49 protein-coding genes and 2 pseudogenes (2 of these 51 running past the window's edge) are annotated in these 57,671 nt (G+C 59.0%); 35 read left to right on the forward strand and 16 right to left on the reverse strand.

The window, feature by feature from the left end; genetic code table 11:
• The 4 genes from purE to JFU37_RS12785 all read left to right on the forward strand — a co-directional run.
• Positions 1 to 180, forward strand: partial view of a 5-(carboxyamino)imidazole ribonucleotide mutase gene (gene purE / locus JFU37_RS12770; protein WP_201115630.1) — the final stretch only. Its footprint begins 312 nt before the window's first position; 180 of the gene's 492 nt are visible here — the last part of the coding sequence; its start codon lies beyond the left edge, outside the window; it ends in the stop codon at positions 178 to 180.
• Between the two features lie 11 nt (positions 181 to 191).
• Positions 192 to 1,274, forward strand: a complete 1,083-nt coding sequence (locus JFU37_RS12775) for a 5-(carboxyamino)imidazole ribonucleotide synthase (RefSeq protein ID WP_201115631.1) — start codon at positions 192 to 194, stop codon at positions 1,272 to 1,274.
• A 265-nt stretch (positions 1,275 to 1,539) separates the two neighbouring features.
• Entirely contained in the window at positions 1,540 to 1,785 is a 246-nt protein-coding gene (locus JFU37_RS12780; RefSeq protein WP_008030708.1) for a GlsB/YeaQ/YmgE family stress response membrane protein, read from the forward strand.
• Between the two features lie 87 nt (positions 1,786 to 1,872).
• The gene (locus JFU37_RS12785) at positions 1,873 to 2,409 is read left to right on the forward strand and encodes a DUF3299 domain-containing protein (RefSeq protein WP_201115632.1); all 537 of its coding nucleotides are present in this window, start codon (positions 1,873 to 1,875) and stop codon (positions 2,407 to 2,409) included.
• Between the two features lie 46 nt (positions 2,410 to 2,455).
• Here JFU37_RS12785 and JFU37_RS12790 read toward each other — a convergent pair whose 3' ends face one another.
• Complete coding sequence (locus JFU37_RS12790) at positions 2,456 to 3,355, reverse strand: D-hexose-6-phosphate mutarotase (protein WP_201115633.1); 900 nt, start codon at positions 3,353 to 3,355, stop codon at positions 2,456 to 2,458.
• A gap of 72 nt (positions 3,356 to 3,427) precedes the next feature.
• The gene (locus JFU37_RS12795; RefSeq protein WP_007942704.1) at positions 3,428 to 3,832 is read right to left on the reverse strand and encodes an acyl-CoA thioesterase; all 405 of its coding nucleotides are present in this window, start codon (positions 3,830 to 3,832) and stop codon (positions 3,428 to 3,430) included.
• Between the two features lie 365 nt (positions 3,833 to 4,197).
• On the opposite strand from JFU37_RS12795, the gene JFU37_RS12800 reads away from it, so the two are divergent.
• The 8 genes from JFU37_RS12800 (at position 4,198) to JFU37_RS12835 (ending at position 14,981) form a co-directional block, all read left to right on the forward strand.
• The gene (locus tag JFU37_RS12800; RefSeq protein ID WP_201115634.1) at positions 4,198 to 5,496 is read left to right on the forward strand and encodes an MFS transporter; all 1,299 of its coding nucleotides are present in this window, start codon (positions 4,198 to 4,200) and stop codon (positions 5,494 to 5,496) included.
• Positions 5,497 to 5,749: 253 nt separating this feature from the next.
• Positions 5,750 to 6,751 (forward strand): phosphate ABC transporter substrate-binding protein PstS, encoded by a 1,002-nt coding sequence (locus JFU37_RS12805; RefSeq protein ID WP_201115635.1) that lies wholly within the window; start codon positions 5,750 to 5,752, stop codon positions 6,749 to 6,751.
• A 282-nt stretch (positions 6,752 to 7,033) separates the two neighbouring features.
• Positions 7,034 to 9,316 carry an ABC transporter permease subunit gene (locus JFU37_RS12810; protein WP_201115636.1) on the forward strand — a complete coding sequence of 761 codons (2,283 nt, stop codon included), beginning with the start codon at positions 7,034 to 7,036 and terminating at the stop codon, positions 9,314 to 9,316.
• Between the two features lie 15 nt (positions 9,317 to 9,331).
• Complete coding sequence (pstA, locus tag JFU37_RS12815) at positions 9,332 to 11,002, forward strand: phosphate ABC transporter permease PstA (protein WP_201115637.1); 1,671 nt, start codon at positions 9,332 to 9,334, stop codon at positions 11,000 to 11,002.
• A 164-nt stretch (positions 11,003 to 11,166) separates the two neighbouring features.
• Positions 11,167 to 12,000 carry a phosphate ABC transporter ATP-binding protein PstB gene (gene pstB / locus JFU37_RS12820; protein ID WP_201115638.1) on the forward strand — a complete coding sequence of 278 codons (834 nt, stop codon included), beginning with the start codon at positions 11,167 to 11,169 and terminating at the stop codon, positions 11,998 to 12,000.
• Between the two features lie 70 nt (positions 12,001 to 12,070).
• Positions 12,071 to 12,832, forward strand: a complete 762-nt coding sequence (phoU, locus tag JFU37_RS12825) for a phosphate signaling complex protein PhoU (protein ID WP_201115639.1) — start codon at positions 12,071 to 12,073, stop codon at positions 12,830 to 12,832.
• Positions 12,833 to 12,999: 167 nt separating this feature from the next.
• On the forward strand, positions 13,000 to 13,908 hold the full coding sequence (locus JFU37_RS12830) for a response regulator (RefSeq protein ID WP_201115640.1): 909 nt from the start codon (positions 13,000 to 13,002) through the stop codon (positions 13,906 to 13,908).
• A 176-nt stretch (positions 13,909 to 14,084) separates the two neighbouring features.
• Entirely contained in the window at positions 14,085 to 14,981 is an 897-nt protein-coding gene (locus JFU37_RS12835; RefSeq protein ID WP_201115641.1) for a peptidoglycan DD-metalloendopeptidase family protein, read from the forward strand.
• A gap of 169 nt (positions 14,982 to 15,150) precedes the next feature.
• Here the strand turns inward: JFU37_RS12835 and JFU37_RS12840 are convergent, their stop codons facing one another.
• From JFU37_RS12840 to phoB, 3 genes are all read right to left on the reverse strand, one after another.
• Entirely contained in the window at positions 15,151 to 16,491 is a 1,341-nt protein-coding gene (locus JFU37_RS12840) for a hemolysin family protein (RefSeq protein ID WP_201115642.1), read from the reverse strand.
• 124 nt (positions 16,492 to 16,615) lie between these two features.
• Complete coding sequence (phoR, locus tag JFU37_RS12845) at positions 16,616 to 17,938, reverse strand: phosphate regulon sensor histidine kinase PhoR (protein ID WP_201115643.1); 1,323 nt, start codon at positions 17,936 to 17,938, stop codon at positions 16,616 to 16,618.
• A 45-nt stretch (positions 17,939 to 17,983) separates the two neighbouring features.
• A complete protein-coding gene (phoB, locus tag JFU37_RS12850; protein ID WP_008150066.1) occupies positions 17,984 to 18,673 on the reverse strand; it encodes a phosphate regulon transcriptional regulator PhoB in 690 nt (229 codons plus the stop codon).
• A gap of 152 nt (positions 18,674 to 18,825) precedes the next feature.
• Here phoB and JFU37_RS12855 point away from each other — a divergent pair, with 152 nt between their 5' ends.
• Complete coding sequence (locus tag JFU37_RS12855) at positions 18,826 to 19,218, forward strand: COG4315 family predicted lipoprotein (protein ID WP_201115644.1); 393 nt, start codon at positions 18,826 to 18,828, stop codon at positions 19,216 to 19,218.
• Positions 19,219 to 19,339: 121 nt separating this feature from the next.
• Here the strand turns inward: JFU37_RS12855 and ubiA are convergent, their stop codons facing one another.
• Positions 19,340 to 20,230, reverse strand: a complete 891-nt coding sequence (gene ubiA, locus JFU37_RS12860; protein ID WP_201115645.1) for a 4-hydroxybenzoate octaprenyltransferase — start codon at positions 20,228 to 20,230, stop codon at positions 19,340 to 19,342.
• On the reverse strand, positions 20,230 to 20,766 hold the full coding sequence (locus JFU37_RS12865) for a chorismate--pyruvate lyase family protein (RefSeq protein WP_207201427.1): 537 nt from the start codon (positions 20,764 to 20,766) through the stop codon (positions 20,230 to 20,232). Before JFU37_RS12865 ends, ubiA begins: the two co-directional genes overlap by 1 nt.
• Positions 20,767 to 20,993: 227 nt before the next feature.
• Between JFU37_RS12865 and JFU37_RS12870 the strand changes: the two genes are divergently transcribed.
• The 3 genes from JFU37_RS12870 (at position 20,994) to JFU37_RS12880 (ending at position 22,801) form a co-directional block, all read left to right on the forward strand.
• On the forward strand, positions 20,994 to 21,164 hold the full coding sequence (locus tag JFU37_RS12870; RefSeq protein ID WP_007942683.1) for a rubredoxin: 171 nt from the start codon (positions 20,994 to 20,996) through the stop codon (positions 21,162 to 21,164).
• A 20-nt stretch (positions 21,165 to 21,184) separates the two neighbouring features.
• Positions 21,185 to 22,333 (forward strand): NAD(P)/FAD-dependent oxidoreductase, encoded by a 1,149-nt coding sequence (locus tag JFU37_RS12875; protein WP_201115647.1) that lies wholly within the window; start codon positions 21,185 to 21,187, stop codon positions 22,331 to 22,333.
• 192 nt (positions 22,334 to 22,525) lie between these two features.
• Complete coding sequence (locus tag JFU37_RS12880; RefSeq protein ID WP_003195589.1) at positions 22,526 to 22,801, forward strand: HU family DNA-binding protein; 276 nt, start codon at positions 22,526 to 22,528, stop codon at positions 22,799 to 22,801.
• A 280-nt stretch (positions 22,802 to 23,081) separates the two neighbouring features.
• Here JFU37_RS12880 and JFU37_RS31275 read toward each other — a convergent pair.
• The 6 genes and pseudogenes from JFU37_RS31275 to tssI all read right to left on the reverse strand — a co-directional run.
• Positions 23,082 to 23,186, reverse strand: a pseudogene (locus JFU37_RS31275) (DUF6124 family protein); the annotation flags it as partial.
• Positions 23,187 to 23,272: 86 nt separating this feature from the next.
• Entirely contained in the window at positions 23,273 to 23,593 is a 321-nt protein-coding gene (locus JFU37_RS12885; RefSeq protein WP_242485725.1) for a DUF2388 domain-containing protein, read from the reverse strand.
• A 281-nt stretch (positions 23,594 to 23,874) separates the two neighbouring features.
• Complete coding sequence (locus JFU37_RS12890; protein ID WP_201115648.1) at positions 23,875 to 24,270, reverse strand: DUF6124 family protein; 396 nt, start codon at positions 24,268 to 24,270, stop codon at positions 23,875 to 23,877.
• A gap of 381 nt (positions 24,271 to 24,651) precedes the next feature.
• Positions 24,652 to 25,341, reverse strand: coding sequence for a DUF2931 family protein (locus JFU37_RS12895; protein WP_201115649.1), 690 nt, complete (start codon positions 25,339 to 25,341; stop codon positions 24,652 to 24,654).
• Between the two features lie 41 nt (positions 25,342 to 25,382).
• Positions 25,383 to 26,066 (reverse strand): DUF2931 family protein, encoded by a 684-nt coding sequence (locus JFU37_RS12900; RefSeq protein WP_201115650.1) that lies wholly within the window; start codon positions 26,064 to 26,066, stop codon positions 25,383 to 25,385.
• Complete coding sequence (tssI, locus tag JFU37_RS12905; RefSeq protein ID WP_201115651.1) at positions 26,059 to 29,487, reverse strand: type VI secretion system tip protein TssI/VgrG; 3,429 nt, start codon at positions 29,485 to 29,487, stop codon at positions 26,059 to 26,061. Before tssI ends, JFU37_RS12900 begins: the two co-directional genes overlap by 8 nt.
• 498 nt (positions 29,488 to 29,985) lie before the next feature.
• Between tssI and tssA the strand changes: the two genes are divergently transcribed.
• The 16 genes from tssA to JFU37_RS12985 all read left to right on the forward strand — a co-directional run bounded on the left by tssA (position 29,986) and on the right by JFU37_RS12985 (position 50,498).
• The gene (tssA, locus tag JFU37_RS12910; protein WP_201115652.1) at positions 29,986 to 31,542 is read left to right on the forward strand and encodes a type VI secretion system protein TssA; all 1,557 of its coding nucleotides are present in this window, start codon (positions 29,986 to 29,988) and stop codon (positions 31,540 to 31,542) included.
• 32 nt (positions 31,543 to 31,574) lie between these two features.
• Positions 31,575 to 32,093, forward strand: a complete 519-nt coding sequence (gene tssB / locus JFU37_RS12915) for a type VI secretion system contractile sheath small subunit (protein ID WP_201115653.1) — start codon at positions 31,575 to 31,577, stop codon at positions 32,091 to 32,093.
• 26 nt (positions 32,094 to 32,119) lie between these two features.
• Positions 32,120 to 33,595 (forward strand): type VI secretion system contractile sheath large subunit, encoded by a 1,476-nt coding sequence (gene tssC, locus JFU37_RS12920; RefSeq protein WP_201115654.1) that lies wholly within the window; start codon positions 32,120 to 32,122, stop codon positions 33,593 to 33,595.
• Between the two features lie 13 nt (positions 33,596 to 33,608).
• Positions 33,609 to 34,016, forward strand: a complete 408-nt coding sequence (tssE, locus tag JFU37_RS12925; protein ID WP_201115655.1) for a type VI secretion system baseplate subunit TssE — start codon at positions 33,609 to 33,611, stop codon at positions 34,014 to 34,016.
• Positions 34,017 to 34,035: 19 nt separating this feature from the next.
• Complete coding sequence (gene tssF, locus JFU37_RS12930; protein WP_201115656.1) at positions 34,036 to 35,823, forward strand: type VI secretion system baseplate subunit TssF; 1,788 nt, start codon at positions 34,036 to 34,038, stop codon at positions 35,821 to 35,823.
• Positions 35,787 to 36,794: a type VI secretion system baseplate subunit TssG gene (tssG, locus tag JFU37_RS12935; protein WP_201115657.1), complete on the forward strand. Its 1,008-nt coding sequence runs from the start codon at positions 35,787 to 35,789 to the stop codon at positions 36,792 to 36,794. The genes tssF and tssG overlap by 37 nt, the downstream gene beginning before the upstream one ends.
• Before the next feature lie 13 nt (positions 36,795 to 36,807).
• On the forward strand, positions 36,808 to 39,453 hold the full coding sequence (tssH, locus tag JFU37_RS12940; RefSeq protein WP_201115658.1) for a type VI secretion system ATPase TssH: 2,646 nt from the start codon (positions 36,808 to 36,810) through the stop codon (positions 39,451 to 39,453).
• A gap of 10 nt (positions 39,454 to 39,463) precedes the next feature.
• Positions 39,464 to 40,981, forward strand: coding sequence for a sigma-54 interaction domain-containing protein (locus tag JFU37_RS12945; RefSeq protein ID WP_201116483.1), 1,518 nt, complete (start codon positions 39,464 to 39,466; stop codon positions 40,979 to 40,981).
• 168 nt (positions 40,982 to 41,149) lie between these two features.
• Complete coding sequence (locus JFU37_RS12950; protein ID WP_201115659.1) at positions 41,150 to 41,290, forward strand: type VI secretion protein; 141 nt, start codon at positions 41,150 to 41,152, stop codon at positions 41,288 to 41,290.
• A gap of 17 nt (positions 41,291 to 41,307) precedes the next feature.
• On the forward strand, positions 41,308 to 42,504 hold the full coding sequence (gene tagH / locus JFU37_RS12955; RefSeq protein WP_201115660.1) for a type VI secretion system-associated FHA domain protein TagH: 1,197 nt from the start codon (positions 41,308 to 41,310) through the stop codon (positions 42,502 to 42,504).
• Positions 42,505 to 42,509: 5 nt separating this feature from the next.
• Positions 42,510 to 43,010: a type VI secretion system lipoprotein TssJ gene (tssJ, locus tag JFU37_RS12960; protein WP_201115661.1), complete on the forward strand. Its 501-nt coding sequence runs from the start codon at positions 42,510 to 42,512 to the stop codon at positions 43,008 to 43,010.
• A 2-nt stretch (positions 43,011 to 43,012) separates the two neighbouring features.
• Positions 43,013 to 44,344 (forward strand): type VI secretion system baseplate subunit TssK, encoded by a 1,332-nt coding sequence (tssK, locus tag JFU37_RS12965; RefSeq protein WP_201115662.1) that lies wholly within the window; start codon positions 43,013 to 43,015, stop codon positions 44,342 to 44,344.
• A gap of 5 nt (positions 44,345 to 44,349) precedes the next feature.
• Entirely contained in the window at positions 44,350 to 45,225 is an 876-nt protein-coding gene (gene icmH, locus JFU37_RS12970; protein WP_201115663.1) for a type IVB secretion system protein IcmH/DotU, read from the forward strand.
• Between the two features lie 13 nt (positions 45,226 to 45,238).
• A complete protein-coding gene (tssM, locus tag JFU37_RS12975) occupies positions 45,239 to 48,772 on the forward strand; it encodes a type VI secretion system membrane subunit TssM (RefSeq protein WP_201115664.1) in 3,534 nt (1,177 codons plus the stop codon).
• Complete coding sequence (locus JFU37_RS12980) at positions 48,772 to 49,500, forward strand: PP2C family protein-serine/threonine phosphatase (protein WP_201115665.1); 729 nt, start codon at positions 48,772 to 48,774, stop codon at positions 49,498 to 49,500. The genes tssM and JFU37_RS12980 overlap by 1 nt, the downstream gene beginning before the upstream one ends.
• Positions 49,497 to 50,498 (forward strand): serine/threonine-protein kinase, encoded by a 1,002-nt coding sequence (locus JFU37_RS12985; protein ID WP_201115666.1) that lies wholly within the window; start codon positions 49,497 to 49,499, stop codon positions 50,496 to 50,498. The genes JFU37_RS12980 and JFU37_RS12985 overlap by 4 nt, the downstream gene beginning before the upstream one ends.
• A 399-nt stretch (positions 50,499 to 50,897) precedes the next feature.
• On the opposite strand, the gene JFU37_RS12990 is transcribed toward JFU37_RS12985, so the two are convergent.
• Together JFU37_RS12990 and JFU37_RS12995 are read right to left on the reverse strand one after the other, a co-directional pair.
• Positions 50,898 to 51,956, reverse strand: coding sequence for an IS110 family transposase (locus tag JFU37_RS12990; RefSeq protein WP_201116485.1), 1,059 nt, complete (start codon positions 51,954 to 51,956; stop codon positions 50,898 to 50,900).
• 211 nt (positions 51,957 to 52,167) lie between these two features.
• Positions 52,168 to 52,566 (reverse strand): DUF6124 family protein, encoded by a 399-nt coding sequence (locus tag JFU37_RS12995; RefSeq protein WP_201115667.1) that lies wholly within the window; start codon positions 52,564 to 52,566, stop codon positions 52,168 to 52,170.
• A 394-nt stretch (positions 52,567 to 52,960) separates the two neighbouring features.
• On the opposite strand from JFU37_RS12995, the gene JFU37_RS13000 reads away from it, so the two are divergent.
• From JFU37_RS13000 to JFU37_RS13010, 3 genes are all read left to right on the forward strand, one after another.
• Positions 52,961 to 54,256 (forward strand): NRAMP family divalent metal transporter, encoded by a 1,296-nt coding sequence (locus JFU37_RS13000; RefSeq protein ID WP_201115668.1) that lies wholly within the window; start codon positions 52,961 to 52,963, stop codon positions 54,254 to 54,256.
• A 45-nt stretch (positions 54,257 to 54,301) separates the two neighbouring features.
• Positions 54,302 to 56,353 (forward strand): transketolase, encoded by a 2,052-nt coding sequence (tkt, locus tag JFU37_RS13005; protein ID WP_201115669.1) that lies wholly within the window; start codon positions 54,302 to 54,304, stop codon positions 56,351 to 56,353.
• A 269-nt stretch (positions 56,354 to 56,622) separates the two neighbouring features.
• Positions 56,623 to 57,006 carry a helicase gene (locus tag JFU37_RS13010; RefSeq protein WP_201115670.1) on the forward strand — a complete coding sequence of 128 codons (384 nt, stop codon included), beginning with the start codon at positions 56,623 to 56,625 and terminating at the stop codon, positions 57,004 to 57,006.
• Between the two features lie 48 nt (positions 57,007 to 57,054).
• Here JFU37_RS13010 and JFU37_RS13015 read toward each other — a convergent pair.
• Positions 57,055 to 57,671 (reverse strand): annotated as a pseudogene (locus JFU37_RS13015) (Fic/DOC family protein); it runs 149 nt beyond the window's last position.

Consider the following 57,671-nt stretch of genomic DNA (forward strand, 5'->3'; position numbering starts at 1 on the left):
ATGCCAGCAGGCATTCCGGTCGCCACCCTGGCCATCGGCAAGGCCGGCGCGATCAACGCAGCGCTGCTCTCGGCGAGCATCCTGGGCGCCAAGCACCCGCAGTTCCACACGGTGCTGAAAACTTTCCGTGCTGAGCAGACAGACAGCGTCCTGGAAAATCCAGACCCACGCATCGCCTGAGGTTGTTGACGATGAAGATCGGTGTAATCGGTGGCGGCCAGTTGGGTCGCATGTTGGCGCTGGCGGGTACTCCGCTGGGTATGAACTTCGCTTTCCTGGACCCGGCGCCGGATGCTTGCGCAGCCGCGTTGGGCGAACACCTGCGGGCCGATTACGGCGATCAGGATCACTTGCGTCAGCTGGCCGATGAAGTCGATCTGGTGACCTTCGAGTTCGAAAGTGTTCCGGCCGAAACCGTGGCGTTCCTGTCGCAATTCGTCCCGGTCTACCCGAGTGCCGAAGCCTTGCGCATCGCTCGTGACCGCTGGTTCGAGAAGAGCATGTTCAAGGACCTCGGGATTCCGACGCCTGCGTTCGCCGACATTCAATCGCAAGCCGATCTCGACGCCGCGGTGGCTTCCATCGGCCTGCCGGCCGTGCTGAAAACCCGCACCCTGGGTTATGACGGCAAGGGCCAGAAAGTCCTGCGCAAACCTGAAGATGTGGTCGGCACCTTCGCCGAGTTGGGCAGCGTCGCCTGTCTGCTGGAAGGCTTCGTGCCGTTCACCGGTGAAGTGTCGCTGATTGCCGTGCGTGCTCGCGATGGCGAAACCCGGTTCTATCCGCTGGTTCACAACACCCACGACAGTGGCATCCTCAAGCTGTCCGTGGCCAGCACCGACCATCCGTTGCAAGCCTTGGCCGAAGACTATTCCAGCCGCGTGCTCAAGCAACTGGAATACGTCGGCGTCATGGCGTTCGAATTCTTTGAAGTCGACGGTGGCCTCAAGGCCAACGAAATCGCCCCGCGTGTGCACAACTCCGGGCACTGGACCACCGAAGGCGCCGAGTGCAGCCAGTTCGAAAACCATTTGCGGGCGGTTGCCGGTCTGCCGCTGGGTTCGACTGCCAAGGTCGGTGAAAGCGCGATGCTCAACTTCATCGGTAAAGTGCCGGAGACCGACAAGGTCCTGGCCATCGCCGATTGCCATCTGCATCACTACGGCAAAGCGTTCAAGGTCGGCCGCAAGGTGGGTCACGCCAACCTGCGCTGCGCCGACAAGGCCACGCTAGAGCAGCAGATCCTCAAGGTCGAAGCGCTCATCGCCGAATAGTTTCATGTTGCAGCGGCGGAACCATTCAAGGTCCGCCGTTCTCTCATGGCAGGATGCCGAAGTCTGACTAGGCTTTCGCTGAGTGTCCTGTCTCACCAATACTGTTCCTTTTTGACGGCGTCTGTTGCCGTCATGCTGCGTTGCCGCTCCTCGCCATAGCTCGCTATGACTCGTCGCGGCGCCTTGCCTGACGACAACAGCCACTCGTCAAAAGAGGAACGTATTGGTGAGACAGGACACAACCATTCAATCAGAGGGAAATGCCATGGGAATTATTGGAACCATCTTTATCGGCTTGATCGTCGGCCTGCTGGCTCGGTTCCTGAAACCGGGCGATGACAGCATGGGCTGGATCATGACCATCCTGCTCGGTATCGGCGGTTCGCTGGCGGCCACTTACGGCGGCCAGGCTCTGGGCATTTACCAGGCCGGCCAGGGCGCGGGCTTCATCGGTGCGCTGGTGGGCGCCGTGGTGTTGCTGGTGATCTACGGCTTGATCAAAAAGAACTGATCCAAAGCGACAAAGCCCCCTCTGCGATCTACGTGGAGAGGGCTAAAATGCTCGGCGATTTACTGTCTTTCCTTTACGAGCACCTTCATGCGCCGTCTTCTACTGACTTTCCTTTTACTGGGCACAGGCCTTGCCCACGCCGGCGAACTGCCGGAAACCGACTGGCTTGAACTGATGCCCAAGTCGGACCAGAAAGCCCTCGAGGCCATGCCCGAAATCGATCACAACTCCCCCGAAGGCGATGGCAGCTTTACCAAAAAGGGTGGCATGAAGCAGAGCAAGGGCTTGCCGGCGGTGATGTATTCGACCAAAACCGTGCCATCGATGAACGATAAGAACATCCGCATCGGTGGTTATCCGGTGCCGCTGGAGTCCGATGCCAAGGGACGCAGCACGCTGTTTTTCCTCGTGCCGTATCCGGGCGCCTGCATCCACGTGCCGCCACCACCGCCTAACCAACTGGTGCTGGTGCGTTATCCGCAGGGGTTGAAGCTGAATGATATCTACACGCCGCTGTGGGTGACCGGCACGCTGAAGATCGAAAAGGTCAACAACGACCTGGCTGATGCAGCGTATGCGCTGGATGCGGCGAAAGTCAGAGTGGTGAAAGAGTCGGATTTGTAACTGTTGTAGGAGCGAGCAAGCTCGCTCCTACAGTGGTTTTGTGGTGTTACAGAGGTTTGCTGCCGATGCTCACGCCAAGGGTATGGCTCGCCCCCGGCGCCAACGTCACCACATCATCCATCACGTTCGCCGTTTCAATGCATAACATCCGCTGCCAGCCATCGTCGGCCATGTCACTGAACGCTGCCGCACGATCGATCCACGGGTTCCAGATCACTGCCGAGCGCGAACCGCTGCTGGTCAGCTCAATGCGCCGTTCCCAGGCGGGGTCGACAATGCTTAGCTTCGCCGGGGTATTGAGGTAGATGCGATCGGTCTCGCCGGCAAAACGCAGATCACCGGTCTGAGTCACGGTTTTCCAATCGTCCAGCGTCTCGATGTAACTCAAGCCATCCAACCCTTCGACATGCACATTGCGCACATCGCTGACCGCGAAGTAGCTGTGCAGCGCCTGGCTGATGGTGACTTTTCCAGTGCCCTGGTTATGGCTGGTCAGGCTGATGTGCAACTGCTCATCCAGACGAATGCTCAGCTTCAAGTCCACCTGATGCGGCCAGCCCGGCAAGCCGGCTTCGGGGTAAGGCAGGAGAAACTCGACCTTCAGGCTCTCACCTTCGGCCTCGATGCCGCCCAGCTCCCAATCCATTGCGCGTACCAGTCCGTGCGCGGCTGGCGGTTCGTTGCTGACACGCATCGCCTGAACGCTCTGCGGGTTGCGTGACAGATTACCGAACCACGGCCAGCACACCGGCACACCAGTGCGGATGCTCTTGCCGGCCTTGAACACGGCCTCATCGTTGAGCCAGATCAGCGGCGGTTGGCCGGCCAATTGATAACTGAGGATGTGCGCGCCTTGCTGGGCGACCAGCAATTCGGCCTGACCGTGGCGGATGCGCCAGCAGTTCAGTTCATCCAGTTTCACGGCTTCAACGTTGGGCGTGTTCATGGGACAACTCTCGATCAGCAACAATGACGACTACAGACCGCAAAAAGATCGCCTGGTTTAACCAGGCTCTTTTTAACGGGCCCGGGGCGGAACCGAACGGGTACGGCCGCTGCCATCAATGGCGACGAACACGAACACCGCTTCGGTGACTTTGCGCCATTCGCTGGACAGTGGATCGTCGCTCCAGACTTCAACCATCATCTTGATCGAGCTGCGGCCGATTTCCAGCGCCTGGGTATAAAAGGAAAGTTGAGCGCCTACCGCGACCGGGACCAGGAACGCCATGCGGTCGATCGCAACGGTGGCCACACGGCCTCCCGCGACTTTGCTGGCCATTGCGGTGCCGGCCAAATCCATCTGCGCCACCAGCCAACCGCCGAAAATATCGCCGAAACCGTTGGTTTCACGAGGAAGCGCGGTAATTTGCAGGGCCAGGTCGCCTTGCGGAATTGGATCTTCTTGTTCGAGCTCTATCATGCCGGGGGTGCCTCTGACCCGTGACTCTTCATTGGTACTTCAGGTGAATAGCCGCTTTCAAGAAAAACGATTCAGCCCCGAACATACCGCGTTCGTCACGTTTTTCGTAAGGCGCCTAAAGGGAAACTCTGCGAAATCGCCTATGAACCCCGGAAGGCGTTTTCGCACAGCAACCCATTCAACATGTCGCAATATTGCGAGTATATCGGTCGGTAGACTCCGAGACGACCGTCCGGTTCTCATTTTGACTGTCAAATACGCGCTTCTATGTGCTTTTTCGAACTATTTGTTATCGTGCCGGACCTGCCCAAGCCTCCGCCAGCGTTGTTGGGGGTGCAGATCCGACTATAAGAGAAGCCCTTGCCATGACCACAGCGCCCTCGAGCATCGCGCAGCCAACACAACCCGCACGTCCGCTGACTCGCAATGACTACAAGACTTTATCGCTATCTGCCCTTGGCGGTGCGCTGGAGTTCTACGACTTCATCATCTTCGTGTTCTTCGCCACGGTGGTGGGCAAGCTGTTCTTCCCGGCGGACATGCCTGAGTGGCTGCGGCTGATGCAGACCTTCGGCATTTTCGCCGCTGGCTACCTCGCACGGCCCTTGGGCGGCGTTGTGATGGCGCACTTCGGTGACCTGCTGGGACGCAAGAAAATGTTTACCTTGAGCATTTTCATGATGGCCGTGCCCACCCTGATCATGGGGCTGCTGCCGACGTATGCGCAGATTGGCATGTGGGCGCCGATCCTGTTGCTGCTGATGCGGGTGATCCAGGGCGCAGCGATTGGCGGTGAAGTACCGGGCGCGTGGGTCTTCGTTTCCGAACACGTTCCGCAGCGTCATATTGGCTACGCCTGCGGCACCCTGACCTGCGGTTTGACGGCGGGCATCTTGCTGGGGTCGTTGGTCGCCACGGTGATCAACAGCCTTTACACCCCGGTGGAAGTGTCGGATTACGCCTGGCGGATCCCGTTCCTACTCGGGGGTGTGTTTGGCCTGTTCTCGGTGTACCTGCGCCGCTGGCTGCACGAAACCCCAGTGTTCGCCGAACTGCAACTGCGTAAAGCCCTGGCTGAGGAGGTACCGCTGCGTGCCGTGTTGCGCGACCATCGCGGCGCGATCCTGATTTCCATGCTGCTGACCTGGCTGCTGTCCGCCGGCATCATCGTGGTGATTCTGATGACGCCAACCGTGCTGCAGACGGTCTACCACTTCTCGCCAACCACCGCGTTGCAGGCCAACAGCCTGGCGATCGTCTTCCTCAGCCTGGGCTGCGTAGCGTCCGGCTCGCTGGCTGACCGCTTCGGCGCCGGTCGAGTATTCGTGTTCGGCAGCGCTGCGTTGTTGATCAGTTCGTGGACCTTCTATCACAGCCTGTTCAGCCACCCTGAGTGGCTATTCCCGATGTACGCCTTGACCGGTCTGCTGGTCGGCACCATCGGCGCGGTGCCGTACGTGATGGTTAAAGCCTTTCCGGCGGTGGTGCGCTTCAGCGGGCTGTCGTTCTCCTACAACCTGGCCTATGCCATTTTTGGCGGGCTGACGCCGATGGTGGTGACCTTGTTGTTGAAGGAGAGCCCGATGGGGCCTGCTTATTATGTGGCGATCATTTGCGGGGTCGGGATTTTGGTGGGGGCGTATCTCTGGAAGAAGGGGCGGTAAATATCGGCTGGCGCCGAAAGATCGCAGCCTTCGGCAGCTCCTACAGAGGAATTCGATCCATGTAGGAGCTGCCGAAGGCTGCGATCTTGGCGATTCATGCCCCTGCTCACATCTGCGGTTACAACTTGAAAGGCCAGCCTCCTCACCGAATGCTGGCCTTTCATCCAATTGTCATATTTCAGCCATAGAGTGTTCACACGGCCTGCTGATACTTGGCCCCGACTTAACACACCCTATCTGCTAGGAGTAAGGCATGAAACTGAAGCGTTTGATGGCGGCAATGACTTTTGTCGCTGCTGGCGTTGCGACTGCCAACGCGTTCGCCGCTGTTGACCCGTCGATCCCGAGCTACACCAAGACCACAGGTGTGTCGGGCAACCTGTCCAGCGTCGGCTCCGATACCCTGGCCAACCTCATGACCCTGTGGGCTGAGAACTACAAAAAAGAATACCCGAACGTAAACATCCAGATTCAGGCCGCTGGCTCCGCCACTGCGCCACCTGCGCTGACTGAAGGCACCTCTAACCTGGGCCCGATGAGCCGCAAGATGAAGGACACCGAACTGGCTGCCTTCGAACAGAAGTACGGCTACAAGCCAACCGCTATCCCGGTTGCCGTGGACGCCCTGGCTGTTTTCGTACACAAAGACAACCCGATCCAGCACCTGACCATGGAACAAGTTGACGCGATCTTCTCGTCCACTCGTCTGTGCGGCGCTAAAACCGAAGTCAAAACCTGGGGTGACCTGGGCGTGACCGGCGACCTGGCCAACAAGCCGGTTCAACTGTTCGGTCGTAACTCGGTATCCGGCACCTACGGCTACTTCAAAGAAGAAGCCCTGTGCAAAGGCGACTACAAGCCAAACGTCAACGAACAACCAGGCTCGGCTTCGGTCGTGCAGTCGATCAGCTCCTCGCTGAACGGCATCGGTTACTCGGGCATCGGCTACAAAACCGCTAGCGTGAAGACAGTGGCTCTGTCCAAGAAGGGCAGCACTGAGTTCATCGAAGACAGCGAAGAAAACGCACTGAACGGCAAATACCCGCTGTCGCGTTTCCTCTACGTTTACGTCAACAAAGCCCCGAACAAGCCTCTGGCCCCGCTGGAAGCCGAGTTCGTGAAACTGGTTCTGTCCAAACAGGGCCAGGAAGTTGTAGTGAAAGACGGCTACATCCCACTGCCAGCCAAGGTTGCTGCAAAAGCACTGGCTGACCTGGGTCTGCAAGAAGGCGGCGCTGAAGTCGCAAAAAAGTAACACCCTAGGCCCGGGGTAAGCCCCGGACCTGTGTAGGAGCGAGCTTGTGGTGAGGGGATTTATCCCCGTTCGGCTGCGAAGCAGTCGTAAGTCGGTCGACGCATAGAATGCGGTGGCTGATTGTGGGGGGCGCTTCGCTCCCCAACGGGGATAAATCCCCTCGCCACGGCCCGCCCTCACACCCCCCAAATTTTCGGTCCTCTGCCAGTTCCCGCTGGCGGCGGATTTGTTGCGTCACTGCATTGTCATCTTTCTGTCATACAGGATCGCTAGGGTGTGCGAATGAATGATCTGGCCAATTCCACAATGACTACTAATCCCCCCAAGCGAATTGACTTCAATACGCCTGAGTTGCAACGCAAGCGCCGCATCCGCGCGCTCAAAGATCGCCTGACCCGTTGGTACGTCCTCGTTGGCGGCCTCGCCGTTCTCGGCGCGATCACGTTGATCTTCTTCTTCCTCGCTTACGTCGTTGCGCCGCTGTTTCAAGGGGCGAGCCTGACGGCCAAAGACGCCATCACGCCCGCCTGGATGCAAGACGCCGGCAAGCCGTTGATGATCTCCCTGGAAGAACAGAACCAGGTGGCCATGCGGGTATCCGACAAAGGCCAGGCGCTGTTCTTTGATATCGACAGTGGCGCTGAACTCAAGCGCGTCGATTTGCCGATCCCGGCCGGTACTACCGTAACCTCCATCGGCGAAGACCAGCCAGGCCATCCGCTGGTGGCGGTGGGCTTGTCCAACGGTCAGGCACTGGTGTTCCGCCACACGTATAAAGTCAGCTACCCGGACGGTAAGAAGACCATCTCGCCGGCCATCGAGTACCCGTACGGTGAAGCGCCAATCGCGCTGAACGAGGCGGGCGGTGCGTTGGAGCACGTCAGCCTCAACGCCACCGACACGACCCTGATGCTGGTCGGTGCCACCGGTTCGCAACTCAATGTGCTTTCGCTGACCAGCGAAGAAAACATGATGACCGGCGAAATCACCACCGAGCAGAAGCGCATCGATCTGCCGCAGATGACCGAGACGGTGAAAAACATCTTCGTCGACCCGCGTCAGCAGTGGCTGTATGTGGTTAATGGTCGCGCTCAGGCCGACGTATACAGTCTGCGCGACAAGAGCCTTAACGGTCGCTACAAACTGCTTGAAGATGGCGAAGCCCAAGTCACCGCCAGCACTCAGCTGGTGGGTGGCATCTCGCTGATCATCGGCGACTCCAAAGGCGGTCTGGCTCAGTGGTTCATGGCCCGCGACCCGGATGGCGAACTGCGCCTGAAGCAGATCCGTACTTTCCAGATGGGCACCGCGCCCATCGTTGAAATCACCGCCGAAGAACGTCGCAAAGGCTTCATCGCCCTCGACGCCTCGGGCAAGCTCGGCGTGTTCCATAGCACCGCCCACCGCACCTTGCTGGTGGATCAGGTGGTCGATGGTCAGGGCATTTTCGGTCTGTCGCCACGGGCTAACCGCGTGATCGTGGAAGCGGGCGGCAAGATTCAACCGCTGCTGCTGGACAACCCGCACCCGGAAGTTTCCTGGAGCGCGTTGTGGAGCAAGGTGTGGTACGAAAACTACGACGAGCCTAAATACGTCTGGCAATCGACCGCCGCCAACACCGATTTCGAACCCAAGCTGAGCTTGTCCCCACTGACCTTCGGTACCTTGAAAGCCGCGTTCTACGCCATGCTGCTGGCCGCGCCACTGGCCGTTGCCGCTGCGATCTACACCGCGTACTTCATGGCCCCGGGCATGCGCCGCAAGGTCAAACCGGTGATCGAGCTGATGGAAGCGATGCCGACGGTGATCCTCGGCTTCTTCGCCGGCCTGTTCCTCGCGCCGTATGTGGAAGGGCACTTGCCGGGCATCTTCAGCCTGCTGATGCTCGTGCCGATCGGTATTCTGGTGGCCGGTTTCGTCTTCAGCCGCCTGCCTGAGTCCATCCGCCTGAAAGTGCCGGACGGTTGGGAAAGCGCGATTCTGATTCCGGTGATTCTGTTCGTGGGCTGGTTGTCGTTGTACATGAGCCCGTACATGGAAACCTGGTTCTTCGGTGGCGACATGCGGATGTGGATCTCCCACGACCTGGGCATCACCTACGACCAGCGCAACGCACTGGTGGTTGGCCTGGCCATGGGCTTCGCGGTCATCCCGAACATCTATTCCATTGCCGAAGACGCCGTGTTCAGCGTGCCTCGCGGTTTGACGCTGGGTTCCCTGGCGCTGGGTGCTACGCCGTGGCAGACCATGACCCGCGTGGTGATCCTCACCGCCAGCCCGGGCATCTTCTCGGCGCTGATGATCGGCATGGGCCGTGCGGTCGGGGAAACCATGATCGTGCTGATGGCTACGGGTAACACCCCGGTCATGGAAATGAACCTGTTCGAAGGCCTGCGCACACTGGCCGCCAACGTCGCGGTGGAAATGCCCGAATCGGAGGTCGGCGGCAGCCACTACCGCGTGCTGTTCCTCTCGGCGCTGGTGCTGCTGCTGTTCACCTTCATCATGAACACCCTCGCGGAACTGATTCGTCAGCGTCTGCGCAAGAAATACTCGTCGCTTTAAGAAAGGTAGAAGTCTGTGAAACAGAACTCCCTGAACGGATGGTTCAAGAGCGGCGCCCCCGGCGTCTGGATCAGCGGTGGCGCGGTGTCCATCGCGGTCATCATGACCATTGGCTTGCTCGCGGTGATTGCCGTGCGCGGCCTGGGTCACTTCTGGCCGGCGGACTTGATACACGCCAGCTACGACGTGCCGGGCCAGGCCAATCACCTGGTGATCGGCGAAGTGGTGCAGAAAGAAGAAGTGCCGCGCGAGCGCTTGAAAAGCGCTGGCCTGCCGGTGCCCGATCAGGGCCCGGAGTTCATGACTCGGGAGCTGATCAAAGTCGGCAACCGTGACCTGAACGGCAACGACTTCACCTGGGTCGTCGGCGAATGGCTGACTAATCAGAAGACCCCGCCAGAATTGATGACGATCGAGCGTCGTGAGTGGGGCAACTTCTACGGTTACCTGGTCAACGTCAAACAGGACGGCAAGGTCATCGCCGAAGGCGAAGCGGCGTGGCCTGAGTTGCAGGCGCGTGTGGATCGGGTCAACAAACTCGCGGCACAGCTCAAGACTCTGGAAAAAACCGACATCGGTGCGATCAACTCAGGTCTGGAGCGCATCCGTCTGCACGGTCGCAAACTGGAGCTGGCCGGCAAACTCGACGCCACTGCGCAAGCAGACATGGAGTCCGAGCGCGCCGAGCTGAATGCACGCTACCAAGACATCGAAGCTCGCCTGAATGACCTGCACGCCCAGTTCAACCGCGACAGCCTGACGGCACGCGATGCGAACGGCAAAGAGATCGAAATCGGTATCGGCAAAGTGGTTCACGCCTATCAGCCGAACGCCATGAGCATGATGACCAAAACCGGCTTCTACTTCAGCAAGGTCTGGGAATTCCTCAGCGACGACCCGCGTGAAGCCAACACCGAAGGCGGGATCTTCCCGGCCATTTTCGGCACCGTGATGATGACCCTGATCATGGCGATGATCGTGACGCCGTTCGGCGTGCTGGCAGCGGTTTACCTGCGTGAATATGCCAAGCAGAACGTGCTGACGCGTATTATCCGCATCGCCGTGAACAACCTGGCAGGCGTTCCGGCCATTGTTTATGGCGTGTTCGGTCTGGGCTTCTTTGTCTATGTACTGGGCGGCTCGGTCGACCGGTTGTTCTTCCCTGAAGCACTGCCGGCACCGACCTTCGGTACACCGGGTCTGCTCTGGGCTTCCCTGACCCTGGCGCTGCTGGCGGTGCCGGTAGTGATCGTGGCCACCGAAGAAGGCCTGGCGCGGATTCCTCGCACCGTGCGCGAAGGCTCGTTGGCCCTTGGCGCAACCAAGGCTGAAACCTTGTGGAAAATCGTGCTGCCAATGGCCAGCCCGGCGATGATGACTGGCATGATCCTCGCCGTGGCTCGCGCCGCCGGTGAAGTGGCGCCGCTGATGCTGGTGGGTGTGGTGAAACTGGCACCGTCGCTGCCGCTGGACGGCAACTACCCGTACCTTCACCTCGACCAAAAGATCATGCACTTGGGCTTCCACATCTATGACGTCGGCTTCCAGAGCCCGAACGTCGAAGCCGCACGGCCGCTGGTGTACGCCACGGCGCTGTTGCTGGTGCTGGTGATCGCCACGTTGAACTTGTCGGCAGTGTGGATTCGTAACCACCTGCGCGAAAAATACAAAGCGCTGGATAGCTGATAACCCCTGTAGGAGCGAGCTTGCTCGCGAAAATGGTACATCCGACACATTTTCTGTGCCTGAACTACCATCGCGAGCAGGCTCGCTCCTACAGAAAGAATTGCGTAACCGCAGGCCCGGCCTGCGGCTCACCGAACCGAATTTGTTAGCACAGGGAGCCTCCCATGCAGCACGAAGCACATACCCACGGCATCAACATGTCTGCCCTGGGCCGCGACAAACAGAGCTTGAGACTCGAGCAGGAAACCGTCGCCATCGAAGTGCCGGGCCTGAGCCTGTTCTACGGCGACAAACAAGCGCTGTACGACGTCAGCATGAACATTCCGAAACAGCGCGTGACCGCCTTCATCGGCCCGTCCGGCTGCGGCAAGTCCACGCTGCTGCGCACCTTCAACCGCATGAACGACCTGGTCGACGGCTGCCGCGTAGAAGGCGAAATCAACCTCTACGGCAACAACATCTACCGTAAAGGCGAAGACGTGGCGGAACTGCGTCGTCGCGTCGGCATGGTGTTCCAGAAGCCGAACCCGTTCCCGAAAACCATCTACGAAAACGTGGTTTACGGCTTGCGCATCCAGGGCATCAACAAGAAGCGCATCCTCGACGAAGCCGTCGAGTGGGCATTGAAAGGTGCGGCGCTGTGGGACGAAGTCAAAGACCGCCTGCACGAGTCGGCACTCGGCCTGTCCGGTGGTCAGCAGCAACGTCTGGTCATCGCCCGCACCATCGCCGTGGAGCCGGAAGTGCTGCTGCTCGACGAACCCTGCTCGGCACTCGACCCGATCTCCACGCTGAAAGTCGAAGAGCTGATCTACGAACTGAAATCGAAGTTCACCATCGTCATCGTGACCCACAACATGCAACAGGCCGCGCGGGTTTCCGACTACACGGCGTTCATGTACATGGGCAAACTGGTGGAATTCGGCGACACCGACACCCTGTTCACCAATCCGGCGAAGAAGCAGACCGAAGACTACATCACCGGTCGTTACGGCTAGGAACTGTGGTTGCTCACTGAACTGACGCTGCGGTCCACCGCACCTTACCGGACGCTCCAAGGACGCCAACATGATTAGTAAAGAAGGCCTTACCCATCACATCTCCCAGCAGTTCAACGCCGAGCTTGAGGAAGTGCGCAGCCACCTCCTGGCCATGGGCGGGCTGGTGGAGAAGCAGGTCAACGATGCGGTCACCGCACTGATCGAGGCCGATTCCGGTCTGGCCCAGCAGGTGCGCGACATTGATGACCAGATCAACCAGATGGAACGCAACATCGACGAAGAATGCCTGCGCATTCTGGCCCGTCGTCAGCCGGCGGCGTCCGACTTGCGTCTGATCATCAGCATTTCCAAGTCGGTGATCGACCTGGAGCGCATCGGCGATGAATCCACCAAGATTGCCCGCCGCGCCATCCAGCTGTGCGAAGAAGGCGAAGCCCCGCGCGGTTACGTTGAGGTTCGCCACATCGGTGACCAGGTGCGCAACATGGTGCGCGATGCACTGGACGCTTTTGCCCGGTTCGATGCCGACCTGGCGTTGTCGGTGGCGCAATACGACAAGATCATCGACCGCGAATACAAGACCGCCCTGCGTGAGCTGGCGACCTACATGATGGAAGACCCGCGCTCTATCTCGCGAGTCTTGAGCATCATTTGGGTGCTGCGTTCGCTGGAGCGGATCGGCGACCACGCACGTAATATCTCGGAATTGGTGATTTACCTGGTACGCGGCACCGACGTGCGTCACCTGGGCCTTAAGCGCATGAAAGAAGAAGTTGAAGGCACAAGTGCCGAAACCGCTAATGTTCCGGGCAAAGCTGACGATAAGTAAGACTGCCCAAGAAAAACGCCCGGTCCTTTGGCCGGGCGTTTTTGTGTGTGGTTTTCGACTTTAAAAGCAGCACCCGCGAACGAAAAGTCCCGGCGTGACTGACGGTTTTTGGCAATGTGCCATCAGCAAAGCGGTATGCTTGCCGGGATTTTTTCGAGGGATGATGGATGAGCAAGATCAGTGTGTTGGTGGTGGACGATGCGGCATTCATTCGTGACCTGGTGAAGAAGTGCCTGCGTAACTACTTCCCGGGCATCCGGACCGAAGATGCCATCAACGGCAAAAAAGCTCAGGCCATGCTGGCCAAGGAAGCGTTCGACCTGGTCCTGTGCGACTGGGAAATGCCGGAAATGTCTGGCCTGGAACTGCTGACCTGGTGCCGCGAGCAGGACAACCTCAAGACCATGCCCTTCGTGATGGTGACCAGCCGTGGCGACAAAGAGAATGTTGTCCAGGCGATTCAGGCCGGTGTAACCGGCTACGTCAGTAAGCCGTTCACCAACGAGCAGCTGTTGACCAAGGTCAAACAGGCACTGAACAAGGTCGGCAAGCTCGACGCCTTGATGAGCGGTGCGCCGACCAAAATGAACTCGGCGTTTGGTAACGATTCCCTGATTGCATTGACTGGCGGCAAGGCGGCGTTGGTCGCGCCATCACCGGCCCCGGCGGCTGCACCGTCTCGTGGCCTGCTCAACAGCCCGCCGATCAAGCCTGCAGCGTCCTCCGCAGCGCCAACGGGCAGTCGTGGCCAAGGCCAACTGCGCCTGCCGAATGGCATTCAGCAATGTGTGATCAAGGCCTTGAGTCTCAAGGAAGCGCTGCTGGTCGTGAAGCGCACCGACACCCTGCCGCAAGTGCTGGACAGCGCCGTACTCGACCTGGAACAGGGCGAAAGCGCTGAAGTTGCCCGCCTCAATGGCTACCTGCACGCCATCGTCGCCCACGAACCGAAACCCGACAGCGACTGGCTGCAATTGACCTTCCGCTTTGTCGATCAGGATGCGCAGAAGCTCGACTACATCTCCCGTTTGATCGCACGTGGTACGGCGCAGAAGCATTTCATACCGGGCGCGTAATCTTCGCCCCTAAAAGATCGCAGCCTTCGGCAGCTCCTACAGGAGATCGCATTTCCCATGTAGGAGCTGCCGAAGGCTGCGATCTTTTGATCTTGCTTTGAAACATCTGCCGACTCCCCGGGTCCATTGCAGCTGCTAGGCTCCTTCTCAGGCCTTCCTCGACAGAGCCTTCGCCCATGTTCGCGCGCCTGATGTTTTTCTGCGGTCTTATCATGGCTTCCACTTCGGCTGTGGCCATGACTATCTACAAATCCACCGATGCCAATGGCGTGGTCTCCTACAGCGACCGCCCCACGAAGGACTCCCAGGTGTTCACTTTTCGGGATCGCATGGTCGAGCACCTTGAGCGTCAGGTGTACCTCGTCATCACGAAGAAGAAGGGCGTGGACAGTGTCTACGTGCGCAATGACCTGTATGCGCCGGTAGAGATCGAGTTGAGTTTCGCCGGACTGCAGAACGTCAGCGGTGCGCCGAGCCGACCCATTCGTCGGGTGATGCCGGCCCGCAGCAGCATTCGTCTGGCGCTGCTCACGGCCACGCAACCCGAAAGGCCGCTCGCGTACGTTCCCAAGTTCGAATACTCCCTGGGTGACCCCTCAGGCGCCGCCATGGACTATCGATACCCGTTTCCGTGGCGTGGCGGACCGTTTCGACTGACTCAGGGTGCCAATGGCCAATACAGCCATTTCGGCCCGAAGAACCGCTACGCCATGGACATCGCCATGCCCGTCGGTACGCCGATCATCGCCGCGCGTGGCGGGGTAGTGGTGAAAACCGAGAATGCCCAGACCGGACGTGGCACCGATCCGTCGGGCAACTTTGTGCGAGTGCTGCACGATGACGGGACCATGGGCGTGTACCTGCACCTCAAGCAAGGCTCCGTGTGCGTTCGGGAGGGGCAGCGGGTGGTGGTGGGCACGGCGTTGGCGTTGTCGGGCAATACCGGCAACAGCAGCGGTCCACACCTGCACTTCGTGGTGCAGCGCAATACCGGATTGGGGCTGGTGTCGATTCCGTACCAGTTCAATCAACCGGTCGGCGCGCTGCCCAACTTTGCGTTGGGCAAGCAGTGAAGACGATGGAGATCAACTGTGGCGAGGGGATTTATCCCCGTTGGGTCGCGAAGCGACCCCAGCCCCTCCCATTTGTAAACTATCAGGTGCACCGTATTGACAGCTTTGGGACGGCTTAGCCGTCCAACGGGGATAAATCCCCTCGCCACAAAAGCCCTTCAGCTTCTGATCAATCCAGCATCAACACCTTGGCCAGAATGATCTTCGGCCCTTTCATCTTCTTGATGATGATCCGCAAGCCCTCGACTTCCAGCACTTCTTCCTCTTCCGGCACCCGTTTCAGGGTTTCATAGACCAGCCCGGCGAGGGTTTCGGCTTCGACGTGATCCAGGTCGATGCCCAGCAACCGTTCAACCTTGAACAGCGGGGTATCTCCCCGTACCAGCAGCTTGCCCGGCTGATAAGCGAGGATCCCGCGCTCAGCCTTGCGGTGCTCGTCCTGAATGTCGCCCACCAGCACTTCCAGCACGTCTTCCATGGTCAGGTAGCCGATGACGTTGCCGTCGGCCTCTTCGACCAGCGCGAAGTGCGAGCCGCCCTTGCGGAATTGTTCGAGTAATTGCGACAGCGGCATGTGCCGCGAGATGCGTTCCAGCGGACGGGTCAGTTCAGCCAGGTTGAACGACTCGGGAATGTGATCCAGCGCCGCCAGTTCCAGCAGCAGGTCCTTGATGTGCAGCAGGCCGACGAACTCCTGGCGGTCGCTGTCGTACACCGGGTAACGGCTGAACTTGTGGCGACGGAACAGCGCGAGGATTTCCTTGAGCGGCGCATTGAACTCCAGCGTCACCAGGTCTTCCCGCGAGTTGGCCCAGTCCACCACTTCCAGCTCGCCCATTTCCACTGCCGAGGCCAATACACGCATGCCTTGGTCGCTCGGGTCCTGGCCACGGCTGGAGTGCAGGATCAGTTTCAGTTCTTCACGGCTGTAATGGTGCTCGTGATGAGGACCGGGTTCACCTTGGCCGGCGATCCGCAGGATCTGGTTGGCGCTGGCGTTGAGCAGGTAAATGGCCGGGTACATCGCCCAATAAAACAGGTACAGCGGCACCGCTGTCCAGAGCGACAGCAGCTCGGGTTTGCGGATGGCCCAGGATTTAGGGGCCAGTTCACCCACCACGATGTGCAGGTACGAGATGACGAAGAACGCGGCGAAGAACGACACGCCTTTGATCACTTCGGCCGACTGCACGCCGACGGCTTCAAGCAGCGGTTCGAGAATGTGTGCGAACGCCGGTTCACCCACCCAGCCAAGGCCGAGGGAGGCGAGGGTGATACCCAATTGGCACGCCGACAGGTACGCATCGAGCTGACTGTGCACGGTGCGCAGAATGTGTCCGCGCCAGCCGTTTTTATCAGCGATGGCCTCGACCCGGGTCGAGCGCAATTTGACCATGGCAAATTCCGCCGCAACGAAAAATCCGTTGAGCAAAACCAGGATCAGAGCAAAAAGAATCATGCCGAAATCGGCGAAGAGTGTCGCGAGGGTCAAGCCAGGGGAAGGGTCCATGATGGAGTTTTGCGGGTTCCGTGTGATTCAAAAGGAAATAAAAAAGTGCGCCTGAAGGGCAGGCACAAGCCAACCAATGTAGCGGCTGACCGGGCGATTGCCTAGTGGCGCGTGCTGGCCGGTATCAGTCCGCGGCGCTGATGACCCGGGATTTGGTGACCTGAGCCGGCGCAAAATGGCAGGTAAAGGTGCTGCCGTGCCCCGGCACACTGCTGATTTCCATCCGCGCGCGGTGGCGCAACAGCACGTGTTTGACGATCGCCAGCCCAAGCCCCGTGCCGCCCGTGTTGGAGTTGCGGCTGGAGTCGACGCGGTAGAAACGTTCGGTCAGGCGTGGCAGGTGTTTGCTGTCGATGCCAATCCCGGAATCTTGCACGCTCAGGTGTGCGCTTTGCTCATCGCCCCACCAGCGAATGCGGATATGGCCTTCGGCTGGTGTGTATTTCACCGCGTTGAACACCAGATTAGAGAATGCGCTGCGCAATTCGGCTTCGCTGCCCTTGAGCAGAATCGTCGGGTCGGCCTCCAGCGTGATCGTCTGATTGCGCTGGCCGGACAATTGCTGCGCGTCGCTCTTGATCGATTGCAGCAAGCCGTCGATGGCCACCGGCTGGTTGTCCGAGGGGTAATCGGTGGCTTCCAGTTTGGCCAACAGCAGCAAATCGTTGAGCAACGTCTGCATGCGCCCGCCTTGTTGCTGCATTTGCTGCAAGGCACGGGTCCAGCGCGGGTTCACGTCCTCGACATTGTCGAGCAGCGTTTCCAGGTAACCGCAGATCACCGTCAGCGGCGTGCGCAATTCATGGGAAACGTTAGCGATAAAGTCTTTGCGCATCTGTTCCAGCTGATGGATGCGCGTGACGTCGCGCACCAGCATCAAGTGCTCGTTGTTGCCGTAGCGGGTGATGTACAGCTGAATGCGCAGGCGATCATTGATCGGTGACGGGATTTCCAGTGGCTCGGCGTAGCTGTTCTGCTCGAAGTATTCCTTGAAGCGCGGATGACGCACCAGGTTGGTCACCGGTTGGCCGCTGTCCTGTGGCGTCTTGAGGCCGAGCAAGGTTTCGGCGGCGCGGTTCCACCATTCCAGGTTGCCGTCGGTGTCGAGCATGATCACCGCGTCTTTCAACGCAGCGGTGGATTCCTGGACCCGGTCGATCACCGCTTGCAGGCGCCCACGCACGCGTTGGTCGCGGCGTTGCAGATGGTAGATGCTGTCGAACACTTCGCCCCACAAGCCATAGCCATCGGGCGGGGCTTCATCGGGTTTGTGCAGACGCAACCACTCATGCAGACGCAGCAATTGCTTGAGGGTCCAGGCCAGGTAAAGGCCCAGGCCTGCGGCGAGGCTCCAGCCGTAGTAGCCGGTAATCAGGCCGATCACCAGGCAGGCGGTGACCAGTAGCAGCATGTGGCGAATCAGGGTGCCATGCCAGTTTTGGTTCACTTGAACGCGCGTCCTTGTCAGCTTGTCGGGCGGGAAAGGTCCGGATCAGGCTTTGGTAGAAAAACGGTAACCGGTGCCGCGCACGGTTTGTACCAGATTTTCGTAGGCATCGCCGAGGGCTTTGCGCAGGCGACGGATGTGCACGTCGACGGTGCGTTCTTCGACATAAACGTTGCCGCCCCAGACCTGATCCAGCAACTGGCCACGGGTGTAGGCACGTTCCTGGTGAGTCATGAAGAACTGCAGCAAGCGGTATTCGGTCGGGCCCATCTCGGCGGGTTTGCCGTCGATGGTCACGCGGTGGCTGATCGGGTCCAGCAGCAGGCCACCGACTTCGATCGGGGTTTCACCATCGGTTGGGCCAGCACGACGCAGCACGGCCTTCAGGCGTGCAACCAGCTCACGAGGGGAAAAGGGTTTGGTGATGTAGTCATCGGCGCCGACTTCCAGCCCCTGGATCTTGTTGTCCTCTTCGCCCTTGGCGGTGAGCATGATGATCGGGATGTCCCCGGTCAGCTCATCGCGCTTCAAGCGTCGGGCCAGCTCGATGCCGGACGTGCCGGGCAGCATCCAGTCGAGCAGGATCAAGTCCGGTTTGCGGTCGACGATGATGGCATGGGCCTGCTGCGAGTTCTCAGCCTCCAGGCAGTCATAGCCGGCCATTTCCAACGCAACGGCGATCATTTCGCGAATGGGCGCTTCGTCGTCGACGATCAGAATGCTCCTGCCAACCATGCCTTAATCCTCTTGTCATTTAACTGTCTTGCGCCGCATTAGATAACGGAATTATTGCAGTCGTGTGACAGTATTTTAGCTGCCCTGCGATTGTCACGATCCTGAACTAAGCTCTAAGTCCGAATCCTGACAACCACAAAAGGAAGGTTTCCATGAGTCAATACTCGCAATCCTTTAAAGCCCTGATGCTGGCAGCTGCCCTGGCTTTGCCATCAATGGCCTTCGCGGCTGAGCCGGGCATGATGAAAGGCAACATGATGGTCGACCATAAGGGCATGACCTTGTACACGTTCGACAAGGACACGGGTGGCAAGTCGGTATGCACGGGGGATTGTGCAAAAAACTGGCCGCCGCTGGCGGCAAAAGCGAGCGACAAAGCCTCAGGCAAATGGAGCATCATCACACGGGATGATGGCTCCATGCAGTGGGCTTACGACGGCAAGCCGCTGTACACCTTCATGAAAGACAAAAAACCCGGAGACATGACGGGCGACAAAATGAAGGATATGTGGCACGTCATTACCAACAACGGTCCGAAGATGTAAGCCTGTAGGAGCGAGCTTGCTCGCGATGAACGTGAACGATGACGCGCTGTCTGCATAAACGCGTCGCCTTCAAAATCATCGCGAGCAAGCTCGCTCCTACACAACGCGGCCTTCTTCTGCCTCAACGCAGCGCGTAATCCAGCACAATCCCTACGAAAATCGCCAACCCGGCCCAATGGTTGTGTAAAAACGCCTTGAAACACCGCATCCGGTCCTTGCCACGGGTGTACCAGAACTCCCACGCAAAACAGCCCGCCGCCGCCAGCAATCCCAAGTGGAACCAGCCGCCCAGCTCGAATTTCGACCCCACCAGCAGCAGGCAACCCAACGCTAATCCTTGCAGCGTCAGAATGATTACCCGGTCGGCATCGCCAAACAGAATCGCCGTGGATTTCACGCCGATCTTCAAGTCATCGTCGCGGTCAGTCATCGCGTAATAGGTGTCGTAGCCTACCGTCCACAGCAGATTGGCGATCCACAGCAACCACGCCGCTGCCGGCAGTTCACCGGTTTCGGCCGTGAACGCCATGGGCATGCCCCAAGAGAACGCCGCGCCCAGCACCACTTGCGGGTAATAGGTGTAGCGCTTCATGAACGGGTAACTAAAGGCCAGTGCCAAACCGCCGAACGACAGCCAGACTGTCGCCGCGTTGGTGCACAACACCAGCAGGAAACTCACGCCCATCAGCAGCGCGAAAAACACCAGGGCTTCCTTGGAGCTGATCCTGCCGCTCACCAGTGGCCGCTGTTCGGTGCGCTTCACATGACCGTCGACCTTGCGATCCGCCCAGTCGTTGATCACGCAGCCGCCGGCGCGAGTCAGCACCACGCCGAGGACGAAAATCACGATATTGGCCAGGGAGGGTGAACCTTTGCCGGCAATCCAAAGCGCCCACAGCGTTGGCCACAACAGCAGATAAATGCCGATCGGCTTGTCCATTCGGGTCAGCTGAATGAAATCCCAGGCCCGTGGATTGAAGCGGTTCAGGGACTTGAGCAGGCTCTGGTACATCAGCAGTTCTCCGGATGGGCGCGAGTCGCGGCCCACAGGGTCGGCAGGAAAATCTCGGCCACCAGCACGCTCAAGGCGCCGCGGTCGAAGCGTGAACGACGGCCCCACAGCTCCGGAACCCTGGACTCCGTCGGCAGCCACGCCTGAGGATAATGACAAACCTCGATGGCGCGGCGCTGGAATGCATGATCGCAAAACAGCAACTCACCCAACGAGCGGCTTCCCAATTCGTCCATGTGCAAACCATCGCCCTGCAAGGCGCTGCGCGCCGCGACGCTGCGGGCAAACACCCATGGTTCACCGTGCCCGCGCAGATACACCTCGCGCACCCAGCCTTCGCTACCCTCGGCCAGGTCCAGTGCCGCACACTCGTCGGTGCGCAGGGACTGCCAGCCTTCGAACATTGGCGAAACGCTGAAGGCATCATTCGACAGATGAATCAGACGGCGGGTCAGTGAGCCTTTATCGAACAGCCAGTCGAGGGTAGACGTGTCGGGGAGGGGCGTCAGCTGGCTTTGAGGGAGCCAGAGCGGCATCGCGGAGGGGGTTTTTGAGTGCGGCACAGTGAGTCATTATTGGCAGCAAATGAGGCGGCGAGCTTACCATGTCAGCCGGCGATTTTGATTGATCTGCTGGCCGTTGCGCCGAACAGGCTTGCATCTGCCGGGCCCGATCAGTACAAAACGCCCCTGAGCCGGACAGCAGCGCGTCACCTATCGACCGTTCGCGCCAGTTAAGAGTCTGATTCCTGAGGATGAACCGAATGAAAAAGTGGCAATGTGTGGTTTGCGGCCTGATCTATAACGAAGCAGACGGCTGGCCGGACGACGGCATTGCGCCGGGCACACTGTGGCAAGACGTACCGGAAGACTGGCTGTGTCCGGACTGCGGCGTGGGCAAGATGGATTTCGAAATGATCGAAATCGCCGCCTAAAACAATTAGAGGAGTAAGGAATGAACGCACCTGTCGTGATCGTCGGCACCGGGCTCGCTGGCTACAACCTGGCCCGGGAGTTTCGCAAACTCGATGGCGAAACCCCGCTGCTGCTGATTACCGCCGATGACGGACGCTCTTACTCCAAGCCGATGCTCTCCACCGGATTCGGCAAAAACAAGGACGCCGATGGCCTGAGCATGGCTGAACCCGGCGCCATGGCCGAGCAATTGAAAGCCGAAGTGCGCACCCACACCCGCATCAGCGGCATCGATCCTGGCCACAAGCGGTTGTGGATCGGTGAGGAAGCGGTGATTTACCGTGACTTGATCCTCGCCTGGGGCGCAGAAACCGTCAGCGTGCCCATCGAAGGTGACGCGACCGATTGCGTGTTCCCGATCAACGACCTGGAAGACTACGCGCGCTTTCGCGCGGCTGCGGCCGGCAAGCGCCGGGTATTGTTGCTGGGAGCCGGCCTGATCGGCTGTGAATTTGCCAACGACCTGAGCCTCGGCGGCTACGAGGTGCAACTGGTTGCACCGTGCGAACAAGTCATGCCGACCTTGCTGCACCCGGCGGCAGCTGCAGCCGTCCAGGCCGGGCTGGAAAGCCTCGGTGCACGCTTCCACCTCGGCCCGGTGCTCAACCGCTTGCAGCGAGTCGAAGGCGGGCTGGAAGCGCATCTGTCCGACGGCCAGGTCATCCCGTGCGACGTGGTGGTGTCGGCCATCGGCCTGCGCCCACGCATCGACCTGGCCGCTGCTGCCGGCGTGCAGGTCAATCGCGGCGTCGTAGTTGACCGCCACCTGAAAACCTCCCACGCCAATATCTACGCGCTGGGCGATTGCGCCGAGGTCGATGGGCTGAATCTGTTGTACGTCATGCCCCTGATGAGCTGCGCGCGAGCACTGGCGCAAACCCTCGCCGGAACACCGACCGCCGTGAGCTATGGCCCCATGCCGATCACCGTGAAAACACCGGTCTGCCCCTTGGTGGTTTCGCCGCCGCCACGGGGCGCCGAGGGCGTCTGGACGGTCGAAGGGCAGGGCGCAGACATCAAGGTTTTATGCCGTGATGCCAGCGGAAAACTGCTGGGTTATGCCCTGACAGGCGCGGCGGTGATGGAAAAACTCGCGCTCAACAAAGAGCTTCCAGCCCTGCTGGCGTAAATACCGGACGTTCTGTCGGAATCACCCCTGTTTTGCCCCTACAAAGGTCGCGCCGAGACTGGCGCGGCTCTTCCGTGCGTGCCATCCTCACTCCCGTCTGCCGCAGAGTAGAGCACCTGCGGCGCTTTGGGCGCTGTTCCAACGAGAACAGCACGGACATAACAACAAAAAACCGTCAAAGGGGCTTCACTAATGCGTAAACCAGACCTCGCCGCTGCAATTGCTGAAAAAGCAGACCTCACCAAAGAGCAGGCCAACCGCGTTCTCAACGCCGTTCTCGAAGAAATCACCGGCGCCCTGCACCGCAAAGACAGCGTCACGCTGGTAGGTTTCGGCACCTTCCTGCAACGCCACCGCGGAGCCCGCACCGGCAAAAACCCGCAAACCGGTGAGCCCGTCAAAATCAAGGCCAGCAACACCGTTGCGTTCAAGCCAGGCAAATCGTTGAAAGACAGCGTCAATCCGTAACACACACCGACGTCCCGCCTGGCGGGTAAGCGGGATAAAAAATGGGCACGCCAACTGGGTTGGGTGCCCATTTTTTTATGGGTGGCGAAAGTAACGCCGACCAGTCAATCCAAAACCCGACTCGTGTAGCAGCTGGCGAAGCCTGCGTCCGGCTGTGTGTAGGAGCGAGCTTGCTCGCGATGGTCGTTCAGCCACAGAAAATGTGTCGGATGTTCCATCTTCGCGAGCAAGCTCGCTCCTACACACAGCCGAACGCAGGCTTCGCCAGCTGCTACAGGGCTACATCGTCAGTAAAGTCGGTGGCGATGGTCCTGATGGACTGCAGATCTTCCGAGGCGTTGGCCAGGAGGGCTTCGGAATTGATACCTGGGCAGATGCTGAAGAGGAGGTTCATCCATAGGTAGCTAGTACCAAGTGGGCAAACTCTTTCTTGCTTGGCTGAAGATCAGCGTGCTGCTCCAAGTACGTGCGTCATGCAGATTCAAGCATGGCTCCATCGAGATCGCCGTCGGTAGCAAGATACGTGGCGGCATCGTCTTTCACCGCTTGGACGTAGTGTTTGGAGAGGCCATCCTCGATTTTGTCTGACGTCGCGATAAACGGCCCGACCGTTGTGAAGAGCAACCCAAATCCAGTTATTGCCGAGTACTCAAAGGGGCCACTAGCTAATTTGCAGTTATGACCGCTGCACATCATTTCAGCCCGAACAGAGGTGCTGGCTACGAGTGTGAGCATGGCAACCCAGTAGCACCCAAGGGCCACGGTCCATTTTTTATTGTGTCGAGTAGCCATGATCTGATTGAACTCCCTGTCTACTGACGCCCTAAGCGTGGGCGCGCTGCCATGAGCGATGTGCCGCACCGACTCGACATTGAGTGTGCTTGTGCAAAGTACCGAGGCAGAGAGGCACTTCAAGCTCAAGAGGACCAAACAGGACGCGTCCTACACGTATTCCGGAAACAGGGAAGATAACTGTGTTGGTTTTTGTGCTCCCAGCTGTGTGCCGGGCACTCTGACCAGAAAAACCCCGATGGGAGGAACACACCCATCGGGGTTGTTTACTGCTTGGCGAGTTAGCAGGTTCGGCTTTGTTGTTTGGTGAGAATCGCCGCCATCTCCGGTTCATCCAGATGATCCAGCGCTCGCTCTACCAACAAATGCACCCCGTCGGCCATACGGCTGAGCGCCAAGGCTACGGAGCGGCGTGAGCCGTCCACATCGTCGGCGAGGTCGGCGGCGATAGCGCTGATGGACAGCAGATCTTCTGAGGCGTTAGCGAGGAGTGCTTCAGTGTTGACGTCCGGGCAGACGCTGAAGAGTTGGCCGTTGCGTTTCGGTGGTTTCATTTCGGCTGGTGGGAAGTGGTGGTCGAGGGCGCGTTCGGCGGCTTCGTTGAGTTTGTTTGAATCGGGGCTTTCGTACGGGGAGACCGAATCGGTGTCCGGTGGGTTTGGGGTGACCTTGAACATGTCTTAGCTCTCTTTTGAGTGAGGCTGCGACCCGTTCGCTACTAAACGAAAGGAGGCAGCTGTACGCAGGTTAGTAGACCGACGAGCTAAGAAATCGGCGCGCCCAAGGGCGCCCTACGCACAGCTACCATCAAGCGCAGAGTTGGGACCCTGACTGATGAGACACTTGTACGACTTAGCTACGACGGGCTACTAAACCCGATCACTGGTGGGCAGTGACAGGAACCAAGTTACCGACCGCCCCCAAGGCGCACAAGCCGGCGGATTCTGGCGTAGTCGTAGGCAACGGCGCAAGGTGTTGTAGCTTGCAGGACGCAACCTTGAGGGCTTTTAAACAAGCACGGTCGGTCAGTGTTTAATCATCGGAAATGTTGGCAATCCTCACCAACTTCCATAGGGAATGCCGAACTTGGCAATGTAGGCTTTGGACTCTTCTGAAAGAGGTCGATGCTTTCCGTTGGACATCCCCCCGTAGGGGCCTTTGGGATTGATCGTGCCTTGAACGCGTGTGACCTCGGTCGCCAGCAGACAAGGGCCTTTTACCCATACTTTGGCTATTCCTTCCGGGGCCAAGCCAACTATCAGCAATTTTCGATATTCCGTTATTACCTTGCCGTCAAACGCACAAAATACATCCTCGCTTGAACGCATTAGCTTTCTGATCGACTCAGGAATCTCAATGTAGGCTTCATAGGTCTGCGGCTCGGCCAGCGACTGCCAGCGTACATAAATCAAACGAGGCAGATCAGCGCCTGTTACATACCGGCCCTTTCCTCCTGGATTTTCACGCCATCCCCTTGGCTTGCCTCTGAATTCAGTCGGTATGTCTTTACTTAGCGCACGGGGATAACCAATAGCCGGTATTCCGCTGCCCGCGCCTCGAAATACGTGCTCATTGATATCCACGACATCCGCCGTTTCAATCCAGACCTCCATATAGTCGGGGGCAAAAAAATTGAGGCTCCAAGCGTCATAAGGCAAGGGCCTGCGATGGTCGTTGGTGCATCCGCTCAAGAAGAGGGCAAGCACCATTGCACATCCCGTTTTAACTAAAAATGAGGTCTTCAGCATTGAAAGCCCTTCTGGTCGTGGTTTCTGGTGATGTTGATGGGTTACCAGGATCCATAGGGAATTCCGAATTTGTCGATGTAGGCTTTGGACTCTTCTGAAAGGGGTCGATGTTTTCCGTTGGAACCCCCGTAGGGGCCTTTTGGATTGATCGTGCCTTGTACGCGGGTGACTTCGGTCGACAATAAACATTGACCACCCAGCCATACCTTCGCGACTCCTCCGGGCGCCAGGCCCACTACCAGCATGTCTCTGTAATCCGTTATCCATTTGCCGTCTGCACGGCAGAAAGTTTTCTCACCCTGGAGCATGGTGTTTCGCGCCGACTCAGGGATCTCTATGTACGCTTCATAAGTCTGCGGCTCGGCCATGGATTGCCAACGCACGTAGACCAAACGCGGTAGGTCAGCGCCCCTTACAAATCGACCTTTTCCTCCTGGATGTTTAGGCCATCCTTTTGGATCACCCCTAAAATGGGTTGGTATGCCCTTACTAAACGGTCGGGGATAAGTACCAGCGGGTATTCCACTACCGGCACCTCGAAACACACGCTCATTGATATCAACGACATCCGCCGTTTCGATCCAGACCTCCATGTAGTCGAGCGAAAAAAATCTGAGACTCCAATCGTCATAGGGTAATGATCTGCGATCGCCAAAGGCACATCCGCCCAACAGTGGGATTAGCAGCGCAAAGCCTAATTTGACCATCCATGGGCGCTTACTCATTGGGATGTACCACGCGTACATAGTTCTCGGCGGGTCGATCGATGAATACGATGTTCAGATAACTGTTGTTCCAACCTTTGGCAGCATTCCAGTTGGCAGACAGATGAATGTAGCGGTGACAGAGCAACTCCTCCTCGAATACATTCAAGCCCGCGCAACGGGTTTCGCCCAGCGCATAAGCCATCAGTTTTTCAGCAATCGGTTTCAGCTCCACGGGTAATGTGTACTTTTGATCCCCTTCGTCAATAACGTCGAACGGGACGTCGTGCCTAGCCCCCAACTCACGCATGATGCGCAGGTAAATCAAGGCCAGATCGTTGCGCACAGTTCGCTCGCTGCGGACCGCAGCATAGACGTTTTTCCACTTGGATCTATCGCCCTTGACGTTGTTGGTGATCTCTACCGCCCAGGTTTTCACCTCCAGTGTCAGCCCATACAGATTGAGCTGATCTTGAAGGCGACCCAGTTCCTGCTGAGCCCAGCGATAGGCGGTTGACGCTGTAGAAGGCACATGAAAATCTACGTCACGGCTACAGCGCGGCTTGCTAAGCAGAACTCGTTCAATGAAGTTCGGTATATACCCACCACCCAGGTCAGAGTGGACGCCGGGCAGTACGATATCGGCAGTGCCGGCGCTGTTGAGCGAGAAGTTGTGGCGACGCTCGTCCTGCGCCACCAAATGCACGACTTTTTTTGCGATATCGGGCGCCAGATAGACGTTGACATTGGGGTTGTTGGCGTCGTGGACGCTCAAATCGCCGTCGACAATGCTTGCTACGGCAGCAACGGTGTCGAAAATACCGATAAAGTTGATGGAGACATCGGTGTTGGTGCGCCAGTTAAACCCGTCAACAAAACCGGGAACATCTGCCAGAGCCAACGCCAGAATACTTTGGTTGCCCTTCAGGACTTCATTCGCGAAGTGTCGCGCGGCGGCGGCTCCTCGACTGAAGCCAATAATATCGAACTCGACTCGTTTGATTTGTCGTTCTGGGTTGCTTAGCTGGAACTCTCGAAGCTTTTCAGTTATGAGTGACGGACTCTGCTTAACTCTTGCCAATACGCCTTCAGAACCGACGCCGGTTATCTGCGAATAAGGTGAATCCTCCGTACCGCTGCTGGTACCGATGCCATCCAGATAAACAGGGATGAAACCTATGGTTTCGTCATCAGCCAACAGCCGCTGACTGTCATCGGCGTACAGGTCATACAGCTTCGCCACATTACTCGTGTCATTCCCATGGCTGTCATCCGGCGTGCTCCCCTGGCCGTCATACCCATACGCCTGACAAAACTGCCGAATATCCTCAGCCTCCTCCAGCAGGTTCACATCCCGCGCATAACACCCAGCAACCATCTCACTGTTGGATCGGTTATTCCCGGTGCCATCAAAAAACACCCCAATTCGCAAAGTAATCCCTTCTTCTTCGACTTCTTCCTCCTCTTCCTCCAGCTCATCCGATGCTTCAGCTTCCGTTGGCTGAGGCGCAGGCGCAGGTGCGACGGATACCAACAAGCCCGCTGCTGCCCCCTGCAGTAATGTATGCGCGGCCGTACCCGGCTTTGGAGCACCGCCGACCTCAATCGCGCGACTACTGAAAATACCGTCGGCGTTGAGCACAATGTGCTGATCGCCGACCTTTATGGAAAGGCTCTCACCCCCGTCGATCACAAGGTGTGTGCCTGCCTTGATGTGCACGTGCTCACCGGCTTCAACGACCAGCGTTTTATCGACTCTCGTATGGCTGTCGCCTGAGACATTCAGATAGTTGTTGGCGTTAACCTGGACCTTGCGATCCGACGTGACAGTGAGGTGCTCTTCAGCCCCCAGCACCGTAATACGGTCGCCCTTGATGGTTTCCCGGAGCTCGTTGCCCACCTCCAGCCGGCTGTCATTTACGACCCTCTGCTCCAAATCCCGCTGCGCCCGCAGGTAGATCAACTCCTGCCCGGCGCGGTCTTCAATCGACAGTTCGTTGTAACCGCCCGTGCTGGGGGAGCTGTGGCTGCGCAACACGGTTTTTGTTTTGTTCTCGGGCAAGGGGTAAGGCACAGACGTCATGCTGTTCGGCACGCACCCGGTAATGAGCGGATGGTCGGGATTACCTTCCAGAAACGTCACGACAACTTCCATGCCGACACGCGGGATAGTCGCCGCGCCGAACCCTTCACCCGCCCAACTGGATGAAACCCTTACCCAGCAACTGCTCATTTCGTTGTTGAGTGCTGAGCGGTCCCACGGAAATTTGATCTTCACGCGCCCGTATTCATCGCAATAAATCTCTTCGCCCTCCGGCCCGGTGACGCGAGCGGTCTGGGTGTCCAAAGGGTCTCGGGAGGGCAGCGGTGGCCTGAAGGCCACGTCCCACGGAATCGCTGTAAATGTGTTGCGGTAGCCTTGGGTGAATTCGTCCTTGGGTTGGGCGTCGTGGATAAGCGCTTCTTCGAGTGATTGAGGCTGTTTCCCTGTGTGAGTAACACTGAGCAACAACCACAGATCGTTGTACTGTTTGCGTGGGTGCTCGGTCAGCCCGAAGAAGTGGCCGCAGCGCAACGTGGGTTGATCGCTTTGCCCCTTGGCCACCGCATAGTCAGAACGGTGTCGTTCCAGCGCCTGTTGGACGAGTTGTTTGCCGCGTTTTTCGGTCACCATTTCCAGTGGGAAGCGGTAGTCTTCGAGCGCTGGAACGACCTTGGCGGTCACGCTGTTTTCCAGTAACAGACTGGGGCGTTGGAAGTCATAGTCCCGGCGAGTGACCTTACTGGTTCGGGTCTTGAAGGTCAGGGAGAGCTGGTTGATCACCGGGTGCTCCGCCACCAAATCCGAGTTTGGCCGGTAAGGGGTTTCGCCCAGTGTGGGAACGAAGACCTGATCCTCGGTAAACACCAGAAAATGGCCGTCCCGGGAATGCTGGTGATGCCATCCAATGCCGTCCTCGGCGCACAAACGCTGGACGAACTCAAAGTCGCTTTCCCCGTATTGGGTGCAGTATTCGCGCACGGGAGGTGTTCTGACGTGGAAGGTAAACGCATCGGCCAGGAGGCCATGCCCCTTGAATACTTGAGTGATGATCTGCGGCACTGTCAGGTGCTGGAAAATCCGTTGGTTGTGGCTGAACTGCAAGTAGTACAGCGCGGGTACCAGGGTCAGGTGATAGCGGGTCAGGCGTCGGCCAGATTCACCTGCGCCCACGTCTTCGATACGGCCATGAATGCCTTCGCCGTTAAGGCCGAACTGCAGAAACGCCGGTTGGCCGAGCAGGCTCTCCAGATCGACATCGGGGTACTCGCTGACCAGGTCGACGCGAATGGAGTACAAGGCGCTGATAGTTTCAGTGCCTTCAAAGGCCAGCACTTTAAAATCGTTGTGAATCGTTGGGATTTCGAGCGTGAAGAGGGCAGCATTGGCCGAGGCGAACATGCGCTTATCCTTTTGCTTTTCATCAGTTCGTCCTTGAACTGGAATTGAAAATGAAACCTGGGGCGCAAGCCATATCGGGCTTGAACCTGCGTCAATTGCTGAAACACGCTAACAAGGCATTGAAAGGATTGATGTAGGAAAGTTCTTTTGCCTTGGTCAGAAACTTCCTCTATTTCAGAGTGTTGCATCAGAGCCTTATAAAGGCTCAATTTAAGCGTGCCCGCTTGGATTTTAAGCGCTGTTACTGTGCTGGTTAATGATGTATCGCGACATACAGTCTGACGATCGTTGGGCTGCGTGGTGGTAATTATTCCTACAGTAAAACTCCATTAATACGATGGCGCTTAACTTATTATTTTTATGCGCGTGCATTTTCAGAAGCGTCCTACATTTTTAGTTTTATATTTTTGTCATGCTCCGTTCCGGCTTGGGCCACACGGGCTGGCGTCATTGAAACTCCAATTGGGGAATGACCGTAATTCTTAATAAAGGCCATGGATGTCTTACTCAAACAAACTGTCTACTCATTACCTTGAACTCGCAAAGGCCTCTGTTTCCAAAGAGAACTTCGCGGGCGAGGATGTTCGCTTTTCGAACGATTATGAAGCAGTGGAACGTGAGCTGGGCAAAGCCCAATCCATGCATGAAAGCGGTCTGGTCGACTGGCTGAAAATCCGCGAAAACAGCGAAAATCTGCTGCGCACTCAGTCCAAGGATTTGCGGGTGGCGGCCTGGCTGACCTGGGCCCTGTACCAGCGTGAATCTTTTCCGGGGCTGTTGGCCGGTCTCGGTTTGCTGCACCACCTCAGTGAACACCACTGGGACGACATTCATCCACACAAGCCCCGCACTCGTTCCGCTGCCATCAGTTGGTTGGTGCCGCGTCTTGAGCAAGTGCTGAACGAAAACGTCGCGATCAAAGAGCAGCTGCCGTTGTTCCGCCGTTTGGTGGAGCATTTGGAAGGTTTGGATGCGGCTTGCACCAAACATTTGGGCGATGACGCCCCCTTGCTGTTGCCGATCTGCCGTCGTTTGAAAACCATGGTCCAGCGCGCTGCCGACAACCAGCCGGAGCCAGGTGTGGTGAGCGCCGCAGTGGCCCAGGTCAAGCAGGTCGCCACGCAATTGTTCACGCCGGGCGCGCCCATCGACAACGAGAGAGAAGCCCATAAGGCCCTGCGTGTCCAGCTGGAAAGCGCCCGTCCGTTGTGCGCCTGGTGGCTCAAGCAGAACGCTACCGACCTGCGCGCCCTGCGACTCAATCGCACGCTGCTCTGGCTGCCCATCGACGTAGTTCCCGAACGCAACGCCGAGCAGATCACCGCGTTGCGCGGGCTGCCGGCAGACAAGCTCAAGTCCTATCAGGACCGCTATGACCAGGCCAAATACGCTGATCTGCTGGTGGAGCTCGAAGCCAGTCTGGCCAAGGCGCCGTTCTGGTTCGACGGTCAGCGATTGGTCTGGGAATGCCTCCAGGGCCTGAATGCCGACATGGCCATGCGCGAAGTGGAAATCCACTTCGCGCAGTTGATTCAGCGCCTGCCCGGCCTTCTCGAATTACGCTTTCATGATGGCGCTCCGTTTGCCGATCCGGCCACTCGCGCCTGGGTCGGCGCGAATGTCATGCCGCACCTGCAAAGCGCCAATGCGCCGCGCAAGGTCGAGGTCGCCGACACCCAATCGGCCTGGGAACAGGCTCTAGAAGAAGTAGTGCCAATTCTGCGCAAGGACGGTCTCAAGGCCGCCGTGCAAATTCTCAAGCAAGGCCTGCAAATCGCCCACGGCGGCCGCGTTCGATTCTTCTGGCAGTTCGCCCTCGCGCGGCTGTGCTTCATGGCCAAGAAATACGAACTGGCCAAGACCCAACTCGAAACACTCGACCAAACATTACAGGACTCTGGCCTGTATGCCTGGGAGCCCGATCTTGCGCTGCAAGTGCTGCATTTGCTGCATAGCTGCTGCGAGTTGCTACCGCAGAACCATGCCGTCCGTGAACGTAAGGAAGAGATTTATCGCAGGCTGTGCCACCTCGATCTCGAAGTAGTACTCGAATAGGCCCTCGGGCCACAACCGCAAGGAGAAACACCATGGCCAAAGAAGGCTCGGTAGCCCCCAAGGAACGCATCAACGTCACCTTCAAACCTGCCATCGGTGGTGTTCAAGAAGAGATTGAATTGCCGTTGAAACTTCTGGCAATCGGTGACTACACCCACCGCAAGGACGAACGCAAAGTCGAAGATCGCAAGCCGATCAGCATCGACAAAATGACCTTCGACGAAGTGCTGGCCAAGCAAGAGCTGCAGCTGACACTGAGCGTACCGAACCGTCTTCAGGAAGAAAGCGCCACTGAAGAGCTGGCCGTGAAACTGCGCGTCAACTCGATGAAGGACTTCAACCCGGCCAGCCTGGTCGAGCAAGTGCCCGAGCTGAAAAAACTGATGGAACTGCGCGACGCGCTGGTGGCCCTCAAAGGCCCCCTGGGTAATGCACCTGCATTTCGCAAAGCCATCGAAGGCGTGCTCGCCGACGACGAATCCCGCGGTCGCGTACTGAGTGAGCTGGGCCTGAACGCCGCAGCCCAGGACGCCGCGCCCCTAGACGTCTGAGCCCCCATCAGCCAAGGAAGCCAACAATGAGCACTAGCGCAGCACAGCAAAAGAGCAACGAGAACGGCGAATACAGCATTCTCGACAGCATCATCGCCGAAACCCGCCTGACCCCGGACGACGATGCCTACGACATCGCCAAGCGCGGTGTGTCGGCGTTCATCGAAGAGTTGCTCAAGCCGCAGAACAGCGGTGAGCGGGTCAAGAAAGCCATGGTTGATCGCATGATCGCCGAGATCGATGCCAAGCTCAGCCGTCAGATGGACGAAATCCTGCACCACCCCGACTTCCAGTCGCTCGAATCGTCGTGGCGTGGCCTGCTGTTGCTGGTCGAGCGCACCAACTTCCGTGAAAACATCAAGATTGAGATCCTCAACGTCTCCAAAGAAGACCTGCTGGACGACTTCGAAGATTCGCCGGAAGTGATGCAGGCTGGCTTGTACAAGCACATCTACACCGCTGAATACGGTCAGTTCGGTGGTCAGCCGGTGGGCGCGATCATCGCTAACTACTTCATGTCCCCAAGCTCGCCGGACGTGAAACTGATGCAGTACGTGTCCAGCGTTGCCTGCATGTCCCATGCGCCGTTCATTGCCGCGGCTGGCCCGAAATTCTTCGGTCTGGAAAGCTTCACCGGTCTGCCGGACCTGAAGGATCTGAAGGATCACTTCGACGGTCCGCAATTCGCCAAATGGCAGAGCTTTCGCGAGTCGGAAGACTCCCGTTACGTTGGCCTGACCGTACCGCGGTTTCTGTTACGTAACCCGTATGACCCGGAAGAAAATCCGGTCAAATCGTTCGTGTACAAGGAAACCGTTGCCAACAGCCACGAGCACTACCTGTGGGGCAACACGGCCTACGCGTTCGGCACACGGCTGACCGACAGCTTCGCCAAGTTTCGTTGGTGCCCGAACATCATCGGCCCGCAGAGCGGTGGTGCAGTGGAAGACTTGCCGTTGCACCACTTCGAAAGCATGGGCGAAATCGAAACCAAGATTCCAACCGAAGTACTCGTTAGCGACCGTCGTGAATACGAGCTGGCCGAGGAAGGCTTCATCTCCCTGACCATGCGCAAGGGCAGCGACAACGCGGCGTTCTTCTCGGCAAGTTCGGTACAGAAACCGAAGTTCTTCGGCATCAGCGCTGAAGGCAAAACGGCAGAGCTGAACTACAAGCTCGGCACCCAGCTGCCATACATGATGATCGTCAACCGCCTGGCTCACTACTTGAAGGTGCTGCAGCGCGAGCAACTCGGTTCGTGGAAAGAACGCACCGACCTTGAACTGGAACTCAACAAGTGGATCCGCCAGTACGTGGCCGATCAGGAAAATCCAAGCGCCGAAGTCCGTGGCCGTCGCCCGTTGCGCGCAGCCCAGATCATCGTCAGCGATGTTGAAGGCGAGCCTGGCTGGTACCGCGTCAGCCTGAACGTGCGCCCGCACTTCAAGTACATGGGGGCCGATTTCACCCTGTCACTGGTTGGCAAGCTGGACAAAGAGTAAGTGGGGCGGACGCATGACTGGATACGGCAGCCTTTTCGAACGCCTGGGTGGCGACGCGGAAAAACGCGTCGGCTGGGGCCGCGAGGCCTGCGCCATGGCGTCGGTGGCTGCCCATCTGGCCAAGATGCTCAGCACCCGAGCAGGCAGCGTGCAGACGTTGCCTGATTACGGACTGCCGGATCTCAATGACATGCGCCTGAGCCTGCACGACTCCCTGAGTCAGGCCCGCTTGGCCATCGAAGGCTTCATCAAAGCCTACGAACCGCGCCTGAGCAACGTGCGTGTCATCTCCCTGCCGCGTGATCTCGATCAGCTTCGCCTGTCCTTCAGCATTGAAGGCCTGCTGGAAGTTGATGGTTTCAAGCGTCAGGTCAGTTTCGCCGCGCGCCTGGATGGCAGCGGTCAAGTCAACGTCAGCTAACGACAAACAGGTATTGCGCGTGTCCTTCAACCACTACTACCAAAGCGAACTCACCGCACTTCGCCAGTTAGGTCGCCGATTCGCCGAGCGTAGCCCGGCGTTGGCACCTTTCCTGGGCCAGGCCGGGCGGGATCCGGATGTAGAGCGGTTGCTTGAAGGCTTCGCATTCCTGACCGGGCGCTTGCGCCAGAAGCTCGACGACGAGCTACCAGAGCTCAGCCACTCGCTGATGCAACTGCTGTGGCCCAACTACATGCGGCCACTGCCGGCGTTTAGCATTTTGCAGTTCGACCCGTTGCAGTGTTCGAGTCCTGCGTTGAGGGTCGCGCGCGAAACGCCGGTCGAGAGCTTACCGATCGATGGAGTACGTTGTCGGTTCCGCACGTGCTACCTGACCGAAGTCTTGCCATTGAATCTGGCCGCGCTGAATTACTCGGTGAAGGGCGACGGTTCGCTGTTGAGCCTGCGTCTGGAAATGAGCGCCGACGGCCATCTCGGTGAACTGCAGCTCAGTCGCTTGCGTCTGCACTTTGCTGGCGAGCGTTATATCAGCCAGATGCTGTACCTCAGCCTGTTGCGCAACCTGGAAGGTATCGAACTGATCCCACTGGACGGCGACGGCAAGCCCATCCTGGGTGTGAACGACCTGCCCATGGCCTTCAAGATCCCCGGCAACGGCGTGCAGCCGGTGGGTTTTGCCGAAGAAGAGGCGTTGATCCCGTACCCACTGAACACCTTCCGCGGCTATCGCTACTTGCAGGAATACTTCGCCTTCCAGGACAAATTTCTGTTCGTCGACATTAACGGCCTGGACCTGCTCAAGGCGCTGCCGCAAGACACGCTCAAGCAGATGCGCGGTCTGGAATTGCGCTTCGACATCCGCAAGAGTGGCATCCAGCGTCTGCGCCCGACCCTGGACAACGTGAAGCTTTACTGCACGCCGATCGTGAACCTGTTCAAGCACGATGCATCGCCAATCCGCCTCGACGGCAAGCAGGACGAATACCTGTTGCTCCCAGCCGGATATGACCTGGAAAACTGCGGTGTGTTTTCGGTGGAAACCGTGACCGGCTGGAACCCCGGTGGCCTCGGTTATCAGGAGTACGTGCCGTTCGAATCCTTCGAGCACGATCCGAGTTTCGACGTGCCCACCCGCCGCCCGCACTACAGCATTCGCCAGCGTCCGTCGTCGCTGCACGACGGCCTCGACACCCACTTGAGCTTCGGCATTCGCCACACCGAAGCCCACGAAACCCTGTCGGTCGAGCTGATGTGCACCAATCAGAACCTGCCGCGCAAGCTCAAGCCCGGCGATATCAGTCAGGCTTGCGAAGGGACCCCCGGGTTTCTGAGTTTCCGCAACATCACCCCGGCCACGTCCAGTTTCGCGCCGCCGCTCAATCGCGACTTCCTCTGGAAGCTGATCAGCAACATGTCGCTTAACTATCTGTCGCTGGCCGACGTCAATGCACTGAAGGTGATTCTCGAAACCTACGACCTGCCGCGTTACTACGACCAACACGCTGAAAAGGTCAGTAAACGCCTGCTGGATGGACTTAAGTCGATCAAGCATCAACACGTCGACCGTTTGCACCGAGGGTTGCCAGTACGCGGGTTGCGCACCGAGCTGACCATCGACCCACAAGGGTATATCGGCGAGGGCGACCTGTTCGTGTTCGCTTCGGTTCTTAACGAGTTTTTCGCGCTTTACGCCAGCCTCAATTCGTACCACGAACTGCGGGTAAAAAGTACACAAGGAGAGGTGTACCAATGGACACCACGCATGGGCCTGCAGCCTCTGCTTTAAGCGGGCTGACCCGGGCAATACGCGAGTACTCGCTGTTTCAGGCCGTGCTGCTGGTGGTTGACCGGTTGCGCGAGGCACACCCGCTCCTGAGCGAAGACGATCTGTACGATCAGTTGGAATTTCAGGCCAACCCGAGCCTGGGTTTCCCTGGCAGCGATGTTGATCGCGTGGAGTTTTTTGAAGAACACGGGCAGTGGCGCGCACGGCTGCGTTTCAACCTGATCAGCCTGGTCGGTTCCGGTTCGCCACTGCCGGCGTTCTACGGTGAGCAGGCCTTGGGCGATAGCGAGGACGGCAATCCGACCCGCAACTTTCTCGACCTTTTTCACCATCGCCTGCAACGGCTGATGCTGCCGATCTGGCAAAAATACCGTTATCGCGCGAGCTTCCAGAGTGGCGCGCTAGACCCGTTTTCTTCACAACTGTTTGCGCTGATCGGCCTCGGTGGCGACGAGATTCGCAGGGCCCGGGAGCTGAACTGGAAACGCCTGCTGCCGTACCTCGGTCTGCTGAGCTTGCGGGCGCACTCGGCGGCGCTGATCGAAGCAGTGCTGCGTTACTACTTCAAACACGCAGAACTGACCCTCGAGCAGTGCATCGAGCGTCGCGTGGAAATTCTCCAGGAGCAACGCAATCGTTTGGGCCGCGCCAACAGCCTGCTCGGCGAAGACCTTGTGCTGGGCGAACACGTGCGCGACCGCAGCGGCAAATTTCGCATACACATCCGCGAACTCGACTGGCAACGCTTTCACGAATTCCTGCCGATCGGTTTCGGCTACCAGCCGCTATGTGCGCTGGTGCGGTTCACCTTGCGTGACCCGCTCGATTACGACATTCGCCTGGTGTTGCGCCAGGAAGAGATCCGTGAACTGCGCATCGATGAGCAGAACGACTGTCGCCTGGGATGGACCAGTTGGCTCGGCCGCGAAAAAGCGGACGGTGTGGTGACCCTGGGCTGCAAAATTCATTAAGGACAGATGAACAATGATCAACGTAGACCTGCAACAACTTATCCAGGCACTGGATGCTGAAACTCGCCGTGACCTGGAAAGTTCTGCCGAACGCTGCGTCGCCCGTGGCGGTAGCAAAATCCTCGTCGAAGACTTGCTGCTGGGCCTGCTGGAGCGCCCGCAAGGCCTGCTCGCACGTGCGCTACAAGACGCCGACGTCGATGCCGGAGAGCTGAGCACCGCGCTGCAGTCCGGGGTCGAACACAGCGCTTCGCGCAACCCGGTGTTCGCCCCGGAACTGGTGCAGTGGCTGCAAGACGCGTTGCTGGTGGCCAACCTTGAACTGGGCCAGAGCCAGGTCGAGCAAGCCGCGTTGATCCTCGCGCTGCTGCGCAACCCGATGCGCTACGCCGGCAGTCGCTATCAGTCGTTGCTCGCCAAGTTGAACATCGAGCGCCTGAAAGAATTCGCGCTGTCGCAGAAAGAACAAGTGGCCACCGGTAAACCCACCGTGCCGGGCGAATCGCTGCTGGAGCGCTTCACCCACAACCTGACTCAACAGGCCCGTGACGGCCGACTCGACCCGGTGCTGTGCCGCGATGGCGCGATCCGGCAGATGGTCGACATCCTCGCCCGCCGCCGCAAAAACAATCCGATTGTGGTCGGTGAAGCGGGCGTCGGTAAAACCGCCGTCGTCGAAGGCCTGGCCTCGCGCATCGCCGCGGGTGAAGTGCCGCACGTGTTGAAAGGCGTCGAACTGCTGTCGCTGGACATGGGTTTGTTGCAGGCCGGCGCCAGCATCAAAGGTGAATTCGAACGTCGCCTCAAAGGCGTGATTGACGAAGTCAAAGCGTCGCCGAAACCGATCATCTTGTTTATCGACGAAGCTCACACGCTGATTGGCGCGGGCGGCAATGCCGGTGGTTCCGACGCGGCTAACCTCTTGAAACCAGCCTTGGCTCGTGGCGAGTTGCGCACCATCGCTGCCACCACCTGGGCCGAGTACAAGAAGTACGTCGAAAAAGACCCGGCCCTGGCCCGTCGCTTCCAGCCGGTGCAACTGCACGAACCGACCGTCAGCGAAGCAGTGACCATCCTCCGTGGGCTGGCTCAGGTTTACGAAAAGAGCCACGGCATCTACCTGCGCGATGACGCGGTGGTTGCAGCGGCCGAGCTGTCGGCTCGTTATCTCGCGGGTCGTCAGCTGCCGGACAAAGCCGTCGACGTGCTCGACACGGCGTGTGCTCGTGTACGTATCAGTCTTGCCGCCGCGCCGGAAAGTCTTGAGCGCCTGCGTGGCGAATTGGCCGAAGGCGGCCGTCAGCGCCAGGCCCTGCGCCGTGATGCCGAAGCGGGCTTGTTGATCGACCACGAAGCGTTGAATACGTTGGAAGATCGTCTGGAGGCCGCCGAAGTCGAAAGGGTCGCCCTGGAAACCCTCTGGGCCGAACAGAAAGAACTGGCCGAGCGTTTGCTGCAACTGCGTCAGCAACTGGCCAAGGCCCGTGGAACCGCTGCCGTCACACCCACCATCGCGGTTGAGGAAGACGCCGAAGGCACCGTGACCGAAACCCTCGAAGCGCCTGCGGACGACGTCGCGTTCCTTGAAGTTGCGCTGAATGAAACCCACCGCGCCCTGACCGATGCTCAAGTCAAAGAGCGTCTGGTGAGCTTCGAAGTCTGTCCGCGTCTGGTGGCTGAAGTGATCAGTGCGTGGACTGGCGTGCCGCTGGCGCAACTGGCTCGCGAACACAACGCCAAGGTCGCGAGTTTCGCCATCGACCTGCGCACGCGCATTCGCGGTCAGGAACAAGCCGTTCATGCGCTGGATCGCTCGATACGCGCCACCGCTGCCGGCCTGAACAAACCGAATGCACCGGTCGGCGTGTTCCTGCTGGTTGGCCCGAGCGGCGTTGGTAAAACCGAAACTGCGTTGGCCCTGGCAGACCTGCTGTATGGCGGTGATCGTTTTATCACCACCATCAACATGTCCGAATATCAGGAGAAACACACGGTCTCGCGCCTGATCGGCGCACCGCCAGGCTACGTCGGTTACGGCGAGGGTGGCGTGCTCACCGAAGCCGTGCGCCAGAAACCGTACTCGGTGGTACTGCTGGATGAAGTCGAGAAAGCCGACCCGGATGTGCTGAACCTGTTCTACCAAATCTTCGACAAAGGGGTGGCCAACGACGGGGAAGGGCGCGAGATTGATTTTCGCAACACGCTGATCCTGATGACCTCGAACCTGGGCAGCGACCGCATCAGCGAACGCTGCGAAAACGGTGCGCGGCCGACTGCCGAAGTGCTCGAAGAAATCATCCTCCCAGTGCTCAGCAAGCACTTCAAACCGGCGCTGTTGGCGCGCATGCGCGTGGTGCCTTACTACCCGGTCAGTGGCCCGGTGCTGCGCGAGCTGATCGAAATCAAACTCGGCCGTTTAGGCGAACGATTGAATCGCCGGCAGTTGGATTTTGCCTATTCCCAGGACCTCGTCGATCACCTGGCCGAACGCTGCACCCAAAGCGACAGCGGCGCTCGTTTGATCGATCACTTGCTCGACCTGCACGTGCTGCCGCTGGTGGCCGACCGCTTGCTCGATGCGATGGCCGCCGGCGAACGACTCAAGCGTGTCCACGCGAAGCTTGACGGCCACGCCAGCGTGATCTGTGAGTTCGCCTGAGGTGGGTATGATGTTCAGTCAGGTGCCGCAACCACTGGTCTATGCCGAAGCCTTGCTGGCGCAGTTCGCCAGCCTGTCGCGGGCGGCGGATGGCGCTGCGCTGTTGGGCGACTTCGTGCGTGGCTTGGCCGAGCTCAGTGGCTGCGAGCTGACTCAGTCATACCTGCTGGACGCGACTCACACGTGCCTGGGGATGAAAGCCGAGTGCCTGAACGGGATTCTGCAACCCCGGGAAGCGGCGAGCCTGCCGGCGGATTACAACGGTGAACAACTGCTGCAATTTGCCCTGTGCCAGAACCGCGTGGTGTGCCTCAGCGAGTTGAGTGGCAGCCTGCACGAAACCAGCTTCTTGCCGCCGCAGGCCACGCCTTGGCAGTCGCTGCTGTGCGTGCCGCTGGTCAATCAGCAGAAGGCTGTCGAAGGCTTGCTGGTGTGCGCCAGTCGCCGCCACATCGACCTGCGAGGCTTTGCCGACTCCCTCGGTCAACTCGGTTCATTCGTGCTCGGCCAACTGCATTTTCTGCAGTGTTTGCGTCAACCGACCGCAGATACACGACCGGCGAAGGTCAGCGTTCCAAGCGCCAGCGGGTATGGTCTGATCGGCAAGAGTTTGGCCATGCGCCAGACCTATTCGCTGATCAGCAAAGTCTTGCACAGCCCCTACACCGTGCTGCTGCGTGGTGAGACCGGCACCGGCAAGGAAGTGGTCGCACGGGCGATTCACGACGGTGGCCCACGACGTTCCCAGGCGTTCATCGTGCAGAACTGCGCGGCGTTCCCGGAAAACCTGCTTGAAAGCGAGCTGTTCGGATACCGCAAAGGCGCCTTCACCGGCGCCGACCGCGACCGCGCCGGGCTGTTCGATGCCGCCAATGGCGGCACCTTGTTGCTGGATGAAATTGGCGACATGCCGCTGTTCCTGCAATCGAAGTTGCTGCGTGTGTTGCAGGAAGGCGAGATCCGCCCGCTGGGTTCCAATGACACCCACACGGTCGACGTGCGCATCATTGCCGCGACGCACCGTGATTTGTCGGTGTTGGTCAGCGAAGGCAAGTTCCGCGAGGACTTGTACTACCGCCTCGCGCAATTCCCGATCGAGTTGCCGGCGTTGCGTCGGCGTGAAGGCGACATCCGCGACCTGGCTCGGCACTTCGCCGACAAGGCCTGCTCGTTCCTGCAGCGAGATGCGGTGCGTTGGTCCGATGCGGCACTGGATCACCTGTCCGGGTATGCCTTCCCCGGCAATGTGCGCGAACTCAAAAGCCTGATCGAACGCGCCGTGCTGCTGTGCGAAGGAGGCGAGTTGCTGGTCGAGCACTTTTCGTTGCGCATGGACCTCATGCCGAAAGACAACAGCCTGAACCTGCGCGAGCGCCTGAAACAGATCGAGCGCAATCTGGTGCTCGATTGCCTGCGCAAAAACCGCGGTAACCAGACTCGCGCCGCTCGCGAACTCGGGTTGCCGCGCCGCACGCTGCTGTATCGCCTCGGGCGCCTGAACATCAATTTCGGTGCCTTCGATGGCTGATCTCAATGTCTATCGGCGAACTCCTGTGGCGAGGGAGCAAGTTCTCTCGCCACGGGAGCTTGGCTTTCAGCCTATGGCCAGAGCCGAAAACCCTCTCTCATTTGCTTTTGATAGTGCCGTCCGAACGGGTCGGTGCTTCGTGCTTTGTCTACCTCTGGAGACCCTCTGATGTCTGTTCGTCACTGGCACGCCGTCTTGCTGACACTCGTCGTTCTATGCGGTGTCGGCGGTTGTAGCGGCAATTACAAATTCAACGACAACACCTATCGCCCATTGGGTGATCCGCAGGCGGTCAATCGCGGCAAGTGACCGCAAGGAGCATCACCATGGAACTGGTTTTCGAAATGCTGAACACCAAGCAGTTCGTGCCTACGGATTTGTGCCAGAAGACCTTCAAGCAGGCCGGCGGTGTGATCGGCCGGGGCGAGGATTGCGACTGGATCATTCCGGACCGCAAACGTCATCTGTCCAACCGCCACGCGTTGATCACTTACCGCGAAGGCATGTATTTCCTGACCGATACCAGCAGCAACGGTATTCAGGACAGCACAAGCGGCGCACGCCTGCGCAAGGGCGACCCCATGCGTATTGAGCACGGGAGTGTCTACGATCTCGGTACATTCGAGATCCGTGCGCGGCTGGTCTGCGATCCCGCGACATTCGACAGCGAAGTCGGGCGTCTGCACGTCGCGGGCCGCATGATTCCTGACGAGGCGTTCCTCAACTTCGACCCGCTGCATGCGCTCGACCAGCAAGAGCGTGTGTACTCTGAAATCGACGAGCTGAGTGCCCTCAACGCGCCGCGTCAGGAGCCGCAACAGCGTGCCGACTACGCCCGCATCGACATGGAATACCTGAGGGTGCCGGAGCTGATCGATGTGCCGGTTGAACCTGCGCCAGCCCCGGTACCGAAAGCGCTCGAACGTCAAAGTGAAGGTTTTTGGGAGCACTTCGGGGCGGCGCTGGGCGTGGACCTAAAAGGCCTCGACCACGATGCCCGCGAAGCCCTGGCGCTGAATGCAGCGAGCCTGCTCAAGCAAAGCGTCGGTGGTTTGCAGCAGAGCCTGCGTACCCGCAGCGAATTGAAAAACGAACTGCGTCTGGCCCAGACCACCGTGCAAGGCGCTCACAAAAACCCGCTGAAATTTGCGGTCGATGCCGGTGACGCGCTGGGCATTTTGTTGCAGCCGAACAAGCCGGGCCAATTGCCGGCCGAGCAGTCGATCTCCCGTGCCTTCCGCGATTTGCAGGCGCATCAGGTGGCCTTGCTGGACGCCAGCCGCGCCGCCGTTCGCGCCACGCTGGAGCACTTCTCGCCACAGCAACTGACCCTGCGTTTCGAACGCGACAACAAGCCGTTGCTGGTCACGTCCGGCAGCCGCTGGAGAGCATACGGTCGGTATCACCAGGCCCTGCGCCAGGACGACGACTGGAGCGAGCGCCTGTTGGCCCGTGATTTCGCCCAGGCCTATGAAGAACAGATCCGCCTGATTTCCACCCTTCACACCGACCACCAAGGATGATGCGCATGTCTCACGCCTCGACCGTTTTTTTCAAGACGCTGATGGCATTGGCGGCGCTGGTGCTACTGGCCGGTTGCTCGTCGCTGTCGCCGTATTCTCATGTCACCAAACTCAACCTGAAACTCACGGCCAGCGATCAGCTGAACCCCGACCTCAACGGGCGTCCGTCGCCCATTGTCGTGCGGCTGTTCGAGCTCAAACACCCGGTGGCGTTCGAAAATGCAGACTTCTTCAGCCTCTACGAGCGCGCCAAGGAGTCTCTGGCTCCGGACCTGATAGCCAGCGAAGAAATCGAGCTGCGTCCGGGTGAAACCGTGGAGATGAAGCTCAGCGTGGAAAAGGGTAGCCGCTACGTTGGCGTCCTTGCCGCTTACCGCGATCTGCCGGAAACCCAATGGCGCTACACGGTGCAAATCACGCCGGTGGAAGTCACCGAAGCTGATCTGGCCCTCGATCAGGCCGGCATTCGCAACCGCAACGAAACGCTCGCCAAGGCGGATGACTGATCATGAATTCCCATAAAGTCATTTGGCAGGAAGGCATGTTGCTGCGTCCGCAGCACTTCCAGCACAGCGATCGCTATTACGACCATCAGATGAAGACCCGCACGCAGTTACTGGGCAGTTATACCTGGGGCTTCCTGAACCTGGACATCGACTTGCAGTTCCTCAACATGGGCAAATTGGTGATCAGCCAGGCCTCGGGGGTTCTACCGGACGGCAGCCTGTTCGAACTCGGTGGCAACACTGAGCCGCTGGCGCTCGACGTGCCGCCGAACACCGGTAACACGCCGATCTACCTGACGCTGCCACTGGTCACCGGCAACCACATCGAATCCCGTCGTCCGGAGCAGTCCGATGTGCTGGCCCGCTACACCGCGTATGAAACGGAAGTCGCCGACTCCAACGCCGGCGACGATTCCGCCAGCCAGGTCAGTTGCGCTCGTCCGGACTTCAAGTTGCTGCTCGGTGAGCAGCAGAGTGATCAGGCCTACGTGAAGCTGAAAATCTGCGACGTGCTCGACACCACGCCCGACGGCGTGATCAGCCTCGATCCGGATTTCGTGCCGACCTACATTCAGGCGCATTCCTCCAGCTACTTGCTGTCTTGCCTGAAAGAAGTGATCAGCATGCTAGGCCATCGCGGTGACACCATCGCTGACCGTATCCGTTCCAACGGCAAGGTCGGGGGCGCGGAAGTCGGCGACTTCATGATGCTGCAACTGATCAATCGCACCGAGCTGTTGCTGCGTCACTACCTCGGTCTGGAACAGGTTCATCCGGAAGAGTTGTACCGCACGCTGCTGACCATGCTCGGCGATCTGGCGACGTTCTCCAGTGACAGCAAACGCCCGCGTCTGGACAGCCGTTACCAGCACAGCGACCAGGGTGCGAGCTTCCGCAAACTGATGGAGGCAATTCGTCAGGTGCTGTCGATGGTGCTCGAACAGCATGCCATCGAACTCGCCCTGCAAGCGCGTCAATACGGGATTATCGTCGCGCCGTTGCACGACCACAAACTGCTGGGCTCGGCTTCGTTCGTACTCGCGGCCAGCGCCAGCTGCGACTCCGAAGAGCTGCGACACCGCTTGCCGGCACACCTCAAGGTCGGCCCGGTGGAGCACATCCGCCAACTGGTAAACCTGCATCTACCCGGCATCAAGGTCAAGCCGCTGCCAGTGGCCCCGCGGCAGATCGCGTTCCACTCCAACAAAACCTATTTCATCCTCGAACTCAGTTCCGAAGACCTGACACAACTCGAGCGCTCCGGCGGGTTCGCGTTCCACGTGTCCGGCGAATTTTCCGAGCTTGAATTGAAATTCTGGGCCATCAGGAACTGACCGACATGATCAAGGACATGGAACACCATCAGGACGATAAAACCGTCCTGCTCGACCGTCAGGGCCACGGCCCGGCGCAAAGTCCGCTGACCGACTTCGCCACACCTCCACGTTTTGAACAGCTAGAAGAGCGGATGATCTACGCCGCGCGGTTGCGTCCGGCGGAATCCTTCAACATCAGCCTCAACTCGTTGGTGGCCGCAGGATCCGACCTATTGTCAGAGGTCGTGCGACTCAAGCACAGCAACACGCGTGAAGACATCCACGCGCTCAACAAGCACCTGACCGCCGGGCTGAAGCTGTTTGATGCAAGCGCGATGCAAAATGGCGCCGAAAGCAGTCAGGTGATGGCCGCGCATTACGTGCTCTGCACCGTGGTCGATGAGGCCGTCGTCACCACACCGTGGGGCAACGAAAGCGAGTGGTCGCAGATGAGCCTGCTCAGCAGCTTCCACAATGAAACCTTCGGTGGCGAGAAGTTCTTCCAGCTGTTGGAAAGCCTGTCGAAAAACCCGGTCAAGCACCTGCCGATGCTGGAGCTGATGTACCTGTGCCTGTCCCTCGGTTTCGAAGGCAAGTACCGCGTGCAGGCGCGTGGCATGCTCGAACTCGAAGGCATTCGCGACGCCTTGTATCGCCAGATTCGTCAGCTGCGCGGCGACGTGCCTCGCGAACTGTCGCCGCATTGGGAAGGCTTGAACGATCAGCGCCGCAGCCTGGTGCGCATCGTGCCGGCGTGGATGGTGGTGTTGTTCACCGTGGTCTGCCTGGTGGTGATGTATTCGGGGTTCGCCTGGGTATTGGGCGAGCAGCGTGACACCGTTCTGCAACCATATCAGCCGCTTGATCCGACTGCGGTTCAGCCACAGTCGCAGCCGTAAACAGGGACGTGTGATGAAAAAGCTTTTCAAGAAAGTCGGCGCTTTCCTGCGCCAGACCTGGGTCTGGAGCTTGCTGCTGGTGCTGTTTGTCGCACTGCTGGTGTGGTTCGTCGGGCCGTTGCTGGCAGTGGATGACTACAAATTCTGGGAAGGTTCGACTTCTCGCCTACTGACCATCAGTGTCTTGTTCCTGATCTGGGGCCTGACCATGGTCTTCGTCAGCTGGCGCGTCGGTGTGCGTAAAAAAGCCGTCGAAGACACCGAAAACGGCCAGGCCCGTATCCGCCGTGAAGAGCGCATGGACGAAGAACAGAAAGAGCTTCGCGTGCGCTTCAAGGATGCATTGAAAACCCTGAAGACCTCGAGCCTGTATCGCGGCCGCAGCGAGCGCTGGCGCAGTGATTTGCCGTGGTACCTGCTGATCGGTCCGCAGGGCAGTGGCAAGACCAGCCTGCTGGACTTCTCGGGCCTTGAGTTTCCGATCAACAAGATCGAACGCAAGTTGACCCGCGAAACCCTCGGTACCCGCCATTGCGACTGGTACTTCGCCGACCACGGTGTGCTGATCGACACCGCCGGACGTTACCTGACCCAGCCGGATGCTGAAGTCGATGGCAGCGCCTGGAGCACGTTGCTCGACCTGCTGCGCCAGCGTCGCCGCAACCGTCCGTTGAACGGCGTGTTGGTGACCCTTCCAGTGGAGATGCTGGGCAAACACCAGGATGAACTCGGCGCGCTGGCTGAGCAGATTCGTGCGCGTCTACAAGACGTGCATCAGAAACTGCACGTTGATGCGCCGGTTTATCTGGTGCTGAGTAAGGCGGACAAGCTACTCGGATTCGAGGAGTTCTTCGATCAGTTGAGCCGCGAAGAAAGCGATCAGGTGCTCGGTACCAGCTTCCGCAAAGAGCAGAGCGGCACCGACGTGACTGTGCTGCGCGCCGAGTTCGAAGCGCTGCTGCATCGCCTGAACAGCCAGGTGATCATGCGCATGCACCAGGAGCGCGACACCCAGCGCCGTGGCCGCATCCTCGACTTCCCGCATCAACTGGGGCAGATCGGCGAGCGTCTGTGCCTGTTCGTCGACGCGGCATTCACTGGCAACCGTTATCAGCGTGCAAGCCAGTTGCGCGGTTTCTACCTGACCAGTGCGCCGCACCTGACCCGGGAAATGGACCAGACCACCGCCGGCATCGGCGCCAATCTGGGCCTCAATTCCGGCGTGCTGCCAACCCTGCGCAGTGGTCGTTCACGGTTCATTCACCACGTGCTCAGCCGGGTGATTTTTCCCGAGGCCGATCTGGCCGGTCTGGACAAGCGCGAACGCAACCGCATCCATTGGGGCCAGCGTGCGTTGTATGTCGGTGCATTGGCCGCGTTGGGCTTATTCGGCCTGCTGTGGGCGGGCGGTTTTTCCGCCAACTACGAGCGTCTGGAAAACCTGCGCAACCTGGCCACCACCTGGACCCAGCAGCGATCGGTCCTGACCGCGCGTGATGATCCCATGGCGGTGCTCAAGACCCTCGACACCCGCTATGCGGCGACTCAGGTCTTCCCGAAAAAAGGTGACGTGAGTTACCACGAACGCAGCGGTCTGTATCAGGGCGAGGAGGTCAATCCGGTGGTCAAGGATGCCTACGAGCGTGAGCTTGAAGCACAACTGCTGCCGCGGGTCGCGATGCTGCTGGAAGGGCACATCCGGGCCAACATGAAGGACCGCGAACGCCTGCTCAACAGCCTTCGCGCGTACCTGATGCTGAACATGAAAGATCGCCGCGATGCGCCATGGCTCAAAGATTGGCTCGCCATGGACTGGTCTCTGCGTTACGCCGGCAACACCGCGGTACAGAACGGTTTGAACGCCCACTTTGAGCGTTTGCTGAAGCAGCCGTTTATCCACCCGCTGAACGATCAACTGGTAGCGCAAGCGCGTCAGGTGTTGCGCAGCGAATCGTTGGCCAACGTGGTTTACCGGATGCTGCGCGAGCAGGCCCGCACTCTGCCGGAGTACCGTTTTAGCCAACACTTGGGTCCACAGGGTGCGTTGTTTGTCGGCACCGATTACGTGATCCCGGGCTTCTACACGCGACAGGGTTATCAGCAGTATTTCTCGGTCCAGGGCACAGCGCTGATCACCGACATGCTGCGAGATAACTGGGTGCTAGGCGAAGGCTCGGGCATTAGCGGCATGGATTTGCGTCGCCTGATGGTCGAACTGGAGCAACTGTACTTCCGCGACTACGCCAACTTCTGGAGCGAAGCGGTTGGCCAGGTGGGCCTGCCACCGATCAACGATGCCGGTGAAGGTGCCGAGCAACTGGCGGGCCTGACTTCTGCCCACTCGCCCGTGTTGCACCTGCTGGTGGAAGTGCGCGAAAACACGCGTTTCCCGGTGATCGCGGACAGTGCAGACGCCGCTGCAGACGCTGCCGCTAAACTGGGCGAGAAGGGCGGCAAGCTCGGCAAACTGGCCGCTGCCGCAGCGGACAAAGCATCGGGCATGGCGGCCAATAGGGCAAAGCAGCTGCCCGACACCGCGAAGAAATCTCTGCAACGCCGCTTCGAACCACTCCACCGTTTGCTGGATGACAACAACGGTCCCACCGCTGACCTGACGCCAGCGTTGAATGCGCTCAACGACCTGCAACTGCAGCTGGCGAGCCTGGCACGTGCCAGCGCGCCGGACCAAGCGGCGTTCGAAATGGCCAAAGCCCGCATGAGTGGCCAGCGTGACGCGCTGAGCAACCTGCGTAACGCGTCTAACCGACTACCGCGTCCGGTCAGCGTGTGGTTCAACGTACTGGCCGAGGATTCATGGCGCCTGGTGCTCAGCGATGCCCACCAGTACCTGAACCAGCGCTATCAGAGCGAGCTGTACAGCTTCTATGGCAAAGCGATCAACAAGCGGTATCCATTCAGCGCCCACGGCACCAGTGATGTGGCGATCAGCGACTTCCGGGAGTTTTTCAAGGCCCAAGGGATTGCTGATCGCTTCTTTGATACGTACATGCGTCCGTTCGTCAGTGGCGATCCAGGAAACTACCGTATGCGTAGCATTGACGGTCACCGCTTGCCGATCTCCAAGGCCTACCTCGACCAAATGGCCGCGGCACAAGTGATCCGCCAGAGCTTCTTCTCGATCAACCCGGCCGAGCCGCAAGTGCAATTCAAACTGGAGCCGTACACCCTCGACCCTGCCGTTAGCCGTTCCGAGTTCAAGTTCGGCGACAAGACCATCGAATACCGCCACGGCCCGATCGTGCCGGTGTCGTTCAAATGGCCGGCCGACGCCGAAGATGGCCGTACCAGTCTGGTTCTCGACAAAATCACCGGCCGCCCGATCGGCATCGAGAAGAATACCGGTCCTTGGTCGCTGTTCCGTCTGTTCGACCTGATGCAGATCGAGTACCTGAGCGGTCGTGATGTGCTGGTACTGAAGGCCGACCTAGGTGGCCTGCGCGCCAACTACTTACTGACCAGCCAGCGCATGCCGAACCCGTTCGACATGAGCGTGCTGCGTACCTTCCGTATGCCGGTGCAGCTCTGATGCGGGTTGCCAGTCCCTGGCGCAGTGCTGCGCGTACCGAAACCGGCAAGGTTCGGGCGCGCAACGAAGATGCTTTTCTCGATTGTCCACAGCATGGGCTGTGGGTGGTCGCGGACGGTATGGGCGGTCATCAGGGTGGGGACATCGCCAGCCAGTTGATCGTCGCCAGCCTGGCGGAATTGCCGACGCAAGATGATTTCGACGAGCGACTCAAAAGCCTGCGCCAGTGCCTGCACTGGCTCAACCGTCGTTTGGGTCGGGAGTTGACCATCACGGCCGGGCATCACGACAGCATTATGGGCAGCACCGTCGTGGTGCTACTGCTAGAAGGCAATCGCGCGGCCTGCATCTGGGCCGGCGACAGCCGTTGCTATTTGTGGCGTGGCCAGCGTTTGTATCAGCTGTCCAAAGACCATTCGTTGCAACAGCAACTGATCGACGAGCAACACATGAGCGTCGAGGACGCCCATGCACATCCAGCCGCCCACGCCCTGACCCGAGCGGTTGGGGCGGCGGACCAGCTGACGCTGGAGGTGCTTGAACTCGAGGTTTACCCCGACGATGCGTTTCTGTTGTGCAGCGACGGTTTGTACAACGGGCTAAGTACCGATGCATTGGGCAAGGCCCTGAGCCTGACTGCGCCGCACTTTGCCCTGGAACGTCTGTTCGACGGCGCGTTGCGTGGCTCGGCGCGGGATAACCTGACTGCCGTAGTGATCCGCCAATGACCCCGCCTGTGGCGCCGCTCGACGACCTGATGGTGAGTGAAGAGCACGCCAACAACCTGACTTACTTCGCGTTCGCCAAGTCGCACAAAGCAGGGCCAGCGCTGGTGCCGACAAGGGCCAGCGTCGGTGAAGTGCCCGACGTGCTGGCAGGTCGTTACCGCATCGAGCGCCTGCTCGGTGCCGGCGGCATGGGCGCGGTTTACCGGGCACGGGATCTGCTGAGGGAGCAGTTCGGCGATCCTGACCCTTACATCGCGCTGAAAATCCTCAGCGAAGAATTTGCCGAATCGCCGGACGCCAGTGCGTTGCTCTGCAGCGAGTTCGCCCTGACCCGACGACTGCGCCACGACAACGTGCTGCGTTTGCACAGCTTTGAAGTGGACACCGATTGCCAGCGCGCCTTCATCACCATGGAACTTATGCGTGGGCTGACCCTGGACAAACTGCTCTGCGAACGGCCCTTGGGCCTGCCGTGGAAAGAACTGCGCGACATCGCGCTGCCGCTGCTCGACGCGCTGGCCTACGCCCACCGTCGCGGCGTGCTGCACGGCGACATGAAACCCAGCAACGTGATGCTCAGTGATGAAGGCGTGCGCCTGTTCGACTTTGGCCTCGGCCAGGCCGAAGAGGGCATCCTGCCCGGCCTGCCACACCTGAGTCGCAGCCGCTTCAACGCCTGGACCCCGGGCTACGCCGCGCCGGAATTGCTCGAAGGCCAACCGCTGTCGGCCAGCGCTGACGTCTATGGCGTGGCTTGCGTGCTGTATGAACTGGCGAGCGGTAAGCATCCATTTCGCCGTTTGCCTCCGATCGAGGTGCGCGATGCGCATCTCGACCGCGAGCTCCAAGCACCAAAGAACTTACCGACACACTGCTGGCCAGCCCTGCGAACGGCGCTGGCATTCGATACGGCCAAGCGCACCATCACTGCCGCTCAACTGCGTGACGCGATGGGCGCCACTTCGTCTTGGCTGCAACGTCTGCGACTTCGGACGTAACGGACAACGAATACCTTGTAGCAGCTGGCGAAGCCTGCGTCCGGCTGCGCAGCAGTCGTAAAGTCAGACTATGCGGTGCATCAGACCCACCGGGCACTCAGGGTTTACGACTGCTGCGCAGCCGGACGCAGGCTTCGCCAGCTGCTATGTATGGACTCGCCCCCCACTGTCTACCCGCTTTTGAAAAACCGTCGCCCCGTTGCATCTATGTATCAGGCCTATTCGTGGAAGCCGTCTTCGGCTTCTGGCCAAAATTGGAAAAGCTCGTGGTATGCCGATTACGGTCAGGCCTCGAAGGCCAGTAGCAGCTTAGGCATCAATCCACGCCGGTCTTACCTGGGGTCAATTTCTTCAGCAAAGGGTCGGACAGTTAGTACCTCGGTGACAGAACTCTGTCGCTCAGTGGCTCATTGTCGCTTGCTGGCCATCACCAGCGTGGCGGCGATAAGTCTGATCATTCTGTAAAAGCACCCAGACGATTCGCAGGTTGCGGTTGGCTAGCCTGATCGCAGCCTCCTTACGGCCCAGCCGGCTCATCCAGCGCAACAAGCGGCGGTCATCGGGTTGCTGGGAATCAGGTCGTAGTTGTTGCAGCACCGCATGGGCTCCCTGGATCATCAGGCTGCGTAAATAAACATCGCCTCGCTTGGTCATATCCCCTAGCCGGACCCTCTCCCCGCTGCTGTGCTGGTCAGGCACCATGCCAAAGTACGCGGCAAACTTGCGGGCATTGGGGAATCGCTCAGGCTTGGTTTCCTTGGCCACCAGTGCCGTGGCCGTGACTGGGCCGATGCCGCGCACAGTCATCAGTCGCTTCGCCGTCATGTCGGCGTTGGCGGCCACTTCCAGGCGTCCCGTCAGCACGCTGATGCGCTCGCCCAAATGGCGCCACTCGGCCAACAGTTCGTCGATCAGTTCACGCAGCAGGCCCGGCACCGGCTGGGTAGCATCTTCCAGTACCCGCGGAATTTTCTGGCTGATCGCAACATCGCCCTGCGCCAAGGCCACGCCGTGCTCGAGCAGCAGGCCGCGCATCTGATTACTGACGGCCGTGCGCCGACGCACATAGCCCTGACGGGCGCGATGCAACGCCTGCATTGCCAGCGCCGCGACGCTTTTGACCGGTACTGCGCAGATTTTTTCATCGCGACCAGCCCGCAGAATCGCCAGCGCATCGTTGCGATCATTTTTTGGCCCGCTGCGATGCGTGGCCACCAAACCGGCTGGAAGAATCCGCGCCAGATTGCCTTGTTCTTGCAACTGCCGGGCCCAGGCTTGAGCACCCGGACCGGTCTCCATCAAAACCACGACATGAGGCGGTAACTTGTGGAGAAACTCATAAAACGCCTCGCGCGACTTGATCCGCTGCTCGTAGCGCACCTGGCCGAGGACATCTTCACCGGCAACCTGAAAGACCTGCTTGGCCAGATCGACCGCTAAGGTTGTGCAGGCCGACAAATCGGAAGAAGACAGGGATTGATCAATCGAACTATGATTTTTCATGGACTCGCCCTCGCTGTCGTTGGCTGTTTAGACTGCCACCGTGGCGCATTGACGCCTCGGCTTGGGCGAGTCCATCCAATTACAGGTCCGAGGAGCGTGATACTGAACCAAAGAAAAACCCGATTGTTGGCGACACCAATCGGGTTTTGTTTTTCTGCTTTGAGAATCAGCTGACTCGGATTTTTTGCCTGGCGATTACCGCCACCATTTCCGGTTCATCCAGGTAATCCAACGCTCGGTCCACCAACAGTTGTACCCCGTCCGCCATGCGGCTAAGCGCCAACGCGATGGAGCGGCGTGAGCCATCCACATCGTCGGCGAGGTCGGCGGCGATGGCGCTGATAGACAGTAGATCTTCTGAGGCGTTGGCGAGGAGCGCTTCGATGTTGATGTCCGGGCAGACGCTGAAAAGTTGGCCTTTGCGTTTCGGTGGTGGTGTCTGCTTTGGTGGGACGAAATGGACGTCGAGGGCGCGTTCGGCGGCTTCGTGGAGTTTTTTGGGATCGAAGGATTCGTAGGGGGATGTGGCTTCGTGTTCTGGAGTATTAGGTGTTGGCTTGATCATGGATGTAGCTCCTGGAATTAAGAGACTGACGAATAGCCATAAGCAATTGCGCACCTGGAATCGGACTTGCACGTCCGTGTCACCGTTTTTTGCGGTGACGAACAGAGGTTAACCGCGGATTTGGACGGTGGGTGGCTCGACTTTTCGAAGGAAAAGTCTGAGAAGGTTGAGGGGATTAGGTGCGAAATCGCACTCCGCTTAAACAGCCGCTTGCTTTCGTTCAGTGTACTGGTGCATTCGTGCTTAGGCCTGAGTGGCTACCTAACCTAAATGGCAACAGCATTGGTAGAACATCAATCGCGATCCAGAATTCTCTGAAAATCATTCCGGAACTCCCGTTAAAGGTCCTCAGTCAAAACTTGGTGCGGCATCCTGTGCCCCTGAGAAATGAAAAATGAATAAGACAGAACTCACAGGCAAGCCTTCGGCTGTTGCCCATCGCTCGTGGATAAAAAAACTGGGGCCTGGCCTTATCACGGGCGCGGCGGATGATGATCCAAGCGGTATAGCGACCTATTCGCAAGCTGGTGCGCAATTTGGCTTGAACACACTCTGGACCTTGTTTTTCACCTTCCCCCTGATGGTTGGCATTCAGATCATCAGCGCCAAAATAGGTCGCGTCAGCGGGCACGGGCTCGCGACCAATATCCGCCGTCATTACCCCAGGCCTTTTTTGTTTGTCATCGTCGCGCTGTTGATGCTTGCCAACACCATCAATATTGGCGCGGACATCGCCGCGATGGGCAGCGCCATGAAACTGCTGATCGGTGGCTCCGCACATTTCTATGCGGTCGGCTTTGGCGCGATATCACTGCTGCTGCAAGTGTTCATTCCATACAAACGCTATGTGCGGGTACTTAAATGGCTGACACTCGTATTGCTGGCGTATGTGGGCACTGTGTTTGCGGTGCATATTCCCTGGGGCCAGGTCGCTCGCCAGACCGTATGGCCCCAGCTGTCCTGGAAGCCGGAATACATAACCATGGTGGTGGCCATTTTTGGCACCACCATCAGCCCCTATCTTTTTTTCTGGCAGGCATCGCAGGAAGTTGAAGACATGACCGCCGCCCCCGATGCCCAGCCACTGATTGATGCGCCCGACCAGGCACGAAGCAGCTTTAGTCGTATTCAAGCGGACACGATTGTGGGCATGGGCTTTTCTAACATCATTGCTTTTTTCATCATGTTGACCACGGCCGTCACACTCAATATGCATGGCGTCACAGACATTCAAACGTCCTCCCAGGCGGCCAATGCCTTACGACCGATTGCGGGGGAGTTCGCCTTTTGGTTGTTCAGCGGGGGCATCATTGGCACCGGCATGTTAGCGGTCCCTGTGCTCGCAGGTTCCGCCGCTTACGCAGTGTCCGGCACATTCAAATGGGACAATAGCCTGGCCGCCAAGCCAAAAGCGGACAAGGCGTTTTACGGCATTATCAGCGCGGCAACCTTGTTGGGTGTCGTGATCTGCTTTGCCCCGATTGACCCCATTAAAGCGTTGTTCTGGAGTGCCGTGATCAATTGTGTGATCGCGGTACCTATCATGTTCATCATGATGTTGATGGCGTCGCGCAAAGACATCATGGGCACGTTCGTCATTCACCCTGGGCTGCGAACATTGGGCTGGTGCTGTTCGATCGCAATGGCGCTTGTGGTGATCGCGATGTTCTGGGGCTTTATCGCGGCGTAGGGCATCTTCCCAGCGGTACTCCATTCGCCGATTCAGGAGACCACCATGTTCAGCAAACTCGACCAGCAATGCATCGACACCCTGCGCTTCCTGTCGGTGGACATGGTGCAAAAGGCCGACAGCGGCCACCCCGGCTTGCCGCTCGGCGCCGCACCGATGGCCTATGTGCTGTGGACGCGTTGGCTCACGTTCAACCCGCGCAACCCGCAGTGGCCTGACCGCGACCGTTTCGTGCTCTCCGCCGGGCACGGCTCGGCGCTGCTCTACAGCCTGCTGCACCTCTGCGGCTACGAGCTTGCGCTGGAGGAGATAAAGCGTTTCCGCCAATGGGGCAGCAAGACACCGGGGCATCCCGAGCGCGGGCATACGCCCGGCGTGGAAACCACCACCGGACCGCTTGGCCAGGGCTTGGCCAACGCGGTCGGCATGGCGATGGCCGAGGCGCAACTGGCCGCGCGCTACAACCGTCCTGGTCACACGGCCGTCGACCACCATACCTTCGCACTCGTCAGCGATGGCGATCTGATGGAGGGCGTGGCGAGCGAGGCCGCCTCGCTCGCCGGCCACTTGGGGCTGGGCAAGCTCACCTGCCTGTACGACGACAACTCGGTCACCCTGGCTGCCGGAACCGCCATGACGTTCTCCGAAGACCGCGCGCTGCGCTTCGAAGCCTATGGCTGGCATACGATATCGGTGGCGGATGGCAATGACCTCATGGAGATAAATGCCGCACTGCAGGCGGCGCGGGAACACACTGCGCGGCCGTCGTTAATTCTGGTTCGTACGCACATCGGCTACGGCTCACCCGAGCAGGACTCCTTCAAGGCACACGGCTCACCGCTCGGTGTGGATGACGTGCGCAAGACCAAGGAGAAGCTGGGCTGGCCAACCGAACCGGACTTCCTGATACCCGACGCGGCGTTGGCGCATTTTCGCAAGGCCGTGGAACACGGAGCGCGGAACGAGGCCGCCTGGCGCGTACGCATGGACGCCTACACCAAGGCCTTTCCAGAGCTGTCCCGCGAATTGGAGCAGCGCTTGAACGACGAACTGCCGTCGGGCTGGGATGCAGACATTCCGGTGTTTCCCGCCGATGCCAAGGGGTTGGCCACACGCGACGCCGGCGCCAAGGTGATCAATGCCATTGCGCCCCGGCTGCCGGCACTGAGCGGAGGCTCCGCCGACCTCGACCCCTCGACGAAAACTGCGCTCAAGGGCCTCGGTGACTTTAACCCGACACCCACCACGGGCACGGACCGGCAAGGCTCCGACGTTGGCGGCTGGAGTGGGGCGGGTCGTAACCTGCACTTCGGCGTGCGCGAGCATGCGATGGGCGCCATCGTCAACGGTCTTGCCGCACACGGCGGCTTCATTGCCTACGGTGCGACCTTCTTGATCTTCTCCGATTACATGCGGCCACCGCTACGCCTTGCGGCACTGATGGGCCTGCACGTAGTGCATGTGTTCACCCACGACAGCCTGGCGCTCGGCGAGGATGGTCCTACCCATCAGCCTGTCGAACAACTGGCGAGCCTGCGCGCCATCCCGAACCTGATTTTGATCCGCCCCGCCGACGCGAATGAAACCGCGGTTGCCTGGCAAGTTGCCTTGACCACCCGTGACCGCCCTGTGCTGCTGGTCTTGACCCGGCAAGCGTTGCCAACCCTGGATCGTAACCACTACGCCACGGCAGATGGGTTGCGCCGTGGCGCCTATGTGCTCAGCGACGCGGCGAACAACAAGCCCGAGCTGATCCTGCTCGCCAGTGGCTCGGAAGTCGCTTTGATCCTGGCGGCGGGTGAACGCCTGAAGGGCGAAGGCATCGCCGTGCGCTGTGTCTCGATGCCGAGTTGGGAGTTGTTCGAGGCCCTGCCGCAGGCCGAGCGCGAAGCCGTACTGCCGCCTTCGGTCGGCGCGCGACTGGCGGTCGAGTTGGGGGTGCGGCAAGGCTGGGAGCGCTACATTGGCGCCGGTGGCGACATGCTTGGGGTGGAACGTTTCGGCGCTTCGGCACCGGCCGACGTCTTGCTGCGCGAATACGGTTTCACCATCGACAATGTCTGCGTGCGCGCCAAGGCGCTGCTGGCGCGGTCGTAGGGTGTTTCTCAGCGCTCCATCCAACGCGCCAGCCGCAGCATGCAGGTCTTGTTCGATCTAAACGGTTAGGCGAGTCTGTTTAATTACGCAGATTAGGATCAGTACAACGTAGTTTCCGAGAGGGGTTGCAGCTGATGTTTAATCAATGACTTGGTAGTCATCAGCGTCAAAAACAGCATCATCTTCTTCTAACACTACGCAATGGTGGCGTTCTTGCTTGAAGCCGCTACACTGCGCCGGCCGTTCATTTTTCTCTTGAGGCTGTGCGTATGAAGTTTCGTTTTCTTTTGTGGATGCTCGGTTTGTTGATGGGCAAGGCAAGTCGGACCAACCCTGCGTTTCAGCAGCAGTTGGGTGACAAGGAATTGGTGTTTCAGCTACAGACCCTGAACGGGAAAGTGGCGCGGCATTTCTTTGTGAAGGATCAGCGCATCACCAGCAAGTCTGGCGTCTATGCCGAACCTGCGTTTGCGATTGCCTTTAAAGATGCGGCCTATGGTTTCGCCACGATGCAGGCAAAGAACAAGCAGTTGGCGTTTATGACCGGGATTCAGGACAAGTCGATCCAGATCAAGGGCAACCCGGCGCTGGTAATCTGGTTCCAGGGGTTGACCAAGTATTTGAAGCCGAAGAAGGCCAAGGCTAAGGCTTGAGGTCTGTCAGGTCGCCCGCGGGGATTCTTCGCGAGCACGTTAGCCTCTTCAGTCATCTGATTCAGGAGGCCCCTGGGTGTGGAGAGGCTGGACCCTGTATGTCTTGTAGATCTGCTGGACTTCTGGGTCGTCAAGGCTCTCGTATGTAATGCCTTCCTTGTCCAGACCATCCAGGCCTCGGATGCCGCTGATGGTCGCTGGCCACTCGTCACGACTGGATATATCGACTATGAGCGGTTTCAGGTAGTTATCAAGATACCCCTCGCGAGGCTCTCGGATCTCGTCGCTGAGTGCCCGAAGGTAGTTGTCCTTGTTTGTCTTTGACCAGTCGATGGCGAACTTGGCCCGATAGCAGAGCTCCATGAAGACCAATAGGATCGTGCGTCCGTTGCCGTCCAGGAAGGGGTGTGCGAAAGCTAGCTGGCCCATCACCCTGCCAGGGTGGTCTCTGAAAGACTTTTTGTCCGCCGCCAACTTAAGCGCATAGTCGACAGACATCTTGATGGGGTTCGGGTGCTCGAAAACGGTGTTCCGGGGATCGTCGCGTGAGCCCTTGAACACTGCCAGATGAGGTACAAGCTCGTTCCGATCTTTCCCTGCCCAGTGGTATAAGCCGGAGAACAGGATTTCATGGACTTTGAGGCACTGCCTTGTAGTCGATTGGC

Source organism: Pseudomonas sp. TH41, assembly GCF_016650695.1.
In the GTDB taxonomy this organism is placed as follows: domain Bacteria; phylum Pseudomonadota; class Gammaproteobacteria; order Pseudomonadales; family Pseudomonadaceae; genus Aquipseudomonas.

Coding starts and splice junctions, on each gene's coding strand:
- JFU37_RS12775 (WP_201115631.1), top strand. CDS start 192: ATGAAGATCGGTGTAATCGGTGGCGGCCAGTTGGGTCGCATGTTGGCG.
- JFU37_RS12780 (WP_008030708.1), top strand. CDS start 1,540: ATGGGAATTATTGGAACCATCTTTATCGGCTTGATCGTCGGCCTGCTG.
- JFU37_RS12785 (WP_201115632.1), top strand. CDS start 1,873: ATGCGCCGTCTTCTACTGACTTTCCTTTTACTGGGCACAGGCCTTGCC.
- JFU37_RS12790 (WP_201115633.1), bottom strand. CDS start 3,355: ATGAACACGCCCAACGTTGAAGCCGTGAAACTGGATGAACTGAACTGC.
- JFU37_RS12795 (WP_007942704.1), bottom strand. CDS start 3,832: ATGATAGAGCTCGAACAAGAAGATCCAATTCCGCAAGGCGACCTGGCC.
- JFU37_RS12800 (WP_201115634.1), top strand. CDS start 4,198: ATGACCACAGCGCCCTCGAGCATCGCGCAGCCAACACAACCCGCACGT.
- JFU37_RS12805 (WP_201115635.1), top strand. CDS start 5,750: ATGAAACTGAAGCGTTTGATGGCGGCAATGACTTTTGTCGCTGCTGGC.
- JFU37_RS12810 (WP_201115636.1), top strand. CDS start 7,034: ATGAATGATCTGGCCAATTCCACAATGACTACTAATCCCCCCAAGCGA.
- pstB (WP_201115638.1), top strand. CDS start 11,167: ATGCAGCACGAAGCACATACCCACGGCATCAACATGTCTGCCCTGGGC.
- phoU (WP_201115639.1), top strand. CDS start 12,071: ATGATTAGTAAAGAAGGCCTTACCCATCACATCTCCCAGCAGTTCAAC.
- JFU37_RS12830 (WP_201115640.1), top strand. CDS start 13,000: ATGAGCAAGATCAGTGTGTTGGTGGTGGACGATGCGGCATTCATTCGT.
- JFU37_RS12835 (WP_201115641.1), top strand. CDS start 14,085: ATGTTCGCGCGCCTGATGTTTTTCTGCGGTCTTATCATGGCTTCCACT.
- JFU37_RS12840 (WP_201115642.1), bottom strand. CDS start 16,491: ATGGACCCTTCCCCTGGCTTGACCCTCGCGACACTCTTCGCCGATTTC.
- phoB (WP_008150066.1), bottom strand. CDS start 18,673: ATGGTTGGCAGGAGCATTCTGATCGTCGACGACGAAGCGCCCATTCGC.
- JFU37_RS12855 (WP_201115644.1), top strand. CDS start 18,826: ATGAGTCAATACTCGCAATCCTTTAAAGCCCTGATGCTGGCAGCTGCC.
- ubiA (WP_201115645.1), bottom strand. CDS start 20,230: ATGTACCAGAGCCTGCTCAAGTCCCTGAACCGCTTCAATCCACGGGCC.
- JFU37_RS12865 (WP_207201427.1), bottom strand. CDS start 20,766: ATGCCGCTCTGGCTCCCTCAAAGCCAGCTGACGCCCCTCCCCGACACG.
- JFU37_RS12870 (WP_007942683.1), top strand. CDS start 20,994: ATGAAAAAGTGGCAATGTGTGGTTTGCGGCCTGATCTATAACGAAGCA.
- JFU37_RS12875 (WP_201115647.1), top strand. CDS start 21,185: ATGAACGCACCTGTCGTGATCGTCGGCACCGGGCTCGCTGGCTACAAC.
- JFU37_RS12880 (WP_003195589.1), top strand. CDS start 22,526: ATGCGTAAACCAGACCTCGCCGCTGCAATTGCTGAAAAAGCAGACCTC.
- JFU37_RS12885 (WP_242485725.1), bottom strand. CDS start 23,593: ATGGCTACTCGACACAATAAAAAATGGACCGTGGCCCTTGGGTGCTAC.
- JFU37_RS12890 (WP_201115648.1), bottom strand. CDS start 24,270: ATGTTCAAGGTCACCCCAAACCCACCGGACACCGATTCGGTCTCCCCG.
- JFU37_RS12895 (WP_201115649.1), bottom strand. CDS start 25,341: ATGCTGAAGACCTCATTTTTAGTTAAAACGGGATGTGCAATGGTGCTT.
- JFU37_RS12900 (WP_201115650.1), bottom strand. CDS start 26,066: ATGAGTAAGCGCCCATGGATGGTCAAATTAGGCTTTGCGCTGCTAATC.
- tssI (WP_201115651.1), bottom strand. CDS start 29,487: ATGTTCGCCTCGGCCAATGCTGCCCTCTTCACGCTCGAAATCCCAACG.
- tssA (WP_201115652.1), top strand. CDS start 29,986: ATGTCTTACTCAAACAAACTGTCTACTCATTACCTTGAACTCGCAAAG.
- tssB (WP_201115653.1), top strand. CDS start 31,575: ATGGCCAAAGAAGGCTCGGTAGCCCCCAAGGAACGCATCAACGTCACC.
- tssC (WP_201115654.1), top strand. CDS start 32,120: ATGAGCACTAGCGCAGCACAGCAAAAGAGCAACGAGAACGGCGAATAC.
- tssE (WP_201115655.1), top strand. CDS start 33,609: ATGACTGGATACGGCAGCCTTTTCGAACGCCTGGGTGGCGACGCGGAA.
- tssG (WP_201115657.1), top strand. CDS start 35,787: ATGGACACCACGCATGGGCCTGCAGCCTCTGCTTTAAGCGGGCTGACC.
- tssH (WP_201115658.1), top strand. CDS start 36,808: ATGATCAACGTAGACCTGCAACAACTTATCCAGGCACTGGATGCTGAA.
- JFU37_RS12945 (WP_201116483.1), top strand. CDS start 39,464: ATGTTCAGTCAGGTGCCGCAACCACTGGTCTATGCCGAAGCCTTGCTG.
- JFU37_RS12950 (WP_201115659.1), top strand. CDS start 41,150: ATGTCTGTTCGTCACTGGCACGCCGTCTTGCTGACACTCGTCGTTCTA.
- tagH (WP_201115660.1), top strand. CDS start 41,308: ATGGAACTGGTTTTCGAAATGCTGAACACCAAGCAGTTCGTGCCTACG.
- tssJ (WP_201115661.1), top strand. CDS start 42,510: ATGTCTCACGCCTCGACCGTTTTTTTCAAGACGCTGATGGCATTGGCG.
- tssK (WP_201115662.1), top strand. CDS start 43,013: ATGAATTCCCATAAAGTCATTTGGCAGGAAGGCATGTTGCTGCGTCCG.
- icmH (WP_201115663.1), top strand. CDS start 44,350: ATGATCAAGGACATGGAACACCATCAGGACGATAAAACCGTCCTGCTC.
- tssM (WP_201115664.1), top strand. CDS start 45,239: ATGAAAAAGCTTTTCAAGAAAGTCGGCGCTTTCCTGCGCCAGACCTGG.
- JFU37_RS12980 (WP_201115665.1), top strand. CDS start 48,772: ATGCGGGTTGCCAGTCCCTGGCGCAGTGCTGCGCGTACCGAAACCGGC.
- JFU37_RS12985 (WP_201115666.1), top strand. CDS start 49,497: ATGACCCCGCCTGTGGCGCCGCTCGACGACCTGATGGTGAGTGAAGAG.
- JFU37_RS12995 (WP_201115667.1), bottom strand. CDS start 52,566: ATGATCAAGCCAACACCTAATACTCCAGAACACGAAGCCACATCCCCC.
- JFU37_RS13000 (WP_201115668.1), top strand. CDS start 52,961: ATGAATAAGACAGAACTCACAGGCAAGCCTTCGGCTGTTGCCCATCGC.
- tkt (WP_201115669.1), top strand. CDS start 54,302: ATGTTCAGCAAACTCGACCAGCAATGCATCGACACCCTGCGCTTCCTG.
- JFU37_RS13010 (WP_201115670.1), top strand. CDS start 56,623: ATGAAGTTTCGTTTTCTTTTGTGGATGCTCGGTTTGTTGATGGGCAAG.